The 57,671-nt window shown below is 47.8% G+C and carries 57 protein-coding genes and 1 riboswitch (1 of these 58 running past the window's edge); of the genes, 7 read left to right on the top strand and 50 right to left on the bottom strand.

Annotated elements, in window-relative coordinates; translation table 11 throughout:
• The 10 genes from hisIE to OCV59_RS08745 all read right to left on the bottom strand — a co-directional run.
• A protein-coding gene (hisIE, locus tag OCV59_RS08790) for a bifunctional phosphoribosyl-AMP cyclohydrolase/phosphoribosyl-ATP diphosphatase HisIE (RefSeq protein WP_147594121.1) crosses the window boundary here: on the bottom strand, window positions 1-307 show its start. The gene continues 338 nt to the left of window position 1, outside the view; only the first 307 of its 645 coding nucleotides appear in the window; the start codon lies at window positions 305-307; its stop codon lies off the left edge, out of view.
• Between the two features lies 1 nt (window position 308).
• Window positions 309-1,064, bottom strand: coding sequence for an imidazole glycerol phosphate synthase subunit HisF (gene hisF / locus OCV59_RS08785; protein WP_147594120.1), 756 nt, complete (start codon window positions 1,062-1,064; stop codon window positions 309-311).
• 18 nt (window positions 1,065-1,082) lie between these two features.
• Window positions 1,083-1,793 (bottom strand): 1-(5-phosphoribosyl)-5-[(5-phosphoribosylamino)methylideneamino]imidazole-4-carboxamide isomerase, encoded by a 711-nt coding sequence (gene hisA, locus OCV59_RS08780; RefSeq protein ID WP_147594119.1) that lies wholly within the window; start codon window positions 1,791-1,793, stop codon window positions 1,083-1,085.
• Between the two features lie 6 nt (window positions 1,794-1,799).
• The gene (gene hisH / locus OCV59_RS08775; RefSeq protein WP_147594118.1) at window positions 1,800-2,420 is read right to left on the bottom strand and encodes an imidazole glycerol phosphate synthase subunit HisH; all 621 of its coding nucleotides are present in this window, start codon (window positions 2,418-2,420) and stop codon (window positions 1,800-1,802) included.
• Complete coding sequence (hisB, locus tag OCV59_RS08770) at window positions 2,421-3,008, bottom strand: imidazoleglycerol-phosphate dehydratase HisB (protein WP_147594117.1); 588 nt, start codon at window positions 3,006-3,008, stop codon at window positions 2,421-2,423.
• A gap of 22 nt (window positions 3,009-3,030) precedes the next feature.
• Entirely contained in the window at window positions 3,031-4,092 is a 1,062-nt protein-coding gene (hisC, locus tag OCV59_RS08765) for a histidinol-phosphate transaminase (RefSeq protein ID WP_147594116.1), read from the bottom strand.
• Window positions 4,089-4,709, bottom strand: coding sequence for an ATP phosphoribosyltransferase (gene hisG, locus OCV59_RS08760; RefSeq protein ID WP_147594115.1), 621 nt, complete (start codon window positions 4,707-4,709; stop codon window positions 4,089-4,091). The genes hisC and hisG overlap by 4 nt, the downstream gene beginning before the upstream one ends.
• Entirely contained in the window at window positions 4,710-5,822 is a 1,113-nt protein-coding gene (locus tag OCV59_RS08755) for an ATP phosphoribosyltransferase regulatory subunit (RefSeq protein ID WP_147594114.1), read from the bottom strand.
• Between the two features lie 798 nt (window positions 5,823-6,620).
• On the bottom strand, window positions 6,621-7,385 hold the full coding sequence (gene larB / locus OCV59_RS08750) for a nickel pincer cofactor biosynthesis protein LarB (protein ID WP_147594113.1): 765 nt from the start codon (window positions 7,383-7,385) through the stop codon (window positions 6,621-6,623).
• Window positions 7,386-7,401: 16 nt separating this feature from the next.
• On the bottom strand, window positions 7,402-7,959 hold the full coding sequence (locus OCV59_RS08745; RefSeq protein ID WP_147594112.1) for a 5-formyltetrahydrofolate cyclo-ligase: 558 nt from the start codon (window positions 7,957-7,959) through the stop codon (window positions 7,402-7,404).
• Window positions 7,960-8,056: 97 nt separating this feature from the next.
• On the opposite strand from OCV59_RS08745, the gene scfA reads away from it, so the two are divergent.
• From scfA to OCV59_RS08725, 4 genes are all read left to right on the top strand, one after another.
• Complete coding sequence (gene scfA / locus OCV59_RS08740; protein ID WP_147594111.1) at window positions 8,057-8,203, top strand: six-cysteine ranthipeptide SCIFF; 147 nt, start codon at window positions 8,057-8,059, stop codon at window positions 8,201-8,203.
• Window positions 8,204-8,333: 130 nt separating this feature from the next.
• Entirely contained in the window at window positions 8,334-9,707 is a 1,374-nt protein-coding gene (scfB, locus tag OCV59_RS08735) for a thioether cross-link-forming SCIFF peptide maturase (protein ID WP_147594110.1), read from the top strand.
• 254 nt (window positions 9,708-9,961) lie between these two features.
• Entirely contained in the window at window positions 9,962-10,372 is a 411-nt protein-coding gene (locus OCV59_RS08730) for a DUF3796 domain-containing protein (protein ID WP_147594109.1), read from the top strand.
• A 1-nt stretch (window position 10,373) separates the two neighbouring features.
• Entirely contained in the window at window positions 10,374-10,583 is a 210-nt protein-coding gene (locus tag OCV59_RS08725; RefSeq protein ID WP_147594108.1) for a helix-turn-helix transcriptional regulator, read from the top strand.
• A gap of 202 nt (window positions 10,584-10,785) precedes the next feature.
• Here the strand turns inward: OCV59_RS08725 and nudC are convergent, their stop codons facing one another.
• The 4 genes from nudC to OCV59_RS08705 all read right to left on the bottom strand — a co-directional run bounded on the left by nudC (window position 10,786) and on the right by OCV59_RS08705 (window position 14,824).
• Window positions 10,786-11,649 (bottom strand): NAD(+) diphosphatase, encoded by an 864-nt coding sequence (gene nudC, locus OCV59_RS08720; RefSeq protein ID WP_147594107.1) that lies wholly within the window; start codon window positions 11,647-11,649, stop codon window positions 10,786-10,788.
• Window positions 11,650-11,756: 107 nt separating this feature from the next.
• Window positions 11,757-12,830: an electron transfer flavoprotein subunit alpha/FixB family protein gene (locus OCV59_RS08715; protein WP_147594106.1), complete on the bottom strand. Its 1,074-nt coding sequence runs from the start codon at window positions 12,828-12,830 to the stop codon at window positions 11,757-11,759.
• Between the two features lie 18 nt (window positions 12,831-12,848).
• Window positions 12,849-13,634 carry an electron transfer flavoprotein subunit beta/FixA family protein gene (locus OCV59_RS08710; RefSeq protein ID WP_147594105.1) on the bottom strand — a complete coding sequence of 262 codons (786 nt, stop codon included), beginning with the start codon at window positions 13,632-13,634 and terminating at the stop codon, window positions 12,849-12,851.
• A gap of 23 nt (window positions 13,635-13,657) precedes the next feature.
• Complete coding sequence (locus OCV59_RS08705) at window positions 13,658-14,824, bottom strand: acyl-CoA dehydrogenase family protein (protein WP_147594104.1); 1,167 nt, start codon at window positions 14,822-14,824, stop codon at window positions 13,658-13,660.
• Window positions 14,825-15,073: 249 nt separating this feature from the next.
• On the opposite strand from OCV59_RS08705, the gene OCV59_RS08700 reads away from it, so the two are divergent.
• Window positions 15,074-15,850, top strand: a complete 777-nt coding sequence (locus OCV59_RS08700) for an enoyl-CoA hydratase-related protein (RefSeq protein WP_147594103.1) — start codon at window positions 15,074-15,076, stop codon at window positions 15,848-15,850.
• A 110-nt stretch (window positions 15,851-15,960) separates the two neighbouring features.
• Here the strand turns inward: OCV59_RS08700 and OCV59_RS08695 are convergent, their stop codons facing one another.
• The 6 genes from OCV59_RS08695 to OCV59_RS08670 all read right to left on the bottom strand — a co-directional run bounded on the left by OCV59_RS08695 (window position 15,961) and on the right by OCV59_RS08670 (window position 22,975).
• Window positions 15,961-16,749, bottom strand: a complete 789-nt coding sequence (locus OCV59_RS08695; protein WP_147594102.1) for an HAD family hydrolase — start codon at window positions 16,747-16,749, stop codon at window positions 15,961-15,963.
• Entirely contained in the window at window positions 16,750-17,046 is a 297-nt protein-coding gene (locus OCV59_RS08690; RefSeq protein WP_147594101.1) for a putative quinol monooxygenase, read from the bottom strand. It abuts the gene before it with no gap.
• A 32-nt stretch (window positions 17,047-17,078) separates the two neighbouring features.
• On the bottom strand, window positions 17,079-18,593 hold the full coding sequence (putP, locus tag OCV59_RS08685) for a sodium/proline symporter PutP (protein WP_147594100.1): 1,515 nt from the start codon (window positions 18,591-18,593) through the stop codon (window positions 17,079-17,081).
• A gap of 171 nt (window positions 18,594-18,764) precedes the next feature.
• Complete coding sequence (locus tag OCV59_RS08680) at window positions 18,765-19,988, bottom strand: saccharopine dehydrogenase family protein (protein ID WP_262584253.1); 1,224 nt, start codon at window positions 19,986-19,988, stop codon at window positions 18,765-18,767.
• Between the two features lie 13 nt (window positions 19,989-20,001).
• A complete protein-coding gene (locus OCV59_RS08675) occupies window positions 20,002-21,666 on the bottom strand; it encodes an APC family permease (protein ID WP_147594098.1) in 1,665 nt (554 codons plus the stop codon).
• Window positions 21,667-22,012: 346 nt separating this feature from the next.
• Complete coding sequence (locus OCV59_RS08670; protein WP_262584251.1) at window positions 22,013-22,975, bottom strand: response regulator transcription factor; 963 nt, start codon at window positions 22,973-22,975, stop codon at window positions 22,013-22,015.
• Window positions 22,976-23,206: 231 nt separating this feature from the next.
• On the opposite strand from OCV59_RS08670, the gene OCV59_RS08665 reads away from it, so the two are divergent.
• Window positions 23,207-24,205, top strand: coding sequence for a cation transporter (locus tag OCV59_RS08665; RefSeq protein ID WP_262584249.1), 999 nt, complete (start codon window positions 23,207-23,209; stop codon window positions 24,203-24,205).
• Between the two features lie 103 nt (window positions 24,206-24,308).
• Here OCV59_RS08665 and OCV59_RS08660 read toward each other — a convergent pair whose 3' ends face one another.
• The 25 genes from OCV59_RS08660 to OCV59_RS08540 form a co-directional block, all read right to left on the bottom strand.
• Window positions 24,309-26,615: a cation:proton antiporter domain-containing protein gene (locus tag OCV59_RS08660; protein ID WP_147594096.1), complete on the bottom strand. Its 2,307-nt coding sequence runs from the start codon at window positions 26,613-26,615 to the stop codon at window positions 24,309-24,311.
• 21 nt (window positions 26,616-26,636) lie between these two features.
• Window positions 26,637-27,599, bottom strand: coding sequence for a sensor histidine kinase (locus OCV59_RS08655; protein ID WP_147594095.1), 963 nt, complete (start codon window positions 27,597-27,599; stop codon window positions 26,637-26,639).
• On the bottom strand, window positions 27,596-28,285 hold the full coding sequence (locus OCV59_RS08650) for a winged helix-turn-helix domain-containing protein (protein WP_147594094.1): 690 nt from the start codon (window positions 28,283-28,285) through the stop codon (window positions 27,596-27,598). The genes OCV59_RS08655 and OCV59_RS08650 overlap by 4 nt, the downstream gene beginning before the upstream one ends.
• A 69-nt stretch (window positions 28,286-28,354) precedes the next feature.
• On the bottom strand, window positions 28,355-30,046 hold the full coding sequence (locus OCV59_RS08645; protein ID WP_147594093.1) for a Na/Pi cotransporter family protein: 1,692 nt from the start codon (window positions 30,044-30,046) through the stop codon (window positions 28,355-28,357).
• A 253-nt stretch (window positions 30,047-30,299) separates the two neighbouring features.
• A complete protein-coding gene (locus OCV59_RS08640; protein WP_262584247.1) occupies window positions 30,300-32,000 on the bottom strand; it encodes a Na/Pi cotransporter family protein in 1,701 nt (566 codons plus the stop codon).
• 201 nt (window positions 32,001-32,201) lie between these two features.
• The gene (locus OCV59_RS08635) at window positions 32,202-32,738 is read right to left on the bottom strand and encodes a hypothetical protein (protein WP_147594091.1); all 537 of its coding nucleotides are present in this window, start codon (window positions 32,736-32,738) and stop codon (window positions 32,202-32,204) included.
• A gap of 109 nt (window positions 32,739-32,847) precedes the next feature.
• A complete protein-coding gene (locus OCV59_RS08630) occupies window positions 32,848-33,219 on the bottom strand; it encodes a hypothetical protein (protein WP_147594090.1) in 372 nt (123 codons plus the stop codon).
• Between the two features lie 125 nt (window positions 33,220-33,344).
• Entirely contained in the window at window positions 33,345-34,733 is a 1,389-nt protein-coding gene (locus OCV59_RS08625; protein WP_147594089.1) for a hypothetical protein, read from the bottom strand.
• On the bottom strand, window positions 34,733-35,542 hold the full coding sequence (locus tag OCV59_RS08620) for a hypothetical protein (protein WP_147594088.1): 810 nt from the start codon (window positions 35,540-35,542) through the stop codon (window positions 34,733-34,735). Before OCV59_RS08620 ends, OCV59_RS08625 begins: the two co-directional genes overlap by 1 nt.
• Window positions 35,543-35,553: 11 nt before the next feature.
• Window positions 35,554-36,363 (bottom strand): TPM domain-containing protein, encoded by an 810-nt coding sequence (locus OCV59_RS08615; protein WP_147594087.1) that lies wholly within the window; start codon window positions 36,361-36,363, stop codon window positions 35,554-35,556.
• A 12-nt stretch (window positions 36,364-36,375) separates the two neighbouring features.
• Window positions 36,376-37,485, bottom strand: a complete 1,110-nt coding sequence (locus OCV59_RS08610) for a hypothetical protein (protein ID WP_147594086.1) — start codon at window positions 37,483-37,485, stop codon at window positions 36,376-36,378.
• A 9-nt stretch (window positions 37,486-37,494) separates the two neighbouring features.
• Window positions 37,495-38,895 (bottom strand): DUF5050 domain-containing protein, encoded by a 1,401-nt coding sequence (locus OCV59_RS08605; RefSeq protein WP_147594085.1) that lies wholly within the window; start codon window positions 38,893-38,895, stop codon window positions 37,495-37,497.
• Window positions 38,896-38,930: 35 nt separating this feature from the next.
• Window positions 38,931-40,079, bottom strand: coding sequence for a DUF4428 domain-containing protein (locus OCV59_RS08600; protein ID WP_147594084.1), 1,149 nt, complete (start codon window positions 40,077-40,079; stop codon window positions 38,931-38,933).
• Between the two features lie 12 nt (window positions 40,080-40,091).
• Window positions 40,092-41,459: an SPFH domain-containing protein gene (locus OCV59_RS08595; RefSeq protein ID WP_147594083.1), complete on the bottom strand. Its 1,368-nt coding sequence runs from the start codon at window positions 41,457-41,459 to the stop codon at window positions 40,092-40,094.
• A gap of 119 nt (window positions 41,460-41,578) precedes the next feature.
• Window positions 41,579-41,926: a hypothetical protein gene (locus OCV59_RS08590; RefSeq protein WP_147594082.1), complete on the bottom strand. Its 348-nt coding sequence runs from the start codon at window positions 41,924-41,926 to the stop codon at window positions 41,579-41,581.
• Window positions 41,927-41,954: 28 nt separating this feature from the next.
• Window positions 41,955-42,431 (bottom strand): DUF5067 domain-containing protein, encoded by a 477-nt coding sequence (locus OCV59_RS08585; protein WP_147594081.1) that lies wholly within the window; start codon window positions 42,429-42,431, stop codon window positions 41,955-41,957.
• 176 nt (window positions 42,432-42,607) lie between these two features.
• On the bottom strand, window positions 42,608-43,234 hold the full coding sequence (locus OCV59_RS08580) for a response regulator transcription factor (protein WP_147594080.1): 627 nt from the start codon (window positions 43,232-43,234) through the stop codon (window positions 42,608-42,610).
• Window positions 43,231-44,547: a sensor histidine kinase gene (locus OCV59_RS08575; protein ID WP_147594079.1), complete on the bottom strand. Its 1,317-nt coding sequence runs from the start codon at window positions 44,545-44,547 to the stop codon at window positions 43,231-43,233. The genes OCV59_RS08580 and OCV59_RS08575 overlap by 4 nt, the downstream gene beginning before the upstream one ends.
• Window positions 44,544-46,217, bottom strand: a complete 1,674-nt coding sequence (locus OCV59_RS08570) for a histidine kinase N-terminal 7TM domain-containing protein (RefSeq protein ID WP_147594078.1) — start codon at window positions 46,215-46,217, stop codon at window positions 44,544-44,546. The genes OCV59_RS08575 and OCV59_RS08570 overlap by 4 nt, the downstream gene beginning before the upstream one ends.
• A gap of 73 nt (window positions 46,218-46,290) precedes the next feature.
• Window positions 46,291-46,755, bottom strand: coding sequence for a 6,7-dimethyl-8-ribityllumazine synthase (gene ribH, locus OCV59_RS08565; protein ID WP_147594077.1), 465 nt, complete (start codon window positions 46,753-46,755; stop codon window positions 46,291-46,293).
• Between the two features lie 124 nt (window positions 46,756-46,879).
• Window positions 46,880-48,079 (bottom strand): bifunctional 3,4-dihydroxy-2-butanone-4-phosphate synthase/GTP cyclohydrolase II, encoded by a 1,200-nt coding sequence (locus OCV59_RS08560; protein ID WP_147594076.1) that lies wholly within the window; start codon window positions 48,077-48,079, stop codon window positions 46,880-46,882.
• A 21-nt stretch (window positions 48,080-48,100) separates the two neighbouring features.
• A complete protein-coding gene (gene ribE, locus OCV59_RS08555) occupies window positions 48,101-48,796 on the bottom strand; it encodes a riboflavin synthase (RefSeq protein WP_147594075.1) in 696 nt (231 codons plus the stop codon).
• The gene (gene ribD / locus OCV59_RS08550; RefSeq protein ID WP_147594206.1) at window positions 48,781-49,926 is read right to left on the bottom strand and encodes a bifunctional diaminohydroxyphosphoribosylaminopyrimidine deaminase/5-amino-6-(5-phosphoribosylamino)uracil reductase RibD; all 1,146 of its coding nucleotides are present in this window, start codon (window positions 49,924-49,926) and stop codon (window positions 48,781-48,783) included. Before ribD ends, ribE begins: the two co-directional genes overlap by 16 nt.
• 275 nt (window positions 49,927-50,201) lie before the next feature.
• Window positions 50,202-50,318, bottom strand: a riboswitch (FMN riboswitch).
• A 54-nt stretch (window positions 50,319-50,372) separates the two neighbouring features.
• A complete protein-coding gene (locus OCV59_RS08545; RefSeq protein ID WP_147594074.1) occupies window positions 50,373-51,533 on the bottom strand; it encodes a P-loop NTPase family protein in 1,161 nt (386 codons plus the stop codon).
• A gap of 167 nt (window positions 51,534-51,700) precedes the next feature.
• On the bottom strand, window positions 51,701-52,399 hold the full coding sequence (locus tag OCV59_RS08540) for a ClpP family protease (RefSeq protein ID WP_262584246.1): 699 nt from the start codon (window positions 52,397-52,399) through the stop codon (window positions 51,701-51,703).
• A gap of 59 nt (window positions 52,400-52,458) precedes the next feature.
• On the opposite strand from OCV59_RS08540, the gene OCV59_RS08535 reads away from it, so the two are divergent.
• Window positions 52,459-52,707, top strand: a complete 249-nt coding sequence (locus tag OCV59_RS08535; protein WP_147594073.1) for a YlmC/YmxH family sporulation protein — start codon at window positions 52,459-52,461, stop codon at window positions 52,705-52,707.
• 96 nt (window positions 52,708-52,803) lie between these two features.
• Here the strand turns inward: OCV59_RS08535 and OCV59_RS08530 are convergent, their stop codons facing one another.
• The 5 genes from OCV59_RS08530 to OCV59_RS08510 all read right to left on the bottom strand — a co-directional run bounded on the left by OCV59_RS08530 (window position 52,804) and on the right by OCV59_RS08510 (window position 57,569).
• Window positions 52,804-53,994 (bottom strand): metallophosphoesterase, encoded by a 1,191-nt coding sequence (locus OCV59_RS08530; protein WP_147594072.1) that lies wholly within the window; start codon window positions 53,992-53,994, stop codon window positions 52,804-52,806.
• An 18-nt stretch (window positions 53,995-54,012) separates the two neighbouring features.
• Window positions 54,013-55,140, bottom strand: coding sequence for an S-methyl-5-thioribose-1-phosphate isomerase (gene mtnA / locus OCV59_RS08525; RefSeq protein ID WP_147594071.1), 1,128 nt, complete (start codon window positions 55,138-55,140; stop codon window positions 54,013-54,015).
• Between the two features lie 114 nt (window positions 55,141-55,254).
• Entirely contained in the window at window positions 55,255-55,791 is a 537-nt protein-coding gene (rbr, locus tag OCV59_RS08520) for a rubrerythrin (RefSeq protein WP_147594070.1), read from the bottom strand.
• A 115-nt stretch (window positions 55,792-55,906) separates the two neighbouring features.
• On the bottom strand, window positions 55,907-56,275 hold the full coding sequence (locus OCV59_RS08515) for a Fur family transcriptional regulator (protein ID WP_147594069.1): 369 nt from the start codon (window positions 56,273-56,275) through the stop codon (window positions 55,907-55,909).
• 100 nt (window positions 56,276-56,375) lie between these two features.
• A complete protein-coding gene (locus tag OCV59_RS08510; protein WP_262584244.1) occupies window positions 56,376-57,569 on the bottom strand; it encodes an ATP-binding protein in 1,194 nt (397 codons plus the stop codon).
• Between the last annotated feature and the right edge of the window lie 102 nt (window positions 57,570-57,671).

Genomic DNA, 57,671 nt, shown 5'->3' with positions numbered 1-57,671 from the left:
GGTTGAAGAAACAGCTTTCTTCTCCTGTGTGACACGCAGGTCCGTTCTTTATCACTTCTATCACAAGCGCATCTCTGTCACAGTCGGATGTGATCGATACGACCTTCTGAGTGTTGCCGCTCGTCTCGCCTTTTCTCCACAGCTCCTGTCTGCTCCTGCTGTAAAAGCACGTATAACCTTCTTTCATCGTGATCTCGAGAGATTCTCGGTTCATGTACGCCACCGTCAGGACCTGCTTCGTATAGTGATCCTGCACCACTGCAGGGATCAGTCCCTTTTCATCAAATCTGAGTTTTTCTATATCCATATTACAATCTGACCTCCACGCCTTCATTTCTGAGATATTTTTTAAGATCTGCTATCTTTATTTCCTTGTAGTGGAAAATGCTCGCAGCCAGTCCCGCGTCCATGCCTTTATGTCTGAAGAGCTCTGAAAAGTCTTCCATCTTTCCCGCTCCGCCCGACGCTATTATCGGCACATTGACTCTCGCCGCGATCTCATCGAGCAGCTCCAGATCGAAGCCCTGCTTGACTCCGTCGGTATCGATGCTGTTCACAACGAGCTCTCCCGCTCCGCTGTTCACTCCGTCGACCGCCCACTGCAGCGCATCTATGCCTGTGTTCTCACGTCCGCCCTTTGCAAAGAGCCTGAAGCTGCCGTCCACGCGCTTTATGTCCATGCTCAGCACGACGCACTGATCTCCGTATTTCTTCGCAGCCTTTTCTATTATCTGCGGATCACGGATCGCGCCGCTGTTCACGCTGACCTTGTCAGCTCCGCACTTGAGCACTCTGTCAAAATCGTCCAGAGTATTTATGCCGCCGCCCACTGTCAGCGGTATGAATATCTCTGACGCCACTTTCGTGAGTATATCTGTAAAGAGCCCGCGCTCTTCCACGCTGGCTGTTATGTCATAGAACACCAGCTCATCGGCGCCTTCTCTGTTGTAGAACTTCGCCATTTCCACAGGATCCGAAACATCCTGTATGCCTTCGAAATTCTTGCCTTTTACAACCCTGCCGTTTCTTACGTCGAGACAAGGTATGATTCTCTTAGTGATCATGTTTCGCTTCTCCCATCTCTATTCAGCAAGTTCCACTGCCTTTGCCAGATCCAGCTTGCCGCTGTATATCGCCTTGCCGAGGATCGCTGCCGAAACGACATCCCTCAGCTGCTCTATCTCCTCGTAAAAGCTGATGCCGCCCGACGCCACGATATCCAGGTTCTCGATCTTGGCGAGCTTCCTGTAGGCTTCCATATTAGTCCCCTCCAGGCTGCCGTCTCTGGAGATATCAGTGTATATCACGGTCTTCACTCCGATCTTCTGCAGATATCTGCAGAACTCGAAGCTTTCTCTGTCGGTCACCTCTTTCCAGCCGTTAACTGCGACGTATCCGTCTTTCGAATCCACGCCTACAGCTATCCTGTCGCCGTATTTTGCGATCATTTCCTCCAGGAACTCCGGATCTTTTACCGCAACAGTCCCCAGTATCACTCTGCCGACTCCGATCTCGAGATACTGCCTGATGCGTTCCTCGTCCCTGATACCGCCTCCGACTTCGACGAACATATCCACATTTTCTGTGATCTTCTTTATCGAGTCGTAGTTAACGAGCTTTCCGTCCTTCGCACCGTCGAGGTCGACGAGATGCAGGTTGCCGGCGCCCGCTGCCTTGAATGATGATGCGATCTCCACAGGATCATCGCTGTAAACGGTCATCTGATCGTAGTCGCCCTGAAAAAGCCTGACCACCTTACCGTCTCTCAAATCTATTGCAGGAAAAATCTTCATATCCGCCTACACCTCCATAAATGCTCTAAGTATGTTGAGTCCGACGTCTCCGCTCTTCTCCGGGTGGAACTGCGTTCCGTAAACGCTGCCGTTTCTTACAGCTCCCGTGATCTTTATGCCATACATCGAAGTCGCTATCGTGCTCTCCTCGCAGTCTCTGCCGTAGAAGCTGTGCACGTAGTACACGCAGTCGCCCTGCTTTATATACTTGAAAAGCGGCTCGTCCTCCTTGAAGTCCAGAGCATTCCAGCCTATGTGAGGAACCTTGAGATCAGTTATGCCCTGCTTCTTCAGATCCTCATCTATAGACGCCACTGTGCCCTTTATGAGACCTAAACCCTTGTGCACTCCGTACTCATGGCTTTCCTCAAAAAGCAGCTGCATGCCGAGACATATCCCCAGCAGCGGCTTGCCCGCTGCGGTCTCTTTCATGATCGTATCCACGAGACCTGTGGCTCTGAGCTTTGCTGCAGCATCCTCGAATGCCCCTACGCCCGGCAGTATGATCCTGTCGGCCTTTTCTATATCTTCGCTCCTGTTCGTCACTACCGTTTCAGCTCCGAGATATTTCAGCGAAGCTGTGAGGGAGAACAGGTTCCCTACTCCGTAATCTATTACCGCTATCATCTACAACACTCCTTTTGTCGAAGGTATCTCATCCGCGTATTCGTCCTCGACCGCGCATGCCTGTCTGAGCGCGCGCCCCATTCCCTTGAATACAGCTTCTATTATGTGATGTGAATTCTCGCCTGCCAGCATCTTCACGTGTATCGTCAGACCCATCTCCCGCGCCAGCGCCTCGATGAATTCCTTCACCAGCTCAGTGTCAAAATCTCCGACCTTCTGAGTAGGTATCTGCACATCGAAATTGACGCAGCTGCGGCCGCTTATATCTACCGCGCAAAGCACGAGCGCCTCGTCCATAGGCAGCAGCATGCTCCCGTACCTGTAGATGCCCCGCTTGTCTCCGAGCGCCTCTCTGAAAGCTCTTCCCATCGCGATGCCGATGTCCTCCACGGTGTGATGGTAGTCGACATGCGTGTCGCCGTTGCAGTCGACAGCTATATCGAATCTGCCGTGTCTGGTGAACAGCTCCAGCATATGATCCAGGAACCCGCATCCCGTGTTTATCTCATATGCGCCGCTTCCGTCTATCTCCAGTGCGAGCACTATCTTTGTCTCTTTCGTGTCTCTGACGATCTTTTTTCTTCTCATTACGCTTCTCCTTCTGCACGCACTATCCGAGGATCTCCTCCGTAGCTCTGACAAGCGCTTTCATTTCTTCAGGCGTGCCTATCGTTATTCTGACAAAATCTCTGATCTTTTCATCTTTGAAATGCCTTACTATTATATTATATTTTTTGAGCTTTGTGAAATATTCTTCGCCGGAAATACGATCGCCGGAAGCGAACACGAAGTTCGCACTCGAAGGAAGCACGCGGAATCCCAGTTTTTTCATGTCCGCAACGAAAGCTTCTCTGGTGTCCATTATCAGCTTTCTCGTCTTTTCAAAATATGCGGTATCCTTCATCGCCTCGGCTCCCGCAAGGATCGAGAGGCGGTTTAGGTTGTACGGATTGAAGCTGAACTTTATCCTGTTCATATCTGCTATCAGCCCGCTGTTTGCCATCGCAAAGCCCACTCTCGCGCCTGCAAGGCTCCTCGACTTGGAAAGGGTCTGCACGATCATCAGGTTGTCGTAGCTGTCTATCAGGCTCACCGCGCTCTGCGCTCCGAAATCAACGTACGCCTCGTCTATCACGACCAGGTTGTCTATGTTATGCTTAAGTATCGCCTCGATCTGATCGAGCGTCAGTGCCATCCCTGTCGGCGCATTAGGATTAGTGATCACGATCGTTCCGTCCGCGTCGTAATAGTCCTCCGGTCTTATGGAAAAATCCTCCGCGAGCGGCACTTTCACGCTCTCAGCCCTGAAGATATCGCAGTATACCGGATAAAAGCTGTAGCTTATCTCAGGATAGTATACCCTGCCGGTCCTGCCCTGGAACGCCATGAATATGAATGCGAGTATCTCATCCGAGCCGTTCCCTGCGATCACCTGATCCTTTCCGATACCGTAATATTCCGCAACAGCGTCTGTGAACTGCGATGCCGCCGGTTCCGAATAAAGCTTCAGCCTGTTCACTTCCGCCTCGTTTATCACCTTTACGACCGACGGCGCCGGCTCGTAAGGATTCTCGTTCGTATTGAGTTTTATCAGTTTCCCGAGCACCTTAGGCTGTTCGCCCGGCGTGTACGGCTCGAGAGTCTGGAATTTTTCATTTAAAAATCTGCTCATTTCACCTGTTCTCCCAGCTTCTGAAGCATGTCCGTTATCATCTCATTTTCGAATTTGAAGCTCGTCTTGTTCGCGATGAACCTCGCGCTGATGTTCTCGAACTCCTCGATCACGCTCAGATGGTTCTCCCTGAGCGTATTACCGGTCTCCACGATATCGACGATCACGTCCGAAAGACCAAGTATCGGAGCCAGCTCGATGCTTCCGTTCAGCTTTATTATCTCTATATCTCTGTTCCTGCCGCCATAGAAATTCTTCGCGATGTTCACGTACTTCGTAGCCACGCGCAGCGTCCTGTCAGGGTCTTCTATGTATCCGTCCGGCGCAGCGACAGCCATCCTGCACTTTCCTATATCGAGGTCGAGCAGCTCATAAACGTCTGATTTGTTCTCTAGAAGTATATCCTTGCCCACGATACCGACGTCTGCAGCCCTGTGCTCGACATAGATCGCAACGTCGCTCGGCTTTACGAGAAGATATCTTACGTTTTTCTCCGGACTCTCGAAAACGAGTTTCCTGTTCTGTTCATAATATCCCGGGCAGTCATATCCGGCCGATGCAAGCATATCGTATACCTGATCTCCGAGACGTCCTTTAGGCAGCGCTATATTCAGCATTTATATCTCCTCCTTCTTTGTCTCACCGTTTTCAAGAATGTATTTCTCTCTGTATCTGAGGCACGCAGGTGCCTCCGTCTCCGCTCTGACCGTCAGGCCTTCCTTCTGCAGGCTCTTCACCGCTTTGAAAACGTCAGCTGCAGGTGTTTCTGCGTCGTAGATCAGCAGCGCGTCGACATCGTATTCCGAAGCCGGCATCCTGCCCTTTGTGAGCTCGTCGAGATAGATCGCGAAACCCACAGCGCCTGCATCCTTTCCGAACAGCTGCATAGCCTTGTCGTACTGACCTCCGGCCAGCACGCAGCCCGGCAGATTTCTTATGTAACCCCTGAACACTATGCCGTTGTAGTATTCCATGTCGTTTATCATGGAAAGGTCGATCTGTATATTTTTCGCGTATCCAAGGCTCTTGAGCGCGCTGCAGTATTCCTGCAGTTCATCGAGATCCTTTTCCATTTTTTCGTTCACCGCCATGGTTCTCGCCTTTTTCAGCGTTTTGCTCATCTCACCGTAAAGAAATGGTATTCCGCTGAGGATCTCGGCGTTCCTGCCGTCGATCCCGGCGGTCTCTATGATCTTGTTTATACCCGTCACATTTTTCTGTCTGATGTGCTCCAGCAGTTCTCTGCAGATGTTTTCATCAAGTCCCAGCGAATCGATGAAATCTATCGTGTAGTGCATCTGCGATATCTCGAGCAGATAGTCGGGATCGATCGTCTTGAGCGACTTGGCTGCAAGCGCTATCACCTCGAGTATACTGTATCTGTCTATCCTTCCCATATATTCGAGACCCATCTGGTTGATCTCCTTGAAGCAGTGGTTCTCGCGGTTTTCTCTGTAAACGTTCTCTATGTAGTAAAGCTTCTCGCTTTTCTCTCTCGTCGCGCCCGTATTGTTGATGACGCTGAGCGTCACGTCCGGCTTCATCGCCAGCAGTCTTCCGTCAAGGTCTGTAAAGGTCAGCACCTTGTCGCCTATCAGAAAGTTCCTGTTCGTCGCATAAAGCGAGTATTCCTCGAATTTGCTTATCTTGTATTTTTTATATCCGAATTTCTCGAAAAGTCCTCTGAGCTCCAGCGTGGCTCGTTCATCAGGTCTGAGATTGTATTTCATATTCGCTCCCCCTTTGCTTTATCACATTAAAGTGTTACTTGATTACTGTAATAACAGTATACACTCTGCATGCTGTTATGTCCAGTCTAAATTCAAAAGAATCCTTAGAAAAAGCCGATAAACGGTCATTCACATAATCGACCAAAAGAAAAAACCGCCACGATATTGAAATCACGGACGGAGTTTTACTTTTATTAAAGTGAGTCGCATTATAGTTTTCTGAGATCATCCTCTGATATTCCGGTGACTTCTATATATAATATCGCGATCTATTCCTTTGGCTAACATCTGGCTAACATCTTTCCGGCGATCTCAATACCGCCCTCAGAACGTCCTATGGCTTCACCGATCTTCTCACCCTAGGCACGGGCTTTTTCACCAGCAGACCGCTCGCACTCATCTAGATAATCTTAAAGTTTATGTATCTGCCACCCGCCTGTTATCGACGGTCAGCGGTTACCTACACAACAGTTATGAACGATTACCAAAAATATTATTCCAGATCATGCTTTTTAGCATTTTTGCCCGAATATCACATTGAAAAAAATCGTCATTTACCAGAATATCGACTCAGCCTAATTGTCTTTGGTAATTTTTCCTGTCATTCTAGCGATTTCTCGATGTCATTTTACCAAAGCTTGAGTGTCGATCATGGATTCTTGGTATTTTACCTTCTCATACAGGTCATAAAACTGCAATTTTTACCAAAATACCAGATGCCGGAACCCAGTCTTGGTATTCGCCACGTCCATCATGCACAAGCTCCTTTTTTCAAGATGCTCATCAGCAGATCCACATTCAGCGTTTTCTGTTTATCACAGAAGCCAGGTATGCCGCTCCGAAACCATTGTCGATATTGACGACTCCGACTCCGTTGGCACAGCTGTTGAGCATCGAAAGTAGAGCTGAAAGTCCTCCGAGATTCGCGCCGTACCCTATGCTCGTCGGCACTGCTATGACCGGCACGTCCACGAGACCTCCGACAACGCTTGCCAGAGCGCCTTCCATACCTGCTATGACGATCACGACATCTGCAGCCCTTATCCTGTCGAGCTTGTCGAACAGCCTGTGTATACCTGCAACGCCCACATCGTATATCCTGTCCACTCTGTTGCCCAGCATCCCGGCTGTCACTGCAGCTTCCTCAGCTACCGGTATGTCAGCAGTTCCGGCCGTTATCACCGCGACCGACCGTCTCTGCTCCATAGTCTCCTCACCGTCAGATTCCATATCCCTGACCGCTATGATACGTGCAGTCTCATAGTATTCCGCATCGCTGAGCAGTTCCTTCACCGCCTTATAATCTTCCGCGGTCGCTCTCGTTCCCATGATATTGCCGCCGTTTTTCACAAGCTCAGCCATGATCTGCGCGATCTGCCGCGGTGTCTTTCCCTGACAGAACACCACTTCAGGGAATCCCGTCCTCACTGCTCTGTGATTATCCACATTGGCAAAACCTATATCCTTGAACGGCAGATCACGCAGCTGCTCATACGCATCGTCCACTGCCAGACCACCGTCCTTTACTTTTTCCAGAACTTCCTTTATATATTTTTCTTTCATCGCATCCCGTCCTCCGTCACTCTATCACCCTTTTTTCACTCACGACCAGCACCGGCCTGATGTCATGTTCCTCTGCAGGGACACCATCCGTTATCTGAAAATCATAGCACACTGCCGCAGTCATACATTCTCCGTATTTTTCAAGGAACCTGTCATAGTACCCGCCGCCGTATCCGATCCTGTCACGTTTTTCCGAAAAAACCGCGCCCGGCATAACCACGAGCGTCTCGCCTCCCGGCACCAGCACATTTTCCGAATCGGGCTCCCGTATACCGAAAGCCCCGCTGATGAGTGCGGTTTCCTCACCATACAGATGAAAATGCATAACTCCATCTCTGACCCTGGGCAGCCAGACGGTCTTGCCGTCAGCCCGCGCCCTTTCCATTATCAGAGTCACATCCACCTCGTTCCTTATAGGCATGTAAAGGCACACGTTTTCTGCACGTCTGTACTGTTCAGTGTCCTGCAGCCTGCTGCATATCGCCTCGGAATGCAGCTTTACATCATCGTCGCTGAGCGAGCTTCTTATATCAAGTATTTCTTTTCTCAGTTCTTTTTTGTTCTTCATATCCATATATTATCAGACTTTCCCATGCTTTACAATCCGTTGAAAATATGATATCATGTTATGCAGTAATATTACAACATTTAACAGAAAGGTGGAACCACAAGTGAAAAGAATCAAGACTTTAGTATCACGCGATCTCGAAAAATCTGCTAAGACAGGGGGCTGCGGAGAATGCCAGACTTCATGTCAGTCCGCAAGCAAGACTTCATGCAGCGTTGCTAACCAGCAGTGCGAAAAATGCAAGAACTAGAAGTTCGTTTCAGGATACTGTGACATACTGATATCGATTGCTGCATCTGGGATCCGGATGCAGCTATTTTCTTGTGACCGGGGTAATCCCCGTACATTCTGTTTGATTTGGAAAGGAATATAGGATATACATGGTTCATCAATATAAATTAAACGGCTACAATATCGTGCTGGATTCGGAAAGCGGCTGCATACATACTGTAGATGATGCGGCTTACGATGCGATCGCGCTTTACGAGAACACACCCGCAGAAGAGATAATCTCGACGATCAGTCAGCGCTACGACATATCAGAGGCTGACGTACAGGAGATCCTCGACGATATAGAGACGCTGAAAAAAGACCACCAGCTCTTTACAAAAGACCTGTTCTCCGGACAGGCCGGCCTGTTCAAGGAACGTCAGTCCGTAGTCAAGGCGATCTGTCTCCATGTTGCACACGCGTGCAATATGACATGTGAATACTGCTTTGCAGGCAAAGGTGAATATCACGGCGAGCAGGCTATCATGAGCTACGAAGTCGGTAAGCGCGCACTTGACTGGCTGATCGAAAACTCAGGCACGCGACGCAATCTCGAAGTCGATTTCTTCGGCGGCGAACCGCTGCTCAACTTCGACGTCGTCAAGCAGCTCGTTGCATATGGCCGTTCTCAGGAAAAGATACACGACAAGAATTTCCGCTTTACGCTTACGACCAACGGTATGCTCCTCGACGACGAGGTGATCGAATTCGCCAACAGAGAAATGAGCAATGTCGTGATAAGTCTGGACGGCAGGAAAAATATAAACGACAAGGTCAGAAGGACTCACGGAAACGAGGGCACGTACGATATGATCCTGCCTGCTTTCAAGAAGCTCGCTGACTCAAGAAACCAGCAGAACTACTACGTGCGCGGCACGTACACTCACTATAATACGGATTTTGCAGACGATATACTGCACATGGCTGATCTCGGCTTCAAGGAGCTGTCCATCGAGCCTGTAGTTGCGCCTGCAGATGCGCCTTATGCGCTTCAGGAATCCGATATACCTAAGCTGCTTTCCGAGTATGAGCGACTGGCATGTGAGATGCTCGATCGCAAACGTGAAGGCAAAGGCCGCGATTTTACATTCTATCACTATATGATAGATCTGACAGGCGGGCCGTGCATCGTCAAGCGTATCTCCGGCTGCGGCGTCGGCACTGAATACGTCGCTGTTACTCCGGCAGGCGACCTGTATCCATGTCATCAGTTCGTCGGAGACGAGAAGTTTCTGCTCGGAAATATCTACGACGGCATCACGAACGCATCGGTATGCGATGAATTCAAAGGCTGCAATGTATATTCGCACAGCGAATGCGCCGACTGCTTCGCCAAACTCTACTGCAGCGGCGGCTGCGCTGCTAACGCATATCACACGACGGGTTCGATAACAGGCGTGTATGACATGGGGTGCCAGCTCCATAAAAAGAGGATCGAATGTGCCATCATGCTCAAAGTCGCAGAGATGTGCGAAGATCTGTAGGAATTTAAAAAATCTCAAAGAATCGAAAACGGCAGTATCTCCTGATTTGACAGCAGGAATACTGCCGTTTTTTATTTTTCCAGCCGCAATGCCTGATATGATTTTTGAAATAATAATACCCCTGTTAGATATCCTCAACACGATTTCAGAAAAAAATGTTATAAATATATCACTTTTAGTGTTGACCTTCTCATATTCAAGTGATATATTTATAACATCGCAAGTGCGAAATATGTAACATCAAGGAGAGAATCATGAATAAAAAGGTAACATTAAGAGAGCTTGTTGGTGCACGTATCGTGCTGACAATTTGTATTGCAGCATATTACTGGTGCTGGGCCAGAAACAGCTGGGAAAATTATTTTTCCTCTATACAAAACTGCGTTGCAATATTTGCTTTTTGTTTTTTCTGTTTCCTGGCTATACGTGAAAAAAAATACAAGAAAGAGATCACAGATGAAATGGCGGCTGCAAATCTAAAACGTTGCGATTCGATCTGCTACAAGATCGTAACGGTATTAATCGTCTGTATCGGATTTCTGTCCGCTATTTTAAGATTTACAGTATCCCCGGAAGTGATCGGATATATGCTGGTCGGCACACTGGTACTGATGTCAATTATAAGAACTATCCTATTCTGCTATATGGATATAAAGGGGGTTTAAAATAGTGCTCGTAACTAAAATCAAAGAATATCGTGAGCAGGCAGGTTATAAGCAGAGCGAACTTGCGGAGCTTGTCGGTACAAGACGAGAAACGATCGTTCATCTTGAAAACGGCAGATATAATCCCTCCCTTAAATTGGCTATGTCTATTGCGAAAGTATTCCATGTGACCGTTGAGGACTTGTTTGAATTTGTAGATGAAGAAAAGTAAAACGTCTCCAAGTATATCAGCGATAATCCACGAAAACAGGGCGCCGCTATAATGATCATAAATCTTTATAGCGGCGCCCATCATTTTTAAACTAAAGCACTGCAATGATCACCACCAGCGCTGTCGACAGCTGAATACATGTCACACTGCAACCTAAATCCAGTCTGAAATTTGACCTATATGGATCAAAGTTCTTACAGACCTATATCTCACCCTTCCTGAACGCTTCTATCATCACTGCCGTGATGCTCATATCGTTTTTCATCTGCGGGATCTCATCTCTATGCATCCATACTGCTTCTGAAAGCTCGCTGCGATCAACTGTGACAACATCACTGCCATCGAGCGATGCGAAGAATCCCGTGATCAGTGAATCAGAAAATCCCCACGGCTGACTGCCGAAATATTTCAGATCTTTCACCTTCAACCCGACTTCCTCCATCACTTCACGCTGCAGAGCACCTTCGACCGATTCGCCTATCTCCACAAAGCCCGCGATCAGCGCCAGTCCTTTATACGGTCTTCCTGCATATCTCGTGACGAGCAGTCTGTCTCCGTCTGTTATAGCAGCCATTATCACCGGGGAAATACGCGGATACTGGATATTCCGGCATTCAGGGCATATCATCGCACGTTCCTTATCGGAATGCTCCATAACACTTCCGCAGCAGCCGCAGTACCGGTGTTCTCCATACCAGTGATCCAGATGTCTGGCAGTAACTGCTGCAAGCGCCGGCCATCTCTCATGCCTGTCATACAGTTCACGTATATCGACGTATTCCATTCCCTCGGGACTTCCTTCCGGGATCCTGTCTGCCATAGCTTTTCCCGGAATCAGGAACATCGGTGACTCATCGACTGAGAAAGCATAAACTGCCTGATCAGCAATCTCGCTGGCTTCGCCCTGCAGCTGCCCTATCACCGGCAGGCTCAGTCTGCCATTCTCATTGCACACGAGGACTTTTCCTCCTCTGAATGTAAAAAATACAGAATCAGATCCGACTCGAGCCATGTTTGCCTTTGCAAATGAATTGTCGAGAAAATGCGGAGCTATTTCATGTATCACTTGTATTCACCCTCCTTGGTTTAGTTACAAGAAAAGAGGCTGTGTCCGGCATAATGCCGGAACACAACCTTCTTGTCATTCAGATTATTATACTGCCACAGTGCAGACTAGTTGTTTTCTGCCTTGTACTTTTCGAGAGCTTCTGCGAGCTTAGGGATGATAACTTTTACGTCACCAACGATTCCTAAATCAGATACTTCGAAGATAGCAGCTGTATCGTTCTTGTTGATTGCGATTACGCACTCTGAGTTTTCCATACCTGCGATGTGCTGGATAGCACCTGAGATACCGCAAGCCATGTACAGTTCAGGTCTAACTGTCTTACCAGTCTGACCAACCTGTCTGTCTCTTTCGATCCATCCTGCATCAACGTTTGCTCTTGATGATGAGATTTCTCCGCCGAGTAAGTCAGCAACCTTCTTTAATTCGCCGAAGAACTCAGGTGAACCGATACCTCTTCCGCCTGATACCAGAACCTTAGCTTCTGTGATATCAACAGCTTTCTTAGTATCTTTAACTACTTCCTTGATAGTTACGTTCATGTCTTCAGGAGTGAAGTCTACCTTGAACTCCTCAACAGTTCCCTGCTTGCCGGCAACAGGAGCGATCTTCTTCATTACTCCAGGTCTTACTGTTGCCATCTGAGGTCTGTAATCAGCGCATCTGATCGTTGCCATTACGTTACCGCCGAATGCAGGTCTTGTCATCTTTAATGTAACGTCGTCCATGCCAAGTCTCTTAGCGATCGAATCTGTATCTGCAGTTGAAGTTGCATGTAAGAAATCGAAGTACTTGTTCATGTCGATGTCCAGGTGAGTACAGTCAGCAGTCAGTCCAGTGTGAACTCTTGCTGCTACTCTTGGAGCGAGGTCTCTACCGATCGAAGTTGCTCCGAACAGTACGATGTTAGGGTCATAGTTCTTGATAACTGCTGTTAATGCCTTTGCATAAGGCTCAGTCACGTATTCCTCGAGCATAGGATCTTCTACTACGATTACACCGTCAGCTCCAGCTTCGATGAGTTCCTGTGCTCTGTCTTTAACATTGTTTCCCATGAGGACTGCGTAAACTTTTTCCTTAAGATCAGCAGCCAATATCGTTGCTTCACCGAGAAGCTCCAGAGTTACCTTGGCAATGTTGCCATCTCTCTGCTCTGCTATTACATATAAATCTTTGCTCATTTTTACGAATCCTCCCAACTAAATAATATGCTTTTCTTCCATCTTAGCTATGATTGCAGCAACGGCTTCGTCAGGGCTAACATCTAACTTAGTTCCTGCACCCTTAGCCATCTTACCGAATGAAGTTACAACCTTTGTAGGTGATCCATTAAGTCCGATGAAGTCTGGGTTTAAACCGTCTTTTAAGTCATCAAAGCCCCATACAGTGATATCTTTTGCATAAGCATCGATAACGCCGCCAGCGTGCATGTATCTTGGCTCAGCTAATTCCTGCAGTGCAGTGATGAGGCAAGGAGTCTTAACGTCGATCATGTGATGTCTGTCTTCGTACTGTCTTCTTACCGTTACTACATCTCCGTTAACGTCGATTTCTTCTGCATATGAAACCTGTGGGATTCCGAGGTTTTCAGCGATCTGCGGACCTACCTGAGCAGTATCTCCGTCGATAGCCTGTCTTCCTGTGATTACGAGATCGTATCCGATCTTCTTCAGTGCAGTTGAGATGATGATTGCTGTTGCGCAAGTATCTGAACCGCCGAATTCTCTTGCTGAAAGCAGGTATGCATCGTCGCATCCCATTGCAAGAGCTTCTCTTAATGCTACGTCAGCCTGTGGAGGTCCCATGCAGACAACTGTAACAGTTCCGCCTACTTTTTCCTTAAGCTGAAGCGCTGCTTCTATACCTGATTTATCGTCATGGTTGATGATGCTAGGAACACCATCTCTGATCAGTCTGTTAGTTTTAGGATCCAGTTTTACTTCGTTTGTGTCCGGAACCTGCTTTATGCACACTACTATTTTCATTGTTAATTTCTCCCTTCACACTACTACTTTATTTTCATTGATCCTGAAATTACCATCTTCATAACTTCTGATGTTCCTTCATATATCTCTGTGATCTTAGCATCTCTTAATGCTCTTTCTACAGGATATTCTCTGCAGTAGCCGTATCCGCCCATGAGCTGTACAGCTTCTCTGCACACCTGGTTAGCTACGTCTGAAGCGAATAACTTAGCCATTGCAGCTGCAGGACCGTAGTTTTCGCCAGCATCCTTAGTGCATGCTGCTCTCCATGTGAGGAGTCTTGCTGCGTCGATCTTAGTCTGCATGTCAGCTAATTTGAACTGAGTTGTCTGGAATGCTGCGATCGGTCTTCCGAACTGCTTTCTTTCCTTAACGTAAGCGAGAGCTTCGTTTAATGCCCCCTGTGCAAGACCTACTGCCTGTGCAGCGATACCGATTCTTCCGCCGTCGAGAGCCTTCATAGCGATCTTGAAGCCCTGTCCTTCTTTACCAAGTCTGTTAGCTGCAGGTACTCTTACGTTTTCGTATGAAACTTCGCAGTTTGAAGCTGCTCTGATACCCATTCTCTTGATGTTTTCACTTACTGTAACTCCAGGAGTTCTGTTGCCTTCGTCATCCTTGAGAGGTACGATGAATGCTGAGATACCCTTTGTTCCGATAGTCTTGTCAGTTAAAGCGAAAACGATGCATGTATCTGCAAAACCTGAGTTTGTTGTAAAGATCTTACCACCGTTGATGATGTACTCATCTGTAGCTTCGTCATATACAGCCTGTGTCTGCTGTCCTGCTGCGTCTGATCCTGCATTTGGCTCAGTAAGTCCGTAGCATCCTGACTTTGATCCGTCGATGAGCGGTCTTAAGAATTTCTGCTTCTGCTCTTCTGTACCGAAACCGTCGATGCATGAGCAGCAGAGTGAAGTATGTACTGAAATAGTGATACCAGTACTTCCGTCAACCTTTGATACTTCTTCCATGCACAGTGCATAACTGAGGTAGTCGCCGCCTACTCCGCCGTATTCTCTTGCGTAAGGAATACCCATAAGTCCGTATTTCTGCATCTTTGCAAGCAGTTCCATGCTGTAAACTTCTGTTTCATCCATTTCTTCTGCCAATGGTTTAACTTCATTTTCTGCAAATCTGCGATACATTTCCTGCTGAAGCAAATGTGTCTTTGATAATTTAAAGTCCATTGTTTATCCTCCTAAACTCTCCATTTAAATTTTGCTTACAATCACTTATTTATTTTAGGTCAAATAACAACTTGTGTCAAGCCGCATTTAGTATATATTATAGTGGCTTTTCTGAATATTGTCTACTAATAATTGAAAGAATTTTTTAAATTATTGACATGCTGAATTCCGCGTACTAATATGTTAACAGGTTATCGTTAAAGTTAAAAAATGTGTATTCTGCATACATCAGGAAAGGAGTAAAAAATCATGTTTGAGACTCTTAAGTATGAAGTAAAAAACAACATCGGCTACATCACGATCGACAGACCGGAAGCGCTCAATGCGATATCGATGACAGTGCTCAAAGAACTGCATTCTGTGTTCGAACAGGTCAATGACGATCCTGAAGTAAAAGTGGCTATCCTCACCGGTAACGGCAAAGCGTTCGTTGCAGGAGCCGACATCGCCCAGATGTCACAGCTCACAGGTGTAGAAGGCCATGATATGATAAAATACGGTGCCGGCGTCATGGATCTTATCGAAGCTATCGATAAACCTGTCATCGCGGCAGTCAACGGTTTCGCACTCGGCGGCGGATGCGAGCTCGCGATGGCCTGCGATATCCGCATCGCTTCCGAAAAAGCAAAATTCGGACAGCCTGAAGTCAACCTCGGTATCATACCTGGTTTCGGCGGTACTCAGAGGCTCCAGAGACTCATCGGCAAAGGCATGGCAAAATACCTGATCATGACAGCTGAGCTGATCGGCGCTGAAGAAGCTCACCGACTCGGCCTCGTCGAAAAGGTCACTGCTCCGGACGAACTCATCCCTGCATGCGAAGAGATCGCCAGAACTATCATGAGCAAGGCTCCTATCGCGATAAAGACTGCAAAGAACATCATCAACAAGGGCGCTATGCTTGACGTGCCTACAGCTGTCGCACTTGAAAGCGAAGCGTTCACCGTTCCGTTCTGCTCAGAAGACAGGATCGAAGGAATGAAAGCTTTCCTCGAGAGAAGAGACGCTGAATTCAAGAACAGATAGCGCGATACTTCATCGTACAGAAAAGAGCTCATAGAAAGAAAAAGCTTGTATCCCTGCATTTCATGAGATACAAGCTTTTTGATTTCTGTAATATATGCCGTGCTGATCCCTCACAGCGTTCTGAGCACCTTCATCACGCCGTCGTCATCATTCGATTCCGCCGTATGGCGCGCCGCCTTCATCACCTCCGGATGACCGTTTTTCATGCAGTAGCTCTCACCGCACGCATGCATCATCCCGAGATCATTGAGATAATCGCCGAAAGCCATCGATTCTTCCGCTGTTATCCCGTATCTTTCCTGGATCTGCCTTATAGCGTTCCCCTTATCGACAGATGCATTTGAAATGTCGAGCCAGTTGCTCCCGGATACCACTGCGCTGAGATGCTTTCCGATGCCGCTGAACACTTCAGATGACTTTTCGGCTGCATCTATGTCAAAGTATATCGCGATTTTTACTATCGAATCCCGATGTACCATCTCTTTGAGCGCTTCCATATTCTTGACGAAAGCATGCCTCTTATAGTAAAGCAAAGCGCCGTTTTTGCCGCCGTCTGCACTTTCCACGAGATATGCGGACTCTGCACCGCACAGTATCGGATGAGCATGAGGTATGCCAGCGATGATATCAAGGCACTTTATTATGTCCTGCTCTTCCATCACATCTCTGTAGATCATCTCTCCGTGTTCGAACACCAGCGCGCCGTTCTCAGCGATGAATATCAGACTGTCGACGGCTTCCCTGAAATCGTGCTCCAGCGTAAAATACTGTCTGCCGCTTGCGATCACAGTCCTGATATCCGGATGGCTGTGCACCCACGGTATGAAATCCTCCGGAACTTCATTCGCACTGCTGAGAAGCGTCCCGTCCATATCGACTGCGACCAGTTTTATACTCATCTATTTGCTGTACTGGTCTTCCACCAGTATCTCCGTATCGAGCACGTATTTTGCCTTCAGCTCTGAAAGCGTCGCAAAATGCGGCTGCTGCAGATGTTTCTTCTGCGCATCCCTGCTTTCCCACTGCTCCCAGAGGAACATTCTGTCATCGCGATCGGCATCGAAGAAGAACGCATATCTTATACATCCGTCTTCAACTCTCGTTTTTTCACCTATTTTTTCTGCCTTTACCTCTTCATAGAACTTTCTGCGTGTATTTTCATCCGAAAAACTGTATGTAACATAAAAATTAGTCATTTTGGTTCCTCCATTATCCTTGCGGATATGTACTAATCGTCTAAGCTCTTGTCTGTCGCCCTGTCATAGATTGCCGTGACAGCATCTGACGGCTTCTTGTCGATCAGTGAAGCGATCACTGCGACAATCAGTCCTGCGATGAAGCCCGGAAGCAGTTCGTATATTCCTGTCGAATCCGAAAGGAATACATACCAGAGCACATCGACAGCCGCACCGCCTATAACACCTGCAACTGCACCTCTGTATGTGAATCGTCTCCAGAACAGCGACAGCAGGACTACAGGTCCGAATGCCGAACCGAAGCCGCCCCATGCGTTTTCCACCATATCCATTATAGCCTGTGCACCGGATCCCTTGCTCGACGCGATGAAATATGCGATTACCGCAACGATGAGCACGATGATACGGCCTACCCAGAGGATCTCCTTATCCGAAGCATCCTTTCTGAATATAGGCTTGTATATATCCGAAGTGAACGAACTTGATGCTACGAGCAGCTGCGAGTCGGCAGTCGACATCGATGCTGCGATTATCGCCGACAGCAGGAAGCCTGCGATCAGTCCAGGGAACATCTTTCTGATGAATGCGATGAACACCATCTTCTGCGATCCCGTAGTGAGCAGCTCTTCTGCCAGCACCATTCTTCCGAAGTATGCGATGAGACATGTAGCAGTAAGAGACAGTATTACCCAGATTATCGCCACCGTAGCACTCTTCTTTATCATCGACGGCTTTTCTATCGACATGAATCTAACGAGGATGTGAGGCATACCGAAGTAGCCGAGCCCCCACGCCAGCCCCGACAGTATATCATTGATACTTGCATCGAACACGCCGGTTCCGAATGCACACTCTACCACCTTGCCGCTCACTGCGTCAGTATATGTGTACACAGTTCCGAGCGCGGAAGTGTCCATATCAAGCGTAACCACTGCAACGATCGGCACTGCCAGCAGCGCGAACAGCATCAGGAATCCCTGGAAAAAGTCAGTCCAGCAAACGGCCTTGAAGCCGCCAAGGAATGTATATACCAGTATTATCAGTGCGAATATAGTCATAGCAGCACGATCCGACAATCCCGGGAACACGGTAGTGAACACCGATGTACCGGCAACGAAGCTTGATGCAACGTATATCGTGAAGCATACGAAGAATATCACTGCACAGATTATCTGCAGCGCAGGACTCGACGATGCGAACCTGTTCGACAGATACTGCGGCAGCGTTATAGCGTCATTTGAAGCTCTCGAGAATTTCCTGAGTCTCTTTGCTACAAATATCCAGTTCGCTATGGTTCCGAGTCCAAGACCTATTCCGATCCACATCTGACCGAATCCAAAAGCCAGGATACTTCCCGGAAGTCCCATCAGAAGCCATGCCGACATATCCGAAGCCTGTGCGGAAAGCGCTGTCACCCACGGTCCCATGCTTCTTCCTCCCAGGAAATATTCCTTTTCCCCGGTTCCTTTGCCCTTTATAAAGAATACGATTCCGATAGCCAGAACTACCAGAAAGTAAACTATAAAGGCAACGATTTCATAATTCATTTTTTCCTCCAATTAGTCCTAAAATATTTTTTAGCATAAAAAACCCTTAAATACAAACGATTTAAGGGTCTTAAACCAGTCCTTCCAATAATATCACTTCGGGAATATTTTTGCAACCGGCGAAGATATGAAATTTTTACAGTGCGCTTACAGCACCCGAAGACCGGATTTTTACAGTGCTCTGACTTCTGTCTCCAGAGTTATATCGAGTGCAGCCGCATAGGCTATGTACTTGTCGCATTCCTCGTACGTAAGCATATCTGATGAAAGCAGCCCTGTCTGGTCGTAATCGTCGTTTACGAACATCTTCGTGAACAGCGATCCGCACTGTCCTGTCAGATACTGCTCTCCGGTGATGCCCGCTCTGGCAAACGATTCTTCGCAGCCCGGAGCATAGAGATATGTCTCCACCATTACCTTCTTTCCATCCTTTGTTCCTGTCGCTTCTACTACAAAAGCTCCTTCATCCTTCACAAGGCCTTCATCCAGTATCTCCTTGATCTCGTCATGATACTTAGGTGCAGGCGGAAGGTGTGACACGATCACATCAAACGGTATAAATGTATGTCCTTTATAAGTCTCTTCTTCTCTTTTCAGGAGTCCGGCTCTATAAAGCGGTGTCGAAAACTCTATGCCCACTCCTCCGTATTTGAAGTTTATATTCTTCGCTCCCTTGAAGTGCGTATCCTTGTTAAGTCCCATGTACACAGTCTCATCATGTGCATGCTCCACCAGAGTAACTTCTTTTTCACATCCCTTAAAGTGCCTTGTCACCGGCAGCGAATGCGGTTCTGTCTCTACCAGAACCCCGTCCTTAAGTGCAAATGTAGGATCTGTCATATCTGAAAGTGCAGTAAACGGTGACCACCAGAATGGCAGGAATCTCTTCGCTTCAACACCCTCGTATACCATCATCAGGATATCATCACATGTATCAAGATATCTCATGCTGCTCTTAGTCGCAACACACATCATTCCCGGCGCCGAGCCAGTACCTATTATCGCCAGCTTCCCGATATCTGCGAATTTCTTTCCATATTCATCATACATGATCTCAACACACTTAGGCCACCATTCATCCAGCACGTCTGTTGCCGCAAAATCCTGATAGTTCGCCTTCACTGCGAGAGCTGCATCCAGTACATTAGGGGCAAATCTGATAGGAAGCGCATTGACTATAAGGTCTACGCCTTCTGCTGCCTTTATGATGCTTTCGGTATCATTCGCATCCACATATCTTCCTTCAGCCTTTTTAAGGATCTTTACAAGCTCATCAACAGCTTTATGATCTGCATCTGCGCATATGATTTTTTCCACATTAGGTTCTTCGTCCATCCTCTGTGCAACCGTAGAGCCCTGTGCTCCCGTCCCCAATACTAAGATCTTCTTACCCATTTCATTTCTCCTTTCAGCCATTCTTCCTATACTCATCTTTCTCAATGACTCTGCTTACCAGCGCCAGCACTATTCCTGCCGCCGCCAGGATCAGTCCGCCCCATTTCAGGATGTTCAGGATATCAGGTATATACTCTCCGAACATATCATAGTCATCTGCGCTCCATTCGCCATATTCAACTTCGTACCATCTGAGCCACAGCTGCCCGATGAATGCAAATGCGCCTGTCACCATCATATATACACCTATCCTCAGCGTATCTCCGAACGCCAGCTTCGTCCTGCGGTTGATCGGATGCTTCTGCGGATCCATATTGTACATCCCGCCGTATATACGCTTCACGATCAGATATACCACCGGGCCTGTAGCTGTAGCCACAAGTCCTACGAACAGATAATCAGTTCCGTTCACGAGAAGCGCTATCACCGCTATCAGTATCGGCATCCCTGCGAAAAATGCCAGCCCTGCCTTTCCTCCAGGCATCACGTAAAGTCCTCTGGCTCTTCGCTCCTCTACAGGATATAATTTTCTCAGCTTTATAACTGCGACCGACAGTATTATGTAAAGCGCAAGTATGAACACTACTTCAATATTCACGAGTGTCGTGAAATCCGACTGCGCCAGTATCACTGTAACGACTGCAAGCGATAATATACCTACATAAGGAACGCCTCTATTCTTGCTTACCTTAACAAGGAACTGAGGGCACAGACGGTCATCAGCCAGCACGAAAAATCCTCTCGATCCCGAAGCCAGATACGTGTTGAATATCGCGCACTGTGAAATTATCGCTATCACCAGGAATATATATCCCCATACCGAGCCGAGATGTGTCGTCAGTATCGTGGCATAGCCCACATTGTCACTGCCGAATCCGCCCTCTGTCGACCAGTTCATCCACGAGCCTTCAGGCATGCATGCCAGACCTCCCAGCGTTGGCAGTATATATGTCAGCGCCACGAGAGGCATCGCTATCAGCAGTCCCTTAGGTATGACCTGAGGATTCTTCACTTCTCCTGCCATGTTAGAGATACATTCATAACCGCAGTACATCCATACACAGATGCAGATCCCGCCGCTCAGCCCGTCGAGTATGTTGTAGTCAGGTGGTATCACCGGCATCATCGGATTTGTTTCCCAGTTGATGAATCCGACTGCCGCAACGAGCATGAATGCCAGCAGTATCATTACGGAAAGCGTCGTGCTGACTTTTTCCACTTCTTTTATGCCAAGCAGGTTTATCACTGTAAATATCAGCACCATTCCTATCTTCAGCACCTGATCCGCCAGCGGCGACATCGGTATCAGCTGACTCACATACCCTGCAACGAGCGACACATATGTCCCGTTCGCTATATATGTAGACACCGTTCCCCACCAGCCCGCCTGGAATCCCCAGAACTCTCCGAAGGCTTCTCTGACCCAGACGTACACTCCGCCTTCCGACGGGAGCACCGCACCGCACTCAGCCACAAGATTGCTTATAGGGTAAGCCCATACGATCGGAAATGTTATCAGCAGTATCAGAGTCATCCCCGGACCTGCTTCCGGTATCATCTCCTCTATACCGAATGCACCTGCACCTACCAGACAGTAAAGCATGAATACTATGCCGGTAACTTTGACGTCATATTTTTTCAATCCGGCAACACCGTTCATCGTTAGTCTCTGTTCCATTTACTTTCTCCTGTTTAAAAATATGATATGATTCCTGTTTGCAGCATATACGCTTAAGTTCCACCTCCTCTTCAAAGCATTTCCGGCAGCTGCACCGCCTGTCGTCTGCCTTTCATGTCATGATTTTACTGTAATTTCTGAATTTTTTGCAATAGCACAATGGTGTTATTCATGTTTTTGGAACCAAAAGATCATTTTTATACAAAGAACTGCACCTGAACGGCACGTCCGGCCGCCTCATGCAAAAGTCCGCAGTTCCATATGCGTCATACTTTTGCGGACTGCTGCACTTTTATGGTACAAAAAATACCCGGCAAGCCGGGCATATGGATATCTGCATATCAGTTTATTTAAGATTCGAGACTTTCACGATTATTTCATGTCTGCTCTGAGTCTCCGTTTTTCGGAAGATATTGTTGACGTGGCGTTTCACGGTATTCTCGGATATTGAAAGCTCAGCTGCTATCTGAGGATTGCTGAGTCCTCTGTTCAGAAGGAGCAGCACTTCCCTTTCTCTTCCGGAGAGCTCATACCGGTCCGAGATGATCCCGACCGCTTCATCCGTAGCCACCTGCGCAGATCGTATCTTCAGCGGATCCTTCTTGTAAAAATAGTATATCGACGCCGCATTGAATATCGCATACATCAGGATCAGCGGGTCACCTCCGTATATTTCCATCAGATTCTCCTCTGATTTGTACCAGGTGCTGTAATCCCAGTATACGATCCACAGCATATATCCGACCAGAAGAAGCGCCATCACAAGCGTAAGCGTGCGATACCTGCTTTTCCGGTATTTTTTCATCAGCATATATATGCACCTTATGCTCACTGCTATTATAAAACACACGTACCCCGTGTTGAGAGCCTGAAGGATCACCTTCCCCGAGACATGCTCCATATGCAGCGCATAAGTGTCATATCGCCCCTCAAAGATCGAAAGTATCTGTGAAAGCACAAGGTATACAGCCGATATGATGCAGACCTGCTTTACATTTATCGTCTTTTCAGCATTTATAAGGACTATAAGCGCATATACCCACGCTGTTGTAAGTATGCAGAAAAACGTATCTGACAGCGTGATAAGCGCGAACACGACGCTGCCTGATGCGAACTCCGACATAAAATAATACGTTATGAAATCGAGTATCATAAATATAAATATCGAACATACGAAAAGAAAAACAGCTCTGTGCTTTCTGTCCTTTTCTCTTATGTTGAGGATCAGCATAAGCGTCATCGTGATGCCGCCCATTATTATGACTGCTACATATAAAAAAGTATACACACTGCTTATCAAAAAAGTCATAATTTTCACTCCTTAGTCATAATTTGATTTTACCCTACTTCCCTGTAAAAAGTCAATCCTAATAGCTCATCATGCTTGTTTTGAAAGCTCCGGATCATCTCGGTCGTATTTATCATAAAAAACAGCAAAATAGTACTTTGAATGTGTTGTATAATTATAAAAAGAGAAAAACTGCACTTTTGCAGTATGACTCCATTTTTAAACTGACAAATCAATGGAAGGAGTGAAATTGTGGATGACAGTATAGCATCACATAATATTAACAGAAATCAGCATCTAAAATCAGAAAAGAAAATTTTAAGACTATCTTTTGTCGGCAGCACCCTGTTTCTCCTGTCGGAGGTAGCGGCTGCTGTTCTCACACATTCTCAGGCAGTCCTGATGGATTGTATCTATGACCTGGTGGACCTGGCCATGCTGGGGCCGTTCATGATCCTGATCCCGAAGCTTTACAAACCTGTAACGGAAAAATGGCCGTACGGGTTTTCGCAGGTGGAATCGCTATTCATAGTCATAAAATGCGGACTCCTGCTGTTTCTTGACATACAGCTTCTGGCAGACAGCATCAAGCTCATCACAGGCGGCGGCCATCTTGTAAACGCCGGCGCAGTGGCAGCATTCGAGCTGTTCATATCGGTTTCATGTATCGCGATGTTCTTCGTGCTCAGACATATGAACAAACATTTTTCATCACCTACAGTGAATGCTGAGCTTTATATATGGAAGCTCGATGCGTACAGCACAGGCGGAGTCGGACTGGCGTTCCTGATACAGCTGGTGCTCCAGCAGACGTCTGTTTCATGGATATGCCCGTATATAGACCCTGTGATCGCTGCGGTAATGGCCGTTATACTTGCTAAAGAACCGATCGTCATGATATGGGATGCTGTCAGGAGCATCATACTGGCTGCACCTAAAAAGGAGAGCATCGAAAAGATACGTTCGATCTCAGGAGAGATCCTGGACAGGTTCGGCTTTCAGATAGATTTTCTGGATGTAGTGAAGACCGGCAGAAAGGTATGGATAGATATATATGTGACTCAGGAAAACGACCTTATCAGCATTTCAGAGCTGAAAGAGGCACATGATGCGATCGTCTCCAGACTCAAAGGTGAATACGAGGATATCGTCGTCGAACTGATACCTGAGCTGGATCCTTTGGATGCGGTCTCAAACCATACGCACCGCCATAAAGCAGATGTACTGCGGCACCAAAATCAGCTTGACTGATTTGACTGATACTTGCAAAAATAACAAATACCAACCTGCCTGTCATATAGGCCCGGTTGGTATTTTTAATTGATTTTTCTGTCGAAACGCCTCAGTTATGCGCTTATACACTGTCGAGAACATTGCCTTTTATCAGCAGATCCGCCATCTGTTTGCCGCCGAGCGTCCATATCAGATCACCCGGCTGTATGATCGTATCGATATCCACATTCAGTATAGTGAGGTTGCCACGCTCAATACCTATGATCGTACCTCTGTACTTGTCGCGCATATGGGAATTCTTTATTGATTTCCTGCTGAACTCCGAACCCTGGCTCACATTGATCGGACAGCATATCAGCTGCTTTTCAGGCGCTATTCCATAGAAAGTCTGCCCGTAAATATAATCCTTGAGAGTTATGTCGTCCCTGTCCGTGTATTCGATACACTCATCTTTTTCCAGCAGTATCGTGCAGGCGTCGATTTCCGCACTTGTGCCCATCATGTGAAGTATATCTCCCTCGAGTACTACTTCATCAGGAGTCGGCAGATTGATATACTTGTCACCTCTTATGATCTTTATTATAGTTACTCTGAAGGCTCTGCTCTTTGTAAAGTCGTAGATCGTCTTGTTTTCAACTGTATCGGTCACCTGAAATTCAGCAACCAGCAGTTCTTCGTTCAGCCAGCTGTACTTCTCGTCTCTGCCTCTTTCTCGCTTCTGCTTGGCAAGAGTGCGCTCCGAGAAATTTTCCATGAAACGGAGCTCCATGTTTATCGTCACGCCTTTTAAATAATCCGATCTGATAAGCAGTACTACTGCTGCTGCTGACAGAAGAAGCAGTATCACGAACGGTATGTGATATATCTTTCTGAGCACCAGAGTTACAAAGCATGCAGCTATCAGTATCCTGACCGTCTTGAGCGTGAGCAGCGGAAGCTTGTTGGATCTCTGCTTGAGCCACAGCTTTATGAACAGCGCATCGTTCGTTCCATGCATCATGCTTATAAACGGGATCATCACGCCGCATGTCACTACCGCAGTTATCAGATCGGCAAATATCTCCGAAGATACATACGTGTCTACAAGCGGCTTCAGCTCCTGTATGCCTAACCAGTATATTATATACATGACTACCGAACAGATGAGCGTCCTGGACAACACCTTCTTGATGTATTTCGACCAGTCTTCATCCTTATCCTTGTTACTCCGGTCTTCTGAAGTGTTTTTCTTGATGAATACCCACAGCTTATCCGGCAGCTTTTCATCGAGGAATTTATACACACTTGCTGAATTCTTGATGAACAGAGGTGTCGTGAACGTCGTGATCACGGATACACACACTACGACCGGATATAGGAAGTCACTGATCACTCCCAGACTCGATCCCAGTGTAGCGATGATAAAAGAGAATTCTCCTATCTGAACCATACTGAAGCCTCCTCTTATCGCCGTGTGCAGCGACTGACCGGAAAGAAGTATGCCGATCGTCGAGAATATCATCTGACCCAGTATCGTCGCAACAGTTATTATCAGGATAGGTCCTATATATTTCACGAGCAGCTCCGGCTGTATCATCATTCCCACAGACACGAAAAATACCGCGCCGAAAAGATCCTTGATAGGTTTCGTGAGCCTTTCTATATAGCCTGCACGCACCGTTCCTGCCAGGATCGACCCTGCCATGAATGCGCCCAGCGCCTCTGAAAACCCGATGAAATCCGCTATCACCACCATGCCAAGGCATATCGCCAGCGACACGATCACCATCAGCTCGTCGTTCATCAGCTTGGATACCTTGTTGAGAAAGCTCGGTATCAGGTATATGCCGAGTATCAGCCATATTACAAGATACATCAGCAGAAGTCCTATCTCTTTGAATGTCGCCACCCCGGATGCCGCCTGACTGACCGAGATAGTCGACAGTATTATCATCATGAATATACCCGCAATGTCTTCTATCACGAGCGTGCTGAGCACCAGCTGCGCGAAACGTCTTTCCTTCAGATCGTACTCCTCGTATGCTTTGAGTATTATCATCGTCGATGACATCGACAGCATCCCTCCGAGAAAGATGCAGTCCATCTTCGCCCATCCAAGCATATATCCGACACCTGCACCGATGAATATCATCGACAGCATGACCGTCATTGCCACTATCACCGCGCTGCCTCCGACTGTTGCCAGCTTTTTAAAGCTGAATTCCAGTCCAAGTCCGAACATAAGAAAGACTACACCTATGTTGGCCCAGACTTCTATATCTGCGACCTCCACAACTGTAGGCATGTATGAAAAATGCGGGCTTATCAGAAAGCCGGCAACGATATAGCCTAAAACTACAGGCAGCTTTATTTTCCTGAATATAAGAGTTACTATTCCTGCCACGATCAGGATCAGGGCCAGATCTGAAATCAGATTGTCAAGATGCAAAGAACTCCTCCCTTCTGTATGTTAAGAAATATCTGTCTCCTCTCTGTCAAATATCACAAAGAACTCAGTCCCCTTGCCGACCTGACTCTCTACCTTTAAAGCCGCTCCGAAAAGAACCGCTATATGCTTTACGATAGATAAGCCGAGACCTGTGCCTCCGGCTTTCTTGGACCTTGATTTATCTACTCTGTAAAAGCGTTCAAACAGCCTGTCATGATGCTCCGGCGCAATACCTATGCCCTCGTCTCTGACACTCACTACTGTTTTGTCATTTTCATTATAGACCTTCACCCAGACATGGCTGTGTTCATCCGAATACTTTATAGCGTTTTCGACGAGATTCACTATCATCTGTCTGAACCGGTCGACTGATCCGCTGATCTCCGCCGATCTATCCATATCGGTTATTATCTCTATATCCTTTTTCTCCGCTATGGGATCGAGCGTCTCCAGCGTATCGGCAACAGCCTCGCTCACATTGAACATGTCGTGTTCCGTGCTGCGCTTGTTTTCTATGTCTGACAGCACCAGAAGATCCTGTATCAGTCGCTTCAGACGTGCCGTCTCGATAGCTATTATATCTATGAATTTAGTCCTTATCTCCGGGTCTTCAGCTGCGCCGTCCTGCAGTGTCTCGATAAAACCGGAAATAGATGTCAGCGGAGTCTTCAGCTCATGACTCACATTTGCCACGAACTCCTTTCTTATCGCCTCTGCCGTTTTGCTTTCCTCCATGGCTTTCTCCATCTGCCTGAGTTTCAGTGAATACGGCTTCACTATCCAGAAGTATCCCTGGACAGCCACTGCCGCCATGACTGCTACGTATACTGCGGAAAGCACACTTATGCTGCCTCCGGCAATGCTCAGTATATCGGCATGAGCGCTGTTAGCGCCCGGTACTATATACAGCTTCCATGTAAAAAATATCGCCAGGAAATTTATCGACGCCGCCTCGAATATCAGCGCTAAAAATCTGTTTTTCATTTCACCTTATAACCTTTTCCCCGGATAGTCTCTATATACTGCTCATCGTTGTCGCCGTCCGAAAGCTTCTGGCGCAGGTGACGTATATGGACATCCACAGTCCTCGTCTCCCCTGCATAGTCTATTCCCCATACGCTGTTAAGCAGCTGATCCCTTGTAAACACGTGGCCTCTGTTTTCCACCAGATAGCGCAGCAGCTCGAATTCTTTCAGCGTAAGATCGATGCTGCGGTCTCTGATCTTCACTTCATGGCACTCCACGTTTATGCTAAGATCTCCGACCGATATCACTGTATCGCTCGAGCCGCCAAGATCTGCAGTAGCCTCATACCTTCTGAGCACTGCCTTAATTCTGGCCATCAGCTCACGTATACCGAACGGCTTTGATATGTAATCATCGGCGCCGTATTCAAGTCCCATAACCTTGTCGACCTCTTCAGTCTTGGCCGTGATCATTATTATAGGCGTATTATTGCCTTCGTCTCTCAGCTCTCTGCATATTTCATACCCTGTCTTTCCCGGAAGCATTATATCCAGAAGGATCAGGTCGGGCTTTTCCCTGTGTACCATAGTTATGCCCATTATCCCGTCCTCAGAAGCGATACCGTCATAACCGTTTGTCTTCAGATTGTAAAGTATCAGCTCACGTATATTCGGTTCATCTTCTATGATAAGAATTTTCTTCATAAATGAATATCTCCCAGGTCTTTGTTAGAAATATGCTACTTTTATGTTATTATAACATTTTTTCCTGCTTTACTCAACTTTAGACTTCACTGCATTGAAATTTGTATTTGTTATCACCGCGTCTGCAATATTCGTGCAGTAATCGCCGATCTTCTCTATATCATGTATCACGTCTGTGTATATCACGGTGAATTCAGGAGAACATTTCTTCTGCGTCAATCTTACCATGTGATGTGCCCTCAGCTCTTTCTCTCTTGCGTTCATGCTCTTTTCAAGTCGGGTCACTCCCTCTGCTATATCCCTGCTGTCCTTTTCAAGCGCAGTCACACTGTCATCGGCCATACGCTTTGCCAGATCGAAACAGCTGTATATTTCAGAATATGCCTCATCGGAGAATTCGTATGACTTCTTTATTTTCTCATCTGCAAATTCTGCAATGTTCCTGCAGTGATCTCCTATATGCTCTATATCCGCTGCAATGTGCATCAGGTGAGATATCTCCAGTCCCTGCTCCTCTGTATTGCTGTCATTTGACACCATAGCCGAAAGGTAATTCAGTATCTTTCCCTGAAGTTCATCGACAGTATCTTCAGTCTCCATGACTCTCTTCACTGCTTCACTGTCGTTTTCTATGAATGCCTTCTGTGAATCGACGATCATGCTGAACGTCATTTTGCCGAGTCTCACAAGCTCAAGTACAGCCAGATGGATCGCAGCGAACGGCTGTTCCAGCACATTATTATCAAGATATACAGGGTCCGACGGCAGTCTGTCCAGCTCTTTGCCCGGAACGATCTTGGTAACGACCTTTACAAGAACGCCTATAAGCGGCAGGAACCATATGGTATTGAACAGATTGAAGCAGAGATGCGCATTCGCGATCTGCCTTGATATCACATCGACCTCAGCACCTGACGGCGATATGAACTGTATGAACTTTGCATAGTAAGGTATGAACCAGATGAACAGCAGAGTTCCCGTAAGATTGAATATAACGTGTGCTGCCGCAGTCCTCTTTGCCGTCACCGACGCTCCTATCGATGCAAGCACCGCTGTGATCGTCGTTCCTATATTGTCTCCGAACAGTATCGGCAGCGCTCCCTGCAGGCCTATTATGCTCGTTACGCCATCAGGTCCTGCTGTAGACGCCAGATTCTGCAGGACAGCTATAGTCGCTGAGCTGCTCTGTACAACGACAGTCATGCATGTTCCCAGCAGCACGCCGAGTACAGGTATATCATGCACCTGCATCATCAGATCGACGAACACCTGTGAAGCCGCCAGCGGTTTCATCGTGTCACTCATTATATTTATTCCCACGAACAGGACCCCGAACCCGAATACAGTCTGTCCTATGTATGAAATCAATTCTTTCTTTTTGAAGAAGAAGTACATTATGAATCCTGTCGCCACGAACAGCCATGCATAGTCGCCTATATCGAATGCTATCAGCTGAGCTGTGATAGTCGTTCCGATATTCGCACCCAGTACAACACTTATCGCCTGCGGCAGCTTCATCAGTCCTGCGCTGACGAATCCGATCACCATTACGGTTGTCGCACTGCTGCTCTGCAGCACGGCGGTGACCAGCGCACCGGCTAACGCCCCCATAACAGGGTTTCTCGTAAGCATCGCCAGGATGTTCCTCATTTTGTCACCTGCAGACCGCTGCAGGCCATCACTCATAAAATTCATTCCGAAGATAAACAGCGCCAGCCCGCCGAGCAGCGTTATTATCATCTGTACAGTTTCATTGTTCATTGTTCTACACCTCACCTGTAAACAGTATTTATCTACTATTGTTTTCTCTGCATTAAATATTAGATTCATATCGGTGAGGCGGAAAGCTTCTGTAAGTTAACTCGTCGTTAATTTTATGTAAAGGCTCAGACATTCAATGTAAAGCATGCGTAAAACGGCAGCCTCGTCCGGCTGCCGTTTTATCATATATGTCTGCTATACGCTTTTTCTGTTTTTTTATCCCGTCTGCACACTGTAAGCGATCGGCACTTTGTCACGAATGTTTCTCGCCATCATCTTTTATAGCTCTGAAGTTTATGTCCTTGAGCACTGCATTGGCGATATTGTCGCAGTTATCGCCTATCTTCTTCAGATCATTGACGATGTCCGTATACACTACGGAAAACTCAGGAGAACACTGTTTCTTGTTCAGACGCCTCATATGCTTTTCCCTGAGGTGTTCCTCCATGTCCGCCATTTCCTCCTGCTGTTCCTTTACATGCCTTGCCAGAAGAGTATTGCCCGTATTCAGCGCCTCTATCGAATCGCTGACCATCTTGCTCCCATGATCAAAGCACTGATATATCTCTGCACATGCGGAATCCGAAAAGCTGTATCCCTTAGTTATCTTGTCCACTGCAAAATTTGCTATATCCTTGCAGTTGTCACCTATATGCTCTATATCAGACGCCACATGCATCAGTCCTGATATCGTTACGGACTGGTGTTCCGTAACAGTTTCAACAGGGAATATCGATGAAAGATATTTTACGATCTTGTCCCTGAGGTTGTTTATTATAAGGTCTGTCTCTATTACCTTGTGAGCGGTTTCAAGATCGTTGCCCAGAAATGCCTTCTTTGTCTCAACGATCATCGCAGCTGTCATCTCAGCCATTCTTGCCAGTTCCTTAGTTGCAAGGTAAATAGCTGCAAACGGCTGCTCCAGCACGTTGTAGTCCAGATATACTGTCTCCATCGGGCTCTTTTCCTGATCGTCTCCCGGAACGATCTTCGTAACGACCTTGACCAGCACATTTATAAGCGGCAGGAAGACTATAGTGGTCGCTATATTGAAGCACATATGCGCATTCGCTATCTGCCTCGATATCACGTTCAGCTCGTCTCCGCTCGGTGATATCATCATCACAAAATCCGCGATATACGGTGTGAACCATATAAATATCAGTGTCCCCACGACATTGAATATCGTATGCGAGATCGCTGTCCTCTTGGCGTTTACCGTGCCGCCTATCGATGCCAGCAGCGCAGTAGTGGTCGAACCGATATTGGTCCCGAACAGTATCGGTATCGCTCCCGCCAGACCTATGATACTCGTTACACCGTCAGGTCCCGCAGTCGCAGCCAGATTCTGAAGGACCGCGATGGAGGCAGAGCTGCTCTGTACTATGGTAGTCATCACTGCTCCGACTATGATACCCAGCACCGGTACGTCTGAAACTTTCAGCATCAGATCAGAAAATACAGGACTCTGTGCCAGAGGCTCCATGGCCGCCGCCATGATATTAAGACCTGAGAACAGTATTCCGAATGCGAATATAGCCTGTCCGAAATCCCTGACCTTTTCATATTTAGGCAGGAAAAAGTACATTATGAATCCGACGATGACGAATGCCCAGGAATAATCCCCGATCTGAAATGCAACGAGCTGCGCCGTTATACACGTACCGATATTTGCTCCCATTATTATGCTTATCGCCTGTTTCAGATTCATCAGCTTCGCCGATACAAAACCTATGACCATCACGGTCACAGCTCCGCTGCTCTGCAGCACGGCTGTCGCTGCGGCTCCTGCCAGCACTCCGATAAAGACATTCCTCGTAAGAAGTGACAGGATGCTTTTCATCTTGTCGCCGGCGGCTTTCTGCAGACCGTCACTCATGAAGTTCATCCCGTAGATGAACAGTGCCAGACCTCCAAGCAGCTGCAGTACTATTTTAAGTATTTCTGTATTCATTTTTCCCCCTATCAACAGCATTCCCGAAAAAAGGTAATATACTTTCGTTCGATCCTCTAAATCAAATTATATTGTTAAAGCTATATTAAAAAAAGGGGAGTAACGTTAAGCTTATGTTAAGGTTATGTTAAAAAAGATACAGGTTTTTCACCAGTCTGTTATTTTAAATCATACTTAATCAATAATGCACTGTCCGGCAGTCTATTTTTTTACCTTGATCCCTTCCAGTATCGCCAGCACATCCGCATCCTCCAGGCTTATTTTCTCATCACCGTTTTCCAGTGTGACTGCCACCTGGATCTGTTCATCACCGTCTTCTGTGAACAGTACTGCGATCGGATATCCTACGCTCGTTGCAGTATATCCCCTCCATGTATGAGCGTCTGTCCTGATATCCTCGATATCTTTTCCGTCCTTGTACAGTTCCTTAGACGGCATGCTTAGAGTTCTGTTCTTTCCGGAATATGTAATATGCATCATCGGTTTGCTGAACAAATCCAGCTCGCTGTCTGCCCCTTTGCCGATGCTTACTACATTGGGATCATACCCTTCATCATAATCACCGAAGGTATCCGCACCGTGAAAGGCTTTCCAGCCCTCAGGAACGAAAACTTCTATGTTTCCGCCGTCAAAGGTTTCTCCCCTGACAGATTTCGCAGAGTCGCCACATCCGGCGAACACAAATATCATTACAAATGCCGTGACCATAATGGTCAGCGCCCTGAATTCACCTCTCATATGTCCCTCCTTTTCCTTTTGAAAAAGCGGAGCCATATGATCCCATACAGCCCCGCCTTTTGCGCTTCTAAATTAAGATACTATAAATGCTGTCTCCGCTGCAGCTTCATCAGTCACCAATCAGCTGACCAGTCGGACTCATGCTGGTTGCGGTCATGTTGCCGTCCCCTTCTTCATCTTTAAACAGCACGTGAAGACGGGAATCATCATCCGGACCCGGGAAGTCGACTACCAGGTATCCATCTCCCCAGTCCTTGGTAGACTCTTCATCTTCAACATACTTTACGCCCAGGAACTGTTCCATTTCTTCCGGAGACATCTCATACCACTTGCTGTCGCTCAGCTCATCATACTGCTCCTTGGTAACAGTTGCATTCGGATCGATGCCGTCGTCCTTTTCCTTGTCGCCGCCGCCTCCGCAGGCTGCCAGTGCGAAGCACAGGACCATTGCCATAACTATCATCAGTAATTTCTTTTTCATTTCATCACCTCTTGTTCTCTTATTTCTTTAACGATTTATATACATCCAGCTGAAAGCTGTCTGTTCCAGCTGATATGTCACTGACTCTTCATCTTCCGGACAGATCTGAAGTATGTCAAAGACTCTTATTTTCGGAAAAGCCCTCGCAAAAGACCGCGCCCCACTTCTTTTGCAGCCGTAGCCGCTGCGCCTTTCGCAGCACTCTTTCCAAATGACTTCTTCATATCCGGACTCATGTTTTTTAGACCACCGGTAAATCCTCCCGTCGTCCCTGCAGGCACTCCGCCTGCTCCCTGAGAAAGCTTTTGATTCAGCTGCTTCATGTTCTGCAAAAGCTTTTCTGACGAAAAGCCATCCTTTGCAGCCTTTCGCTGCTCACGAAGCTCAGCATCGGTCCTGTTTCTGCGAAAATACGGGATATCCTTGTTGAGCTCTGCAGCAATAGCCAGGTACTCGTCATCCAGTCCCGGATCATCGTGGATCGTATCGACCGGCTCGTGATACGGCTGCTTCTGCGGAGAGAGCAGGATATCCTCCAGGCTCCGGTCCGTCAGGATCTCTTCGAAAAGAACGTACTTCGACGCCTTGATATTATCCGGATGCATTACCTTTTTGATACGCCACAGTTCATCAAGCCCTTTAGGGTTCAAGAGCATGATACGATAAAATGGAGTGCTTTCCATTTTATCGAAGTCTATCCCCATGTCACGGCTCATAAATCTGTAGCAGGATCGTGTCTTCTCGCGAGTCACGACCATGGCCTGTGCGAATTCTCCGATGCGGGGACCTCCCTCCCGGACCTTTCGCTTCGTATGCTCCCAGGCGTATATCAACGACATGAACTGCACCATCAGCTCTACTTTTACAAGATTCTGGACCGCCAGATCATCAGCTTTGCCTCGGGCGATCTCGCCCATATAAGTGATCTCATCAAGGCTGTTTGCGGAAGCGTAGGCTCCTGCCGACAGCTTTACAACAGAAGATGTGATCTCATAATTTGGATCTGCTGCCTTGAGAAAGTCCTCAGCCAGTTCCTTGTAATCTGCGATCACCGTATTCAGGATCAGCTTCTCCCGTTCTATGATCATCTGTGCTTCGATCAGATCATCCGTTCGATTCTCCACTTCGAACAGCTTTTCATAGGCCTTGTTTGTTGCTTCTCTGGCATTCGGTCTTATTTCCTCATACACAAGTCTGTAGTTATTTAAAAACTCATGAACAGTAGGCAGCCGCTGTTCTTTCTGATAATCGAATACCTGCGGCTGATCCTCCGCCGAAACGGCACTGTAGTCATTGTTTCTGTTGATAGATGCCATGTACAGCCGGTTATATTCATCCTGAAGCCCTGTACGGCTCAGCACCCCTGCCACATCCGTGTTGCCGGTGTTTTCCTCTGCAACCTGGCAGAATCGTTTTTCGAAATCGCGGATGCTTTCCAGCAAAGGCCCCTGGGGATCATTGTCATAGAGCAGCTTCACATACCCGTCCAGAGTTGCCTGCCAAATCATATCCATCAGACCTTCACCTCCTTCATGGCGATAAAATCATACCCCATCGGATCATCAGACGGTACAGCGATACAGCTGGCACGATCCCACTGTTCCTGTTTTCCCACAGCGATCAGCTGTGCAGCATGTTCCTTGGCCCAGCGACCGATCCTTTCCTGTTCTTCCTTTAAATGATTCAGATCCACTGCACCTGCGGCCGTTCCCGTTTTCCTGAATTCTTCGACAAAAGCGATAAAACGCGCCATCCCTTCTTCGGTGGTCATTGTCAGCTGCCTGTATGCTTTCTGATGCACCAGTTCTTCAAATGTTACACCCATCTGTTCCAGATCAGAAAGAGCCGCCTTCAGATCCCTGACCGCTTCCAGACGGTGCTCCCGCTGCGGGCTTCCACAGATGCGGATGTAAGCCCGGAAGATACGTCCGAAGACTTCCTTTCGCTCCATATACCGGACCGATGCCTCCTGCGCCCTGTTGTAATCGTCTATCCATTCCTGTGAAAAAGCATATGCCTGCAGCCCCTTTGAAAGAAGCTTTTCACGTCGCTGCAGATGGATCTTCTCCACATCTTCATACCCCAGTTCGCGTGCCGCACGTATCCTGAGGTGGATCCCGTCCAGCTCTTTTGCCAGAGCAGCCCCGTCGTAATAAGGTGTATTTTTGATGCTTTCCGTTGCTTCCTCTGCAGTCTGTATATTCTGATTTTCAAGCCACTGCGCCAGTTCCAGATAGTATTGTTTCTGCGCCGGAGAAATCTCTTCGTCCAGCATCTGTGCACGAAGACGGTTCAAAGCGATAACTTTTTTTACATCTGTCATATGCTGCACCTCTAAAACTTTCCGGAAGAGCCTCCATGGGTCGTTCCTGACGAACTTACGTGTGTCGTACTGCCGCCGCTGCTGCCGCCGGACGAAGATGAAGTTTCTTTCTTAATACGATCTACTGTGTTGTACAGATACTGCTCATCCTGGGCTGTCAGCTTAAGACTTCCCGGTCTCATGTATTCCCTGGCCGTTACCCTGCGATGCACGCTTTTTAAAGCATCCTTCTGTCTTTTTACTATGGCATATGCGATCAGAAGTCCGATCACGATACCGATAGGGATATCGATCAACAGATTAAAGTCTTTCGGCATATTGCCGACATCGTACGGTTTCCCGTTTGCCGCCTGTATTATGAAATCTTCACACTGGTCAGCATATACAGAAAACGCTGCAGGAGGGTCCTCTCGGAGGTCTTTAGTGACCTTCTCCATAAGATATTCCTGTCCTGCATCCGTAAAGATATCGATGCCGCTTCCCGTCGTACTGATGGCCCAGTCGCCTGAATCGTAATTCAAGACCAGAATAATACCGTCGTGAGAAGATCCATACCCCATGCCGTTTTCATCATATACGAAATCTGCGAACTCCTGTGGAGTCATCCCCTGAAAATCATCTGTAGTCATAAGATACACGCCACAGTTCTGTGCCTTCGAGATATCAGCAAGGCGTGAATCGATTTCCTTCTGGGTTTCCGAAGAAACGATGGATGCATCATCCATAAAATATGACGTTTTCTCTGCAGCAAAACTTGAACCCGCAGCTAACCCCAGTGTCAGCAGCAGAGCCATTATGATCGTGATTGCTTTATTTTTCATCTCTGCCACCTCCTAGAAAAGCATGTAGTCTGCCAGAAAGGCCAGAACACTTGCAGCTATACTGAATATACCTCCCAGGATAGCGAAATTCCTCCAGTAGGCTTTTTGATCCAACGGAAGATCTCCAACAAATTTCCCGGTTTGCCCGTTCATGGCAAAGATATAGTCGTTCCCGTTCCACTTTGTGTTGAGCAGCCAGACAGGATAAAGAGCATATCTGGCAACACCATTTTGCAGATTTATGTAGGATTCTTCTGCAGTCACGCCTGTAAATCCCTGCACCGTGCTCTGGAAAGCATCCTCCGTGCTCCATCGGATACGCGCATTAGCAGTCTTGATGCTTGTTTCCGCATCCACATCGTATTTATCTGCCATGAATCCGGCCAGATAAGCCGTTTTGAAATCCACCGCCTCTGAGAAGTCAAACGGTTCGATGGATTCCATCAGATCATCTGCCATCTTTTTAGATCCATCCACCGGGACCTGGTCGAATGCCACATATCCCGCCCGGTATATCCTGTAATAATTATGTTCGATATACTTGTACTCCGCATCGCTCCATGTACGTGTCCGTTCTCCCTTGTAGCTGATATTTGCTGCTATCTGCGCATCAAACAGCCAGAAAGGAACGTACACACCCTTGATCTCATCGATATGATTTTTATCTTTGAAAAGAGCCGGCACAAGCTTTTTACGGTCAACATGCCGCTTCAACGCTTCTTTTGCCTGGTTTTTATCAAGCTTGAACGGTATGATGCAGTCCGGCTTTAACATGCCGGAAAGCTTTCCCTTGAACACTACCGGATTTCCACAGTAAGGGCAGGTTGCAGAAGCGGTCGTATCTTCACATACGATCTCCCCACCGCACGAATTACAGGAGAAAACACTTATATCATCTGTTTCGCCTGCAGCCCATCCACTGCCGGGATCCTCATTCCAGTTCATACCACCGGATGCATCCTGTTCGCCCGGCTGAGCCTGCGGTGCAGAACCGGGCTGCTGCTCAAACCGGTCCAGCTCGTAAACACTGTCGCAGAACGGGCATTTCAGCTGCTGGCTTGCTGAGTCAAAGGCAAGCGCCCCTCCGCATGCCGGGCATTTATATTCCATTTGATTCGACATAAAAGCCTCCTATTCTTCCTTCACATACGTATATCCTATGCTTTTTCCATCATCTGTGCTGAATTTTTTCGAACCCATAAATGTTTCTCCATAGGCTTTCGAGATCCATGTCTTCCCGTTGCTGTAGACCGGATAGGCCTTGGTTCCTGCACTGCTTGTATTTGAAAAAGTATCCCATTCATCGAACTCGATTTTGACAAATCCGCCCTTTGCAGCTGCGATATAGTCCGGTGTCACATAATAGTCATACACGATAGCCGCCCTCTCAGCCTTGTCCAGTTTGCCTGAATACATATCTACACGACACATGAACTGCATATCTTCCCCGTTTCCAGGCGTATAGAAGTAGATGTAGTCCCCACGAAGCATCGGTTCATATGAAATGATATCTGATATCTTCGTGTCGCTGCCGTCTTTCATGTTATACACATGAAGCGTTTCCCCGTCGGCATCATCCTGGTATATCAGGAACTCTGAGCTGACCTGATATGGGTAAAACACTTCCTTACCCAGTACAGTTTCCTTGTTTTTCCCATCAAGATCCACCTTGCAGTACTGATTGTTTTCATCGGTGAAATAAATGCCGTTTTTCGTCACCTGCATATAGTCGCAGGCTCCCGTATAAAGAGTTTCGGCCTTGGTCTCCCCGGCTTTTACTTTTATGATCTTCTCATTGTCGAGAGTTCCGTAAACATCTCCGTCATATACGGACAGACATCTGACTTTAGTATTCTCGGCAATGACAGTCTTGTCTTCCAGTTTGCCATCCTTGATCCTGGCAGCTGTAAAGGCGCCTTTGCCCCATTCCTTGCCGCCGTAATCCCCGTACAGCATTCCGTCTGCTTCAACACAGGATCCTCCTACCATGGCATTGCTCATCGCATAGACTTCATCGTCATCAAGCGTTACGTCCCATCCTTCGATAAGCTTGGATTTCTTTCCGAGGTACTTCATCGTGAATCTCATCTCCATGCCCTGTTCCTTGCCGTCAGACAGATAAGTATCTTTCATAGTTACGACCAGTTTGTCACCATCCATCTTCGCTGTCATATTCTCAGCACCTTCCGACTCAGAACCGGTATAAGAAAGTTTGTACTCATTGTCTTTCGTTTCGGTCCATGAAGCGGCACCCTCATCTCCCATCATACTGATGTCCGCTGACCCGTCACCATAAACAGCAAGCTTAAGAACACTGGAAAAATCCTTGCCGAACATGATCTTGATCGTATCCTTACTGACCTTCTCACCATTATCGGTAACTTCTATGTCCTCACACTCCCAGCTGCCTGTAATGGATGTCACTTTTGGCTTTTCTTTGGTTTTGTCTTTATCGCCGCCATCTCCGCCGCATCCTGCAAATGCAAAACACATTGCAAGCGCGAGAACGGCTGCCAGTATTTTCCTTTTCATAAGAACCTCCTTCTTCACTTCGTCAGTTCTCGATTCTACTTTCTCGGGCTGCCACAGCTTTCACAAAATCTGCCGGTATTGGTTGCTCCACACGACTGGCAGACCCATGGACCATCAGCAGTACTTCCTGCAAAGCCTGCTCCGGCAGCACCTGCAGCGGCTCCGGCAGCAGCTCCCATACAGCTCTGCACATTCATATTCTGCGGCATATTCGGGTTCATGCCCATGCCCGGCTGGCTGTTCATGCCCTGATTGTTCATGCCCATTCCCGGCTGCATTCCCATGCCCTGGCTGTTCATGCCCATTCCCGGCTGCATTCCCATGCCCTGATTGTTCATGCCCATTCCCGGCTGCATTCCCATGCCCTGGCTGTTCATGCCCATTCCCGGCTGCATTCCCATGCCCTGGCTGTTCATGCCCATTCCCGGCTGCATTCCCATGCCCTGGCTGTTCATACCCATTCCGGACTGCATTCCCATGCCCTGGCTGTTCATACCCATTCCGGACTGCATGCCCATGCCCTGATTGTTCATACCCATTCCCGGCTGCATGCCCATGCCCTGATTCATGCCCATTCCGCCGGCCATGCATCCAGTCACATTCTGCAGATAACTCATCATTTCCTGTCCGGCTCTCTCAACATCATGACGACGGTTGCGATCGTCCTCGGAAAGATCCATAGAATTGAGACGCAGCTTCATTTCACGTATATACGGATGATTCAGGTAGATATAAAAGTAGTAATCATACGAATAACTGTACCGCGGCGGATCGTAGCTTTCTCTCTCTCCGTCACGATCCGTGCGGTATTCCTCCGTACGCGTTTCATTCACATCCAGATTACATCCGGTGATCTGGCTCAGGGAAATAATATCCGGATTATCTTCCCTGTCAAGGTTTACCGAAGCGGTGAACATCTGCTGTCTTTCATCTATGTACAGGTTGTATCTGTCCGATCGAATGACCCTGCCTGGATGGAAGGAACTTACCAGCCTGCGGTTTTCCTCACGCATCTGAAGCTGATTTTTGATCTCCTCCAGTGTACTGTGCCTTCTGTCGTCAAACCACGGAGAAAGCTTCTTCGCACAGTCCTTGCAGAGATTGCCATCCTCCAGTTTACGGTTTCCCAGCATACCGATCTTTTCTCCGCATACATCGCAGAATTTTTTATCAAAAAGTCCCATGGCTCACTCCTCCTATTTCACATCATTTTCATCAAAAATATCACCGCACTCCGGACAGAATTTCGGAGGCTTTGTCGGATCTTCCGGTTCCCAGCCGCACTTGTCACACTTATAGAGCGGGGCTCCCTCCGGTTTCTTCGCGCCGCATTCTGAACAGAATTTACCTTTGTTCACTGCGCCGCAGCTGCAGGTCCATCCCTGTGGCTCTGCCGGCTTAGGGCTGCCGCATTCCGGACAGAATTTGCCGGTGGCTGTTGTCCCGCACTTGCAGGTCCAGCTTCCTGCTGCTGATGATGCAGGAGCCGCCCCTCCTGCCGGAGGCTGCTGTGCCGGCTGCTGTGGCTGCTGTGCTGCCGCTGCCTGAGCCCGCTGCTGTCCCATCTGGAACAGATCGCCTGCATTCATTCCACCTGCCTGAGCTGCCATGCCCATGCCCATGAATCCCATCATTGCACCGTTTTCATTGCCGGCTGCTGTACGCATAGCATCTGCCTGTGCTGATGCTAAATTTCCTGCGGCCATGCTCGGATCCGACATGAATATAGCCTGCTGCATATTCTGGATCTTCAGCTTGTCTTCGTCTGAAACAGAGATGGAATTGACGCCGAACGAAACGACCTGCAGACCTCTTTTTTCTGCCCACTGAGAAGACAGTTCCTCGTTGAGTGCTTCCGTGATATCCTTCGTGTAAAGCGGGATCTCGCTGTAATCTATCCCCTTTGTAGATATTCTCGCAAGTGCCGGCTGCAGTGCTGTCAGAAGCTCTGATTTCAACTGGCTGTCGATTTCCTCTCTGTTGTATTCGTTCTGCACGTTACCGCAGACATTCGTATAAAACAGCATCGGATTTACGATCCTGTACGAATACTCTCCGTTGCAGCGGACCGAGATCCCCAGAAATCTGTTGATAGTGGGATCGATCATTACTTTGAACGGGATCGGATTGACCGTGCCGTATTTGTTTCCAAGCAGCTCCTTGGTGTTGAAATAATAGACTCTCTGGTCTTTTCCCGAACCGCCTCCGAATTTAAAACGCTCCCAGGCATCTTTTGCAGCTCCCATAAGACCGTCCTTCAGGTTCCCTGCGAATATGGACGGCGAGAGGTCGTTCCTGTAAATAAATAGCCCGGGTTCTGCCGAAAGTTCTATGACCTGACCCTGCTCAACGATCATCATACATTGTCCGTCAGCAACGGAAACGGCTGATCCGTCGGAGATAACATTTGATTCGCCTTTCGTATTCGATGATCTTCCTGACGCCTGTTTGCTTCCCTTGACCACCAGCACATCATCGTCGATGGCATCACATACGAAAAACTCCTTCCACTGATCCGCCATCATTCCGCCTGCAGCACCTGCTGCTGCTTTAATAAGCCCCATATTCTGCTCCTTCCTGATTTACTGCACCCCGCCGAATACCCGGCGCGCAGGCAGCGATACTATAAAAACAGCCATAAACCGTCACCAAGACGATTTATGGCTAATAAGAAAAATATATACTACTGTTTTTCCAGGGTTATAGTCACCCCGCTGTAATCCATAGTTGCCACATCACCGTCTACCTTGAAATCAAACTGGTCTTCTACGTTAAAACCATCTTCATTCTCAGACCATTTACCTGTCTCCTCATCACCTGCAACATTAAGGACACACTTGCCGTTATCCTTCAGTTCGAATGTCATTTCACCGCCAAGGATACTCTCTACCGACATGTCCATGCCGCTGTAACTTGCGCTGACAGCCTTCCATGTTCCCAGATACGGACTGTCCGCCATACTTTTGCCGCATGAAACAAAAGCAAAACACATTACCAGGACCGCTAACGCGATCATAATCTTCTTCTTCATAGACCCACCTCCGTTTGATCATACAGACTTATTTTGTGATATCGATTTCCATCGAGTCTGTTTCTTCGTCAAAAATATCTGAAAACTCTACTTCTACAGGACTTTCAAGGTTGCTCAGCTTGTTTGTAGACTTTACTTCCAGAGAATTTCCCGGCTTGATATCAGTCATCAGATTCTCATCCATAGCATCATAAGAATCACCGACAAATACCGTGCTGTATCCCAGCTCTACACCATCCTGGAACAGCGTATAGTTGAACGCCCATGTGAATGACTTCGCATCTTCTCCATTATTGGTAAAATTCCAGGTCACTACGATAGCATCATCCCCGTCAGAGTCTTTTACGATCTCATAACCTTTGTATTCTGCCGTATAATCTCCTATCTGCATTACATTTGGATCGGATTTTGCACTTTTACTGTCTCCGGAACCACCGTCTCCTCCACATGCTGTAAAAGCAAACACCAGCATCAGCGAAAGTATTACAGTAACTAATTTTTTCATTGCCCTTCTCCTTCTCTTAAAATAATTCTTCGATCTTATGGGAAATAACCAATTATGCTTTATTTAAAAATATTTTAACAATTCTGCTGTCATGACACATCACTCAAAAGAGTACTTTTCAAAAAATAAAAACACCTCCCGACCTTACAGTCAAAGAGATGTCTCCTCCTGTGTTGTTAAAATCCCCTGATCACCAGCCCGCTTTCCCTTGCCATGACTGCCAGCTGCGTCCTTGATGTGAATCCGGTTTTCTGGAACATGTTTTTGATATGCTTCTTTACAGTATGTACCGACAGATGAAGGCGCTCCGCTATGATGTCATCCGTATCGCCGCTGGTAAGCTCCCGCAGAACCTCTAGCTCCCTCGGCGTGAATTCCACACTGCTGGCCATCCCCAGCTTAAGCATCGGAGTCGTATCCGGGTAGATCGACTCTCCAGCCATGGTCCTGTCCATGATCTCAAGCAGTATGTCCTCAGACGGATCCTTGTACCAGAAGCTGTCCACACCGCCCAGCCTTGCCCGGTCAATAAAATCACACTCCGGCTGGCTTGTGACTATGATGATCTTGATCTGCGGATACTTTTCCTTTACCCTGGCCGCTGCATCAAGACCACTGGCATGCAGCGCCGTGCATACATCCATAAGTATCAGGTCAACAGGACTGGTCATGCAGTAAAACTCTGCCAGTGAGGCACTTTCGATAGATGCTTCAAGATGATATCGTCCGCTGTTTTTCAGTATGATTTCAAAGAGTTTCCGTGCCATAGGATCGTCTTCAACGATAAGTACATTTATTGTCATATCACATTCACCTTTCCTTCCTTAGGGATCGTGACTGTCAGTGAAAATTCCGGATCGGCGCTGACTGTCATAGTGCCGCCTTCTCCCTCGATACGTCTGCGGAGTCCCGTAAGTCCTCCTCCTTCCTGCAAAGGCTTCTCCGGTCGTCTGCCATCATTAGTGAAGACAACACTGCATACCAGATCAGTCTGGGAAACTTTCATCCTGAGCTGTTTGGCATCGGCATGGCGAACTGCATTGGTCAATGCCTCTGCACCTGCGGCTGTTATGAGTTCCACCGCTCTGCTCTCCTGCGGCAATTCTCCCTGCAGCAAAACTTCCACACCTGCTGATTCTGCCGCATCTATAAGATATTGAACAACTCCCTTCGATTTATCAGGCTCCACTTCACGGCGAAGCAGAGCAATCGTGTGCTGCCAGTTCTGCAGAATAAGCGCAGGATCCTGATTCGAAGCTCCCTGTGCTTCCTGAAGCAGATAATGTCGCGTCATCATAAGATTCTGTCCGATGGAATCATGGATCTGGATTTTCATGGCAAGCCTCTGCTGCATTCTCGCAAGATCATCCACCCTGCGACTGTACACTTTAAGTCTTGCATTCATGCTGCGCAACACGGAATTCTCCTGTTTCAGCTTGTTGCTCAGATCGTAAAGCTCCGTTGCATCCATTGCTGTCACCTGGACGATTTCCTCACCATCCACGTAAATCACCTGCCTGTCAAAGATCCATGCCTTTTTATCTGGCAGTATCACCGCCGGAACATCCATGACCCTGCTTCTTTGTGCTCCGGATTCCAGATCGCCCTGAGAAATAGTCTGCCAGAAGCTTTCTCCATTCTGTAAAGCCTCTCCACATAACAGATGACTGAGTTTCTCCATCTTTAAGTTCACCATTATCAGCTGTCCGTTCCCCTTAAAAAAACAAAGGCCCATCGGCATCAGGTCCGCACCTTCTCTGACAGACGCTCTCGTGATGTTGACCTTTCTGTATCTCCATTCATGCCACATGATCCAGCACGTATATCCTGAAACAAGAGCGATAAATACGAATACCGCTGCTGCCGGGATATCCATCAGCTTTCGCGTGATCGTCCACATCGGTTCATCAGCAGTCTGTCTGGCAATGCCTGCTGTCAGAAAACTCAGCAGTAAAAGGGTCGGAGCCGCCAGCACGAACAAGATTCTGCAGTGTATCCATTTTGCCTTGGAAAAGTATCCCATGCAGCATACAAACATCTGAAAGCACCAGGTGAGGAACATCAGTATCAGCAGCAGAGAATGTCCTGCATCTGAAAGTGAAAATATCGACCTCATTTCACAGCACCTCCTTTCGGCAAAAGGAATGTGATGTGTACATCGTCTTCCTGTCTTGATATTATCGCTGCTGCATCATGGTGTGCCAGAAACTCTCTGTCCAGCGCTATGGATGACAGGTCACACGATATAGAAAATGTCATCTCAACGGTTTCGGATTCCACTGCAAGATTGACCAGGATCGCATTCATCGTCGGAAGTGCGGCTTCCATGATCATTTCAAAAAAATCATATGCTGCCATGGCAGAATCCTTTGGCAGTATTCCCTGACACCTGCAAGAAAGAGATACTGCTACTCTGCAGAGCCGGAGATTTTCCATGGACTCCCGAAGGCAGTATTCAAGCTCCTGCGCCGGAAAAAAACTGGCTTCCTCTCCAAGAAGGATCAGATTGCCACGCCGTTTGATATAGGAGCTTATCACACAGATAAGGCTCAGATTTTCTATCATTTTCATATGATCATCCGAGAGTCCCAGCAGCGTTTCTATTTTCCAAAGCTGCGGCGCCACTTCTTCTGTTATTTTATCATAAATACGCATGTGTTCATCAGCCTGTGCCTGCTTTTCCTTTAGCTCTACCTCCGCTTTGAGGATATTGTTGTTTTCAGAAAGGCGAGAGCTGATCCGCTTCAGTTTTTCCAGTACATCCTGCACCATGGAAATGTTCTCGACCCACAGGACATGTCCTCCGGTGACAGGGGCTCCGGACAGCCTCTCGTTTCCCAATTCGACAGGACCTTTCTCCGTGCAGCGCATCAGTTCTTTAGAAAACTCCTTTGCATTATCCGATGCAAGATATCTGTTATAAGATTCATCTACGATCTGTGCCCCTATCGTCGAGGCATGGAACAATTCACTGTATCTCGTATTGGACGGGATAAGTCTGCTGCGGATACAGGCCTCGCAGACAGCCAGCATGATCAGAGTAAAAACAGCTGTCATATCACCTGCGATCAGGTAAAGAGGCTGTATCCCCATAAGATATCCTGTTACGTATAAAAATGCTGCACCTGCAGGTATCACCGGCGCCCAGATCCTTTTTCTTTTGCCCGGCACATGACTTCGCACTAAAAGCAGGATCAGGAATGCGATCACTTCTGCGAGTATCCAGCCCAGACACACGAAATAAAGCGGCTTATGTACATAAATGGAATCAGCAGCTTCCATTCCAAACGGAAAATCAAATACTTTTTGATGAAAATTATTAGTAATGATCAGTAAGATAAAAACAATCGCCGGGATCATAAGCGCCTTTAAGGGAGCCGGCAGAATGTATTCCTCCGGTCTTCCCAGGCAGATGGCAAGATAGACCCCCATCAGAGGAATAAGTATCATAGGTATGTAATAACCGTACCAGCAGTAATACTGCAGTGCGGGCATTCCTTCCAGAAATAAAAATTTACATGTTCTTATCACGAACCAGAACAACAGCAGAGCTGCTATTGACATCAGATATCTGCGGGCAGAACGGTTGAGCACACGCCTACGCACAGAAATACCCCACGTGATGATGATCCCAATATAAATTCCCGCCCTCAACAGCGAACATAAATAATTAAATCCATCATCCACAACATCAAAACGGGAAAGGAGGCGGCATATCACAGCACACAGAACAAGAATCACGACCAGTACTGCGCCGGTCTTTTCATGCCTGTTCAATTCTGCCATAACTGCCACCTCCTTCTTATACCTCTTATTCTACATTATACCAGGCTGCATTACCACATGAAAATATCACTGTCTACTGTATCTCACGCATAAGATTGACCATCTCGATCGCACCGGCTGCACAGTCTGATCCCTTGTTGCCGGCCTTTGTTCCCGCTCTTTCGATCGCCTGCTCGATATTTTCTGTGGTAAGCACGCCAAACATAACAGGGATCCCGCTGGCAAGCGATACCTGCGCGATACCTTTTGAGACTTCACTGCACACGTAATCGTAATGTGACGTGTTCCCTCTTATAACCGCACCGAGACATATCACTGCGTCATATTTGCCGCTTGATGCCATCTTCGATGCGATGAGCGGTATCTCAAAAGCACCCGGCACCCATGCGATCTCGATATCGTCTTCTGCCACATCATGTCTCTTCAGCGTATCAAGCGCTCCCGACAGCAGCTTCGATGTGATGAACTCATTGAACCTGGCTGCGATTATACCTACTCTGATCTTATCCGATACAAGTTTTCCTTCATATACTTTCATTTTATGTTCTCCTTTTGATTTGATTATCATATACACGATCTATTAAATGTCCTCCGGTTCCGAACCTGTGCCGCACACTGCTGCGCTGTATCTGAGCAGACCCGGACCCTCCGAACACTGTTTCCTAGTAATTCAGCAGATGCCCCATTCTCTTCTGCTTCGTCTTCAGGTATTTCAGGTCTATCTCGTTCGCATCCATCTGTATAGGCACGCGCTCAACGATCTCCATGCCGAAATCCGAAAGCTGGTACACCTTGTCCGGATTGTTCGTAAGAAGTCTGAGTTCCTTTGCTCCCAGATCCTTGAGTATCTGCGCTCCTATGAAATACTCACGCATGTCTCCCGGGAATCCCAGTGCCAGGTTCGCGTCAAGAGTATCCATGCCTCTGTCCTGCAGCTCGTATGCCTTGAGCTTGTTTATCAGTCCTATGCCGCGCCCTTCCTGTCTCATGTAAAGCACTATGCCGCGCCCTTCTTTTTCCACCTGCATCATCGCTGAAGCCAGCTGCTGTCCGCAGTCGCATCTCATCGAACCGAACGCATCACCTGTAAGGCATTCCGAATGCACTCTGCAGAGCAGATCTTTACCGTCGCCTATATCACCTTTCACAAGTGCCACATGGTGCTCTCCATTGAGTTTGTTGACATATCCGTAAGCCTTGAAATCACCGTATTTCGTAGGCATGTTCACTACCGCCTCACGCTGCACCAGTTTTTCATGCTTTTTCCTGTAGTCCTGCAGCATCTTGATAGTGATGAATTTCATATCGTACTTTTCGGCCAGCTCGAACAGCTCGCTCTTTCTCATCATCGTGCCGTCATCCTTCATGATCTCGCAGCAGAGCCCGCACTGCTTCAGTCCTGCAAGCCTCAGAAGATCGACCGTTGCCTCTGTGTGACCGTTCCTTTCGAGGACTCCGTTCCTCTTCGCCTTGAGCGGGAACATATGTCCCGGACGTCTGAAATCCTGCGGCTTTGCATCGTCATCTGTGCACGCTCTCGCTGTAAACCCTCGCTCTGCCGCCGATATACCTGTAGTCGTTTCAACATGGTCTATAGATACGGTGAACGCTGTCTCGTGGTTGTCAGTGTTTTCGCTGACCATCTGCGGGATCTGCAGCTTCCTGCAGAATTCCTCGCTCATCGGCATGCATATGAGCCCCTTTGCCACGCTTGCCATCAGGTTGACATTCTCCGTCGTCGCGAACTCAGCCGCGCAGATCATATCACCTTCATTTTCTCTGTCTTCATCATCCGTCACCAGGATCACTCTGCCGTTGCGAAGATCCTGAAGTGCTTCCTCGATAGTATTGAATGTATTCATATTTAAAACCCCCGTTTCTGTCTAAAATCCGTTTTCGATGAGGAACGACTCCGTGATGCCGCCGCTCTGTGCTTTTCCGGAAGTTCCCGGACTGACGGCACCGTGCCCCTTTGCACCGTAAACTCCGGCGCCGGGCTGCATCAGCCTTTCCACATACTTGCCTATGATATCGTTTTCAAGATTCACCGTATCGCCTTTTTTCTTTGATGAAAGCGTGGTGTTCGCCGCGGTATGCGGTATCACCGACACACTGAACGAGTCGCCGTCCAGTGCCGCCACCGTCAGGCTTATCCCGTCGATCGCGATCGAGCCTTTTTCCACGATGTACCTGAGGATCGAACCCGACGCTCTGATCCTGTACCACACGGCATTGTCATCTTTTCTGATGTCCGACACCGTTCCCGTACCGTCTATATGCCCGGAAACGATGTGTCCGCCGAACCTGCCGTCAGCCTTCATCGCTCTCTCGAGATTCACCGTACTCCCGGCTTTCAATGCTCCCAGCGATGACCGGTCAAGAGTCTCGTGCATCACATCGGCACTGAATTCGTTCCGCGAGAACTCCGTCACCGTAAGACACACACCATTCACTGCGATACTGTCTCCGAGCGCCACATCTGTCAGTACCCTGTCTGCCGCCACAGTCAGCACTGCAGAAGCTGCGCCGCGTCTTATCTGTTTCACTGTTCCTGTTTCTTCAACTATTCCCGTGAACACCTTTTCACCTCGCTCTCTATAAGTATGTCCTCTCCAATGAACGTCACCTTCGGTTTTTCTGTCAGAAATGCCTCTGCCGGCATCCCTACACCTGCACCGCCTACCGGAGACGGCGCATCTTTTCCTCCGAAGATTTTCGGAGCTATGTAAACCTGCAGTCTGTCGACTATGCCGGCTCCCAGTGCCGACCAGTTGAGTGTGCCTCCGCCCTCAAGCAGCACACTGCTTATTTTCTGTTCTCCCAGCTTTTTCATCAGCTGTTCAAGATCGATATGACCGTTTTTCACCGGTATGTAAAGTATCTCACATCCTTTTTCAGTCAGGGCGCTGCATTTATCTTCGATGTATTTACATTCACCGCATCTGCCGGCACTGTTTTCGCCGCCACCGGTCTGTGCCGTGGCTATCAGTGTCCGGTATTTTTTCGCAGTCTGCACGATCTGTGAATCCACCGGTATCCGCAGGTGTGTATCGCATATCACTCTCACCGGATCTCTGCCCCCCGGTATCCTGCATGTCAGCAGCGGATCGTCTTTGAGCACTGTCCCTATGCCTGCCATTATCGCCATGTACCTGTTCCTGTCTTCATGTACGCGTTTTCTCGCCGCTTCCGATGTTATCCATTTCGAAGCTCCTGTGCGCGTGGCGATCTTTCCATCCATCGTCATCGCGTATTTCATCACCACATACGGCATTCCCGTCTTTATGAATCGGAAAAACGCAGGATTTATCGCATCGCACTCTTCTCTCATAAAGCCTTCGACGACTTCTATGCCGTGTGCCTTCAGTATTTCGACGCCTTTTCCCGCCACCAGCGGATTCGGGTCGGCTGAACCGATCACCACACGCCTTATGCCCGCGTCTATCACAGCATCTGTGCAGGGTGGCTGCTTGCCTTGGTGACAGCACGGCTCCAGCGTCACGTACATCACTGCTCCCTCAGGTGAACTGCCGCAGTCTGCCAGCGCTTCACGCTCCGCATGCAGCTTCCCGTATTCTGTATGATATCCTCTGCCGATGATCTCGCCGTCTTTCACTATCACCGCACCGACCAGCGGGTTCGGATCGACCTTGCCGCAGCCTTTCAGTGCCAGCTCCAGTGCAAGCTCCATGTATTTTCTGTCTTTCATCTCATCTGTCATCAGTGTCTGTCCTCCATGTCGCTGTGTTTTTCTCAAATAAAAACACCCCGGATCGTTTCTCCAGGGTGAAGTCGTATTCTGTCAGGCTTTTTAAAAACCGTCTCGCAAAGCCGAGCTGCTGCACTGCATCGCACATATGCCGTGCATGCATACCGTATTGCGGTACTGCACACTCCTGCCTCTGCCGAAAAAAACTCTGAAACGATATGTTTCAGAGCCTGTGGTTTCAAAAATACTGCAACTGCTTATCGCAGCCACATATGACATATCTTCTTCCATCCAGACTATACTGTCGGTTTTGGAATCTCACCAAATCATGTGCTCTCGCACTCGCGGACTTTACCGCCGGTCGGGAATCTCACCCTGCCCTGAAGATTTTTTATTAAGTTCTTCTATAATGTTAGTACTCATACGCAAATTTGTCAATATATCTTTTAAAATTCCACAAGTTTTTCTGCGAGCAGTTTTATATCCTGTCCGAATCTGCCATCGAGAAATATGCGTTTTATCTCCCCGCCCTGCAGGAATGTGCTGCTCCTGCTGAGGTATACTTCCGTATCCAGCATCGCTGTATCTGCTCTGTCGCGAGGATCTTCCTCACGGTCGTAAGATACCATATTCTCTACTTTGATCATTTTCTCGATCACACTCTCCCCGCAGCTGAATATAAGATGCTGCAGATAACGTTCTTCTCTGCTCGTACTGCCCGCAGACCTGTTCACAAAGCAGATCTTCTCTGCCATCCCCAGGCACGCCAGATCCACTGCAGACAGACCCGATCCTATATCCATCACGATCACATCATACCTTCCGCTGTCTATCACCGATGCTGTGAAGATATCGAGTTCATCTTCCGAAAGCTCTCTGAGCGGATTTCTCCCGGCCGCCGGAGCAAAAGTCTCGACCCCGAAATCATCGTGGATCGTATAGCTCTCTACAGGCGGGCAGTTCTTCTCACTGCCGGAGCCCTGCGGCACACGCAGACCTGTATCCCTGGCTTTGAACAGATGATAAAGATACACACCGATACCTTTCACGCCCGGCGACACATTCATGAAATCGCCTGTAGACTCAGTCTCCTCGAATGACAGATACAGCACTCTCCTGCCCCTGAACCTGCACAGCTCCTGAGCCGCAGCCATAGCCGCGACCGTGCATCCCGAACCTCCGCAGCATGAGGAAAATGCCAGCATGCGTACCTGCTGCCGCTTTACATTAACGGTATGATTCCCTGTAAGATCACTGTATATATCAAAAAGTGCCGCTGCTATGCTCTGAGCCTGACTGTACTTGTATAAACAGAACCGCTTTTCCACGTGATCGCTGACAGCCATCGACGGCTTCTCTGTCAGCAGTATTATCCTGCCGCCGTATGATACTTCCGCTTCCGGGCCGTCCCAGAGTATCATGTCTGCCGAGCTGAGAAAGACCGCACTTTCTCCACTGTTTTCATACTCACGCCGCCTCAAAAAGAACTCTTCCTTGCGGAATATCCTTATCATCATGCCGCTGCACAGCTGCAGCAGTGCCTGTCCCAGCGCTCTGCCGTATTCTCTGTCATCCGTTACTATCACCAGTGAAAGATTCTCCATCATGCTCCTTTCGATAATTGCTGCCACATTTGTTAATGGAATTTTTTACCTATCTGTATTTTATATCATGTGGAAAATCTTGTCAATGCATGCATCTGTACTTTTGCTGTTTTTTTGATATGCTCCACAGCTGCACCTTCCCTCGCATCGAACATCGCAACAGGTCCCGCTTACTCCTGCATCTCGCCTATCATGCGTCTCAGCTGTCGTATGGCCTGCGATACTCCGCCTACTTCATCGATTATCCCTGTCTCTACGGCTTCACTTCCAAAAAGTACCGTGCCGACATCGTTCGACATATTATCGTTGCTGTTCATCAGTGATACGATCTTGTCACGCTCCGCATCCGAGTGTTCTTCTATAAAATCGATCACCCGCTCCTGCGTCTTGCGCATATAATCGAAGGTAGTCTCCGATGTTATCACGATCCCCGCTGTCCTGATGGGGTGCAGTGTCATCGTCGCGGATTTTGCTATAAACGAATGATCCGCCGCTGTCGCAAGCGGTATGCCTATACTGTGTCCTCCACCCAGCACGAGCGACACTGTCGGCTTTGACAGTGTCGAGATCATTTCCGCGAGTGCCAGTCCTGCCTCGACGTCACCTCCGACCGTGTTCAGTATCACCAGAAGACCCTTGAGCTTCGGGTTCTCCTCCACTGCGATAAGCTGAGGTATCAGATGTTCGTACTTCGTAGCCTTGTTGTCTGCCGGGAGCACGGTGTGTCCCTCGATGCTGCCGATTATATTTATATACTGTATATCGCTGTCAAAATCAGTCCCGGTCGTCAGAAGTCCCAGATCGGTTATCAGGCTTTTCGTGATATCCTCCTGATCCGGAGTCTTTTTTTCGGTTTTCTCTTCTTTCACTTCATATTCTCCTGTTCTGTTTAATATCTTTAATATTATCTGTATTAAAGGAGTCAATTATGCGATTAAGTGAAATCGGAAACAAAGAGATAGTCGATGTCTCGACAGGAAGAAGCTATGGTCAGTTATGGGATGCCGAAATGATATTTGAAAAAAAGACGGGCAAAATAAAATCGGTGCTCGTCCCGTCTCTGGAAAGCACCGGTTTTTTCAGCAGAAGCCCTGATGACATATGCGAACTGCCTTGGAGCAGTATCGTGATCATCGGCGAAGACCTGATAATATTCCAGTCTATGCCGCCGTGCTGAATCCGGTGTGCGGGATTCGCTGCACCGGATTCAGCACACCGCTCATACTCCCACACTGACCGTGATCTCCGCATTATATGCATCATACCTTCTGCACTATCTGAAATTCACGTTCACGACAGCGATCTCACTGTCAGTCCCGACTCTCATGGCCGGCCCCCATACTCCGACTCCTGATGTCACGATCGAGTACATATCATCGACCTTCAGGAGTCCGTATGCGTTGTCCCAGAACAGGTTTATCGTCAGATTCCCCGGGAAAATCTGTCCGTCGTGAGTATGCCCGCAAAGGTCGAGATCGACACCGGCATCCGCCTTTTCCTGAAGCTCCGAAGGCTGATGGTCTACGCATATCACAGGCTTGCTGCGGTCTGCCTCCGACGTGAGCTCTGCGATCGAAGCTCGCGGACTGTCGCTGTTCGTCTTCGTGGCGTCGCACCTGCCTATGAGCGTTATGTCTCCCGCAACGACAGTGCTTTCATCCTGAAGGATCGTGATGCACGCCTTTTCTGCAAATTCGTCCACTTCAGGCTGCACCCGGACTTTTTTGCCTATAGATATCGTAAATCCGCCTATCAGATTTTCTTCTACATCATGGTTGCCATAGACCCCGTAGACTCCGTACTTCGATCTTATCCCGGACAGGGTCTTCGCTATCCCATCCGGATCCGTCATAGCGAAGTAGTCATTGTCGACGATATCGCCTGCAAACACTACGAGATCGGGATCCTGCGCATTTATCCTGTCCACCATCTGCTTCATCATGTCTTCGCCCACGGAATATCCGAGATGAGTGTCCGCAACAAGCACGACTTTCATCGACTCTCCCGCCTGTGTGGACTTGTCTATATCCACATCGTAATCAGTCACGCTTATCTTGTGATAGTGTATGACGCCGTAAACGCTGAATCCGATCACGAGCGACACGACTATCGCACCTCTGGTCACGATATATTTACGGTATCCGGCATAACCCCTGCGCATTTTCTTCAGAGCCCAGAGAACGAACGTCACAAGCTCCGCCACCGCCATGAAAATAAGCGAATACACGAATATTCCTATCCAGATATTATTTATATACTTGAACGCCGATATCCATTTCTGATCGTCAAACAACATCCACAGCCATACGCTGTTGAGAAAAAACAGATATATCACCGTAAAAACGCACACTACCCATTTTTCCCCGAAAAAACCGTGCACATGCCTGAGCAGTCTTACCACTCTGTGCCACAGAAAAAAGTTCACCGCAAGATACACTATCCCAAGCAGTATCAAAAACCACATTACCCTTCACACTCCCTGTTAAAAATCTCTGTCTTTATCTTCACGAGCGCTTTCTACCGCTCTCCTGAGACTTTCGGCAAACGGCGGCCTGCAGATGCCCTTTTCCGTGATTATCCCCGTTATCAGACTGCTGTCCGTGACATCGAATGCCGGATTGTAGCACTTGATCTCATCCAAAGCCACCGGTTCGCTGTAAAATTTTTCTTTTATCTCTTCCGGCGCACGCAGCTCTATAGGTATATCCGCTCCCGACTGGCAGTCCAGGTCGATGGTCGACGTCGGACCGAGCACGTAAAACGGTATCCCGTAGTGCTTTGCAAGTATCGCCACTCCCGATGTGCCTATCTTATTCGCCGTGTCACCGTTTGCGGCAACTCTGTCACAGCCGACAAAACATGCCTGCACCCATCCGTTTTTCATCACAGCTGACGCCATGTTATCACAGATAAGTGTCACATCTATGCCGGCTTTCTGAAGTTCGTATGAAGTCAGTCTTGCACCCTGCAGCAGAGGTCTCGTCTCATCCGCAAATACCCTGAACTCCATTCCCCGCTCCGCTCCGAGCAGCAGCGGTCCCAGCGCTGTCCCGTACCTCGATGTTGCGAGCGGTCCCGCATTGCAGTGAGTCAGTATCCCGTCGCCGTTCCTTATGACCGTGAGGCCATATTCGGAAATCGCCCTGCACATCTCGATATCCTCGCGGTGTATGCTGAGCGCCTCGTTTTTCACAGCCTCCGCGATATCTGCGGTCGTGCCGTTCTCTGCGCTTCCGGCTGCCGCCAGAGTCCTGTCCACCGCCCATGCAAGGTTGACGGCCGTAGGCCTTGAAGACTTTATATATTCGCCGTACTCTCTTAGTTTTTTTGTAAAAAGCTGCACATTTCCTTCTGCTGCACTTTCACGGTCTGCCTGCCGACCGGCTGCCTTCTTTGCAATAACCGCCATGCAGTATGCTGCAAATATGCCGATCGCCGGTGCACCTCTGACCTTCAGATGAAAAATCGCATCGTACATCTCTGCCGGTTTGTTTATCTCAATATACTCGGTATGCATCGGCAGCCTGCTCTGATCGAGTATGATCACCGAGCTGCCGTCATCACTCAGCCTGACATTATCTATATGTGTAACGTTCCTTATCTCACTCATAACCGTCTCTTCTCCATTGCTGTCAACAGCTCAAAACAGAAAAACAGGCCCTGCATGCAGCCTGACCTGTTCCCGGATAACTGTATCACGTTTGCATCATGCTGATGCCGACTCTTAATAGTTTTCTGCGTGTATCTCAAAATAGCTCTTCGGATGGTTGCATGTAGGACATACTTCTGGAGCTTTTGTTCCTACAACGATGTGTCCGCAGTTGCGGCATTCCCATACCTTGATCTCGCTCTTTTCGAATACAGCTGCTGTCTCCACGTTATTGAGAAGCGCTCTGTAGCGTTCTTCGTGATGCTTTTCGATCGCTCCGACGAGTCTGAATTTTGCTGCCAGCTGAGGGAAGCCTTCTTCCTCTGCAGTCTTTGCAAAGCCTTCATACATGTCTGTCCATTCGTAGTTTTCACCTTCTGCTGCGGCTTCAAGATTCTGCGCTGTGTTTCCTATGCCTTCAAGCTCCTTGAACCACATCTTTGCATGTTCTTTTTCATTGTCTGCAGTCTTTAAAAACAGTGCCGCGATCTGTTCATATCCTTCTTTCTTTGCAACTGACGAAAAGTATGTATACTTGTTTCTCGCCTGTGATTCCCCTGCAAATGCCTCCATCAAATTCTTTTCTGTCTGTGTGCCTGCGTACTTGTTCATCTCTTCCTCTTTTCTGTGCCGCTCCTTTTTAACTCATCACGATACGGATGCTGCGGCACCGATGACCGCATCGTGTGTTTCACTGATTTTCCGATGATCTCCCATCCACCGTCGTTCAATTCTGACCGTTCTTCCTGCACTCATCGCACAGATAATGGATATTCAGATCGTATGATATGACCTTCACGCCTGTTTCGCGCTCGAGCTCCTGTCCCAGATCGTCAAGGTGCACGTCTGATATCTTGCCGCACCGCTCGCATATCATATGGTCGTGGCGCGCGGTCCTGTCATACCTGTCCGGACTTCCCTTCAGCCTTATCCTGCGAACCAGCTTTTCACTGACAAGCGAGTTTAGGTTATTATAAACCGTCGCCAGAGCTATTCCGGGTGACTTTTCTCGTGCTTTCATGAAAATCTGTTCAGCTGTAGGATGCTCTGAAGATCCATGAACGATCTCCAGTATCAGCTTCCCGTTCTTTGTCATCAAATCGCCTTCTTTAGAATTATTCTTGTTTTAATTATAGAACCTGTAGAGGATTTGTCAAGGATAATTTTTAAGCACTACCACGATTTCATGTTGAACTTTATATGCAAAACGCTGCATATAGTGGAACTGTCTTTTTATTATCTTCAAATGCAAAATTTTTAGCAGAGAGTTTTATGGCATATTCCGGATCGTAGGTCTCCATGTAAACTTTTAAACTCTTTGCCCTGGTATTGTCTGCAGACTTTACCTCGATCGGTATAAGCTGTTCATTCCGCTGTATAACAAAATCTATCTCTGCTCCACGGGCAGATTCCCAGTAATAAGTATGATATCCGTTAATAGAAAGCTGTACATTAACATAATTTTCAGCCATACCACCCTTGAAGTCATTCAGTTCCTCTGCCATATACAAAATATCATTCGCCACCAGATCTTTTTTAGCGCAAAGCAGCCCCAAATCTGATACATAGATCTTAAAGGCATCAATATCGCGATAATTTTCCAGAGGTTTCTTTATCTGCTCTATACGGTAAACCTGCGATACTATCCCTGAAAGGCAGAGCCATTCGATAGCGTTTTCAAACTCAGAAGCTCTGCCCCCTTTCTTGATCAGCTTGTACTGGAATCGAGTATTCTTTTTTGAAAGCTGAACAGTTATATTATCATATGCAAGCCTCGTCTTCTTGATTTCATTCAAATTATTATATTTACTCATATCATTGAGATAACTTGCAAGTATCGTATCCTGAGTATTACGTATAAGAATATAGTCTCTTGTCTGTGCAAACTGCAGCACACATTCCGGCATACCGCCTACAACAAGGTACTGTCGATAAAGCTGCATCGCCGCATCATGCAAAGCTGACGGCATTGCTGTATTTGTTTCAAAACACTGTCTGACCTTCGTTGCCAGCTTTTCTTCTCCCATTGCGATCATAAATTCTTCCATATCCATAGGATACATAGTTTTCATATCTACTTTGCCGACAGGAAATGAAAATTTCGCCCGGTTGACTGCTACTCCCAGCAGGTTTCCAGCCACTATTATATGGTAATCCGGTGCGTCTTCACAGAAATACTTCAATGAGGTCAATGCCCGTTCGCAAAGCTGCACTTCATCAAATATGATCAGAGTTTTTTCCTTTACTATTGTCTGCCCTGAAATATGGGACAGAATCGGTATCAAATAATCCGGGCTGATGTTTTCTTCAAAAGTCCTGTTCAATTTCGGGTTAGTTTCAAAATTGAAATATGCTACATTCTCGTAATTGATGCGCCCGAACTCTAGCACGGAATAAGTTTTGAGGTGCACCCATAAAAGTAGAGTATCAAACCTCGTTTTTCCCCTGCCTGTAGAACTCGTCAGGAGTTAAATATCCGAATGTTTCATGTG

The organism is Brotomerdimonas butyrica (genome assembly GCF_025567305.1).
GTDB lineage: Bacteria > Bacillota > Clostridia > Peptostreptococcales > Anaerovoracaceae > Lentihominibacter > Lentihominibacter butyricus.
This window is presented reverse-complemented; position numbering and strand designations above follow the sequence as displayed.

Bases quoted from the DNA above. Each gene is read 5' to 3' on its own strand.
- OCV59_RS08545 (WP_147594074.1), bottom strand. From the start codon at position 51,533: ATGATGGAGAATCTTTCACTGGTGATAGTAACGGATGACAGAGAATAC.
- OCV59_RS08650 (WP_147594094.1), bottom strand. From the start codon at position 28,285: ATGAAGAAAATTCTTATCATAGAAGATGAACCGAATATACGTGAGCTG.
- ribH (WP_147594077.1), bottom strand. From the start codon at position 46,755: ATGAAAGTATATGAAGGAAAACTTGTATCGGATAAGATCAGAGTAGGT.
- OCV59_RS08670 (WP_262584251.1), bottom strand. From the start codon at position 22,975: ATGACTTTTTTGATAAGCAGTGTGTATACTTTTTTATATGTAGCAGTC.
- hisA (WP_147594119.1), bottom strand. From the start codon at position 1,793: ATGAAGATTTTTCCTGCAATAGATTTGAGAGACGGTAAGGTGGTCAGG.
- hisG (WP_147594115.1), bottom strand. From the start codon at position 4,709: ATGCTGAATATAGCGCTGCCTAAAGGACGTCTCGGAGATCAGGTATAC.
- OCV59_RS08585 (WP_147594081.1), bottom strand. From the start codon at position 42,431: ATGAAAAAATTAGTTACTGTAATACTTTCGCTGATGCTGGTGTTTGCT.
- OCV59_RS08645 (WP_147594093.1), bottom strand. From the start codon at position 30,046: ATGAACAATGAAACTGTACAGATGATAATAACGCTGCTCGGCGGGCTG.
- OCV59_RS08655 (WP_147594095.1), bottom strand. From the start codon at position 27,599: ATGAAAAACAGATTTTTAGCGCTGATATTCGAGGCGGCGTCGATAAAT.
- OCV59_RS08620 (WP_147594088.1), bottom strand. From the start codon at position 35,542: ATGACAGATGTAAAAAAAGTTATCGCTTTGAACCGTCTTCGTGCACAG.
- OCV59_RS08730 (WP_147594109.1), top strand. From the start codon at position 9,962: ATGAATAAAAAGGTAACATTAAGAGAGCTTGTTGGTGCACGTATCGTG.
- OCV59_RS08630 (WP_147594090.1), bottom strand. From the start codon at position 33,219: ATGAAAAAGAAATTACTGATGATAGTTATGGCAATGGTCCTGTGCTTC.
- scfB (WP_147594110.1), top strand. From the start codon at position 8,334: ATGGTTCATCAATATAAATTAAACGGCTACAATATCGTGCTGGATTCG.
- OCV59_RS08570 (WP_147594078.1), bottom strand. From the start codon at position 46,217: ATGGCAGAATTGAACAGGCATGAAAAGACCGGCGCAGTACTGGTCGTG.
- OCV59_RS08530 (WP_147594072.1), bottom strand. From the start codon at position 53,994: ATGTGGTTTTTGATACTGCTTGGGATAGTGTATCTTGCGGTGAACTTT.
- OCV59_RS08515 (WP_147594069.1), bottom strand. From the start codon at position 56,275: ATGACAAAGAACGGGAAGCTGATACTGGAGATCGTTCATGGATCTTCA.
- hisB (WP_147594117.1), bottom strand. From the start codon at position 3,008: ATGAGAAGAAAAAAGATCGTCAGAGACACGAAAGAGACAAAGATAGTG.
- hisH (WP_147594118.1), bottom strand. From the start codon at position 2,420: ATGATAGCGGTAATAGATTACGGAGTAGGGAACCTGTTCTCCCTCACA.
- OCV59_RS08715 (WP_147594106.1), bottom strand. From the start codon at position 12,830: ATGAGCAAAGATTTATATGTAATAGCAGAGCAGAGAGATGGCAACATT.
- putP (WP_147594100.1), bottom strand. From the start codon at position 18,593: ATGAATTATGAAATCGTTGCCTTTATAGTTTACTTTCTGGTAGTTCTG.
- OCV59_RS08615 (WP_147594087.1), bottom strand. From the start codon at position 36,363: ATGAAAAATAAAGCAATCACGATCATAATGGCTCTGCTGCTGACACTG.
- OCV59_RS08635 (WP_147594091.1), bottom strand. From the start codon at position 32,738: ATGAGAGGTGAATTCAGGGCGCTGACCATTATGGTCACGGCATTTGTA.
- OCV59_RS08625 (WP_147594089.1), bottom strand. From the start codon at position 34,733: ATGGATATGATTTGGCAGGCAACTCTGGACGGGTATGTGAAGCTGCTC.
- mtnA (WP_147594071.1), bottom strand. From the start codon at position 55,140: ATGAGTGAGATAAGGAACGTTACACATATAGATAATGTCAGGCTGAGT.
- rbr (WP_147594070.1), bottom strand. From the start codon at position 55,791: ATGAACAAGTACGCAGGCACACAGACAGAAAAGAATTTGATGGAGGCA.
- OCV59_RS08710 (WP_147594105.1), bottom strand. From the start codon at position 13,634: ATGAAAATAGTAGTGTGCATAAAGCAGGTTCCGGACACAAACGAAGTA.
- larB (WP_147594113.1), bottom strand. From the start codon at position 7,385: ATGAAAGAAAAATATATAAAGGAAGTTCTGGAAAAAGTAAAGGACGGT.
- ribD (WP_147594206.1), bottom strand. From the start codon at position 49,926: ATGAAAGACAGAAAATACATGGAGCTTGCACTGGAGCTGGCACTGAAA.
- OCV59_RS08675 (WP_147594098.1), bottom strand. From the start codon at position 21,666: ATGGAACAGAGACTAACGATGAACGGTGTTGCCGGATTGAAAAAATAT.
- OCV59_RS08695 (WP_147594102.1), bottom strand. From the start codon at position 16,749: ATGAGTATAAAACTGGTCGCAGTCGATATGGACGGGACGCTTCTCAGC.
- OCV59_RS08680 (WP_262584253.1), bottom strand. From the start codon at position 19,988: ATGGGTAAGAAGATCTTAGTATTGGGGACGGGAGCACAGGGCTCTACG.
- OCV59_RS08640 (WP_262584247.1), bottom strand. From the start codon at position 32,000: ATGAATACAGAAATACTTAAAATAGTACTGCAGCTGCTTGGAGGTCTG.
- OCV59_RS08580 (WP_147594080.1), bottom strand. From the start codon at position 43,234: ATGACAATAAATGTACTTATCGTTGAAGACGATCCTATGGCACGGAAA.
- OCV59_RS08560 (WP_147594076.1), bottom strand. From the start codon at position 48,079: ATGAATACATTCAATACTATCGAGGAAGCACTTCAGGATCTTCGCAAC.
- OCV59_RS08590 (WP_147594082.1), bottom strand. From the start codon at position 41,926: ATGAAGAAGAAGATTATGATCGCGTTAGCGGTCCTGGTAATGTGTTTT.
- OCV59_RS08535 (WP_147594073.1), top strand. From the start codon at position 52,459: ATGCGATTAAGTGAAATCGGAAACAAAGAGATAGTCGATGTCTCGACA.
- OCV59_RS08575 (WP_147594079.1), bottom strand. From the start codon at position 44,547: ATGAGGTCGATATTTTCACTTTCAGATGCAGGACATTCTCTGCTGCTG.
- OCV59_RS08705 (WP_147594104.1), bottom strand. From the start codon at position 14,824: ATGGACTTTAAATTATCAAAGACACATTTGCTTCAGCAGGAAATGTAT.
- OCV59_RS08605 (WP_147594085.1), bottom strand. From the start codon at position 38,895: ATGAAAAGGAAAATACTGGCAGCCGTTCTCGCGCTTGCAATGTGTTTT.
- OCV59_RS08600 (WP_147594084.1), bottom strand. From the start codon at position 40,079: ATGGGACTTTTTGATAAAAAATTCTGCGATGTATGCGGAGAAAAGATC.
- OCV59_RS08610 (WP_147594086.1), bottom strand. From the start codon at position 37,485: ATGTCGAATCAAATGGAATATAAATGCCCGGCATGCGGAGGGGCGCTT.
- OCV59_RS08700 (WP_147594103.1), top strand. From the start codon at position 15,074: ATGTTTGAGACTCTTAAGTATGAAGTAAAAAACAACATCGGCTACATC.
- OCV59_RS08690 (WP_147594101.1), bottom strand. From the start codon at position 17,046: ATGACTAATTTTTATGTTACATACAGTTTTTCGGATGAAAATACACGC.
- hisC (WP_147594116.1), bottom strand. From the start codon at position 4,092: ATGAGCAGATTTTTAAATGAAAAATTCCAGACTCTCGAGCCGTACACG.
- OCV59_RS08745 (WP_147594112.1), bottom strand. From the start codon at position 7,959: ATGGATATGAAGAACAAAAAAGAACTGAGAAAAGAAATACTTGATATA.
- OCV59_RS08755 (WP_147594114.1), bottom strand. From the start codon at position 5,822: ATGAAATACAATCTCAGACCTGATGAACGAGCCACGCTGGAGCTCAGA.
- OCV59_RS08595 (WP_147594083.1), bottom strand. From the start codon at position 41,459: ATGGGGCTTATTAAAGCAGCAGCAGGTGCTGCAGGCGGAATGATGGCG.
- hisF (WP_147594120.1), bottom strand. From the start codon at position 1,064: ATGATCACTAAGAGAATCATACCTTGTCTCGACGTAAGAAACGGCAGG.